This window comes from Microbacterium croceum, from assembly GCF_023091245.1.
In the GTDB taxonomy this organism is placed as follows: Bacteria; Actinomycetota; Actinomycetes; order Actinomycetales; family Microbacteriaceae; genus Microbacterium; species Microbacterium croceum.
Window position 1 is genome coordinate 2874088 of the sequence record NZ_JAHWXN010000001.1, and the last position, 57331, is coordinate 2931418.

Here is a 57331-nt window from a genome sequence, read left to right on the forward strand (position 1 = left end):
GGTGAGCTCCTGCTGGCGATTCTCCCCCACCTCGCGGACGCCCAGCTCGTACAGCTCGCGCACCAGGGACGCAGGGTGGAACTTCGTCACGACGATCCGAGTGATCTCGGCGGGGTCGCGGCCGGCAAGCCGCGCGGCGTCGGCGATCCGAGTATCGATCGCCGACAGCCGCGCGGCCAGGCTCGGGGCCTGCTGAGCCTGGTCGAGCGTCACTTCAGGAATTCGGGGATGTCGATGTCGTCATCGGCGAACGCCGGCTCGATGCTGGTCGCCGTCGCGCGCTGCGGAGCCGGCTCGGACTCCGCGACACCGTCGGCAGGCGCCGAGGCGTCATCGGAGAGGGCGACCTCGGGCAGCGTCGCCGCAGGGCGGCTCACGACCATCGGGTCCAGTCGCAGCGAAGGCTCGCCGCCGTCGAAGCCCGCCGCGATCACGGTCACGCGCACCTCGTCGCCGAGGCTGTCGTCGATGACCGTACCGAAGATGATGTTCGCCTCCGGGTGCGCAGCCTCCTTGACGAGATCGGCGGCATCGTGGATCTCGAAGATGCCGAGGTTCGACCCGCCCTGGATGGACAGCAGCACGCCGTGCGCGCCTTCGATGCTCGCCTCGAGCAGCGGAGACTCGACGGCAAGCTCCGCGGCCTTGATCGCGCGATCGGCGCCGCGTGCGGAACCGATACCCATGAGCGCGGAACCCGCGCCCTGCATGACCGACTTGACGTCGGCGAAGTCGAGGTTGATCAGACCAGGGGTCGTGATCAGGTCGGTGATGCCCTGCACACCGGCGAGGAGCACCTGATCGGCGGTCGCGAACGCCTCGATCATCGAGATCCCGCGGTCGCTGATCTCGAGGAGACGGTCGTTCGGCACCACGATGAGGGTGTCGACCTCTTCCTTGAGCTTGGCGACGCCGGCCTCAGCCTGGCTCTGGCGACGGCGGCCCTCGAAGGAGAAGGGCTTCGTGACGACACCGATGGTGAGGGCGCCGATCGACTTCGCGATGCGCGCGACGACCGGGGCGCCACCGGTTCCGGTTCCGCCACCTTCGCCGGCGGTCACGAACACCATGTCGGCCCCGGTCAGCGCCTGCTCGATCTCCTCGGCGTGATCCTCAGCCGCACGGCGCCCCACTTCGGGGTCGGCACCGGCGCCGAGGCCGCGCGTGAGCTCACGGCCCACATCGAGCTTGACGTCCGCGTCGCTCATGAGCAACGCCTGCGCGTCGGTGTTGACGGCGATGAACTCGACTCCACGGAGACCGAGATCGATCATGCGGTTGACGGCATTGACGCCGCCACCGCCGACGCCGACGACCTTGATCACGGCGAGGTAGTTCTGGTTCTGGCTCATGGCCGGCCTCCGATTAGTCGAGCCTTGCGTTCGTTGTCGAGAAGATGGGGTGAACCTTAAACCTCAACTAGAGGTGTAAAGTATTTCCCGGTATTGCGTTCTCTTGATTGACGGTAAGCGCCGCATGCCGTTGCGGGCGCAGCATTCTGGGCGTGTCGCCTCATTCCTGTCGGAATGGGTCGTCTGCGCCCGTTCGGCGCTCAGAACGACACGATTCCGCGTCGCGAATGTGGTCGCCGTCAGCCGACGACGGCGGTCTGCGCGGATGAGACATCGACGGTCGAGGCATCCGGCTTCGCCGCGAGCGTCCGCTCGAGCACGAGCGCTTTCAGCGCGGACTTCTCAGCACTCCCCCATACGACGGTCAGCCCGCTGCTGAGCGTGAGGGTCACATCATCGGCGGTGCTGGCGCGCACACCGGTCAGCTGAGAGCGCAGGTCGGCAGGCAGCGAACGCACGACGAGCCCTGCGCTCTGGAAGGCAGACGAATCGATGCCTGCCGCGACGTCGATCAGAGGCTGTCCTGCCGGCTGATCGGAGGTCGTCGACAGCGCGACGCCGGCGGCATCCACGAGCGTGTATCCGGCATCGGAGCGGATCACCCCGATCGGCGTGCGCTCGACGATCCGCACCGTCAGGTCATGTGGAGGTCTGGCCTCCAGCGCGTAGGTCTCGATCAGGGGGAACGCCAACAGCGCCGCCTTGACCTCACTCGTGTCCACGAGCGCCAACGGCGTGCCGATCTGACCGCTCAGTGCCGCCTCCACCGCAGCCGCGTCGAGAGTGGATGCACCGGCGACCGTGATCTTCTCGACGGCGAACAGCGGACTGTATGCGGCGGCGACGCTCCCTCCCACGAGGAGGACGACCGCACCGAGGGCGCTCCCCCAGATGATCCGACGGCGACGGGAGCGCTGGGTGAAGCGGCGGATCTCCGCGCGCAGAGCCTTGCGTCTGGCACGCGCCGCCCGCCACACATCGCGCGTGGAGGTCGGCGGCGTCTCGGCATCCCCGCGACCCGCGCCCACCTCGGCGCCATCGTCTGACGACGATGGCGCGTCCGACAAGCGTGCCGAGACCGGGGACTCACGCCGAGCCGGGCGCAGAACGGGCATCGAGGCTCGCTCCTGCTCCCCCTGGCTCTCCGGGGAGGTCGGAAGCGGTGGGGGTCGACGCACGGGCTACGCCTCGACGGTCCGGCGCAGCGACTCCAGCACCTGCGGGATGATCTGGTAGACGTTGCCGCAGCCGAGCGTGATCACGAAGTCGCCGTCGCGGGCGATGGTCGCGGTGTAGTCGGCAGCCTCCTGCCAGTCGGCGACGAAGTGCACATGCTCGGGGTCACGGAACGCACCGCTCACGAGCTCGCCCGTGACGCCGGGAACCGGATCCTCCCGCGCGCCGTACACGTCGAGCATCACCGTGTGATCCGCGAACTCCTCGAGCACGTCGGCGAACTCCTGGTACATGTGCTGCGTGCGTGAGTACGTGTGAGGCTGCTGGATCGCGATGATGCGCCCAGGACCCGAGATGCTGCGCATCGCCTCGAGCGCGGCGCGGACCTCGGTGGGGTGGTGCGAGTAGTCGTCGTAGACCGTGACCCCGCGTTCGACGCCATGCTGCTCGAGGCGCCGCACCGTGCCGGCGAACCCCTCCACTGCCCGGACGGCCTCAGCCAGGCCGAAGCCGAGCGCACGCAGCACGGTGACCGCTCCTGCAGCGTTGATCGCGTTGTGCAGCCCCGGCACGGCGAGCTGCATGCGCTCGCTCTCGTCGCCGTGGGTGATCGTCGCCGACACCGGTCCTGCGGCGACGACGGCGGACACGCGCACGTCGGCGTCGGCGGCCTGACCGAAGGTGAGCACGTTCGGGTGCGAGAGCCCCGCGCCGACGCGCAGCGCACCGGCGTCGTCGCTCGAGATCACGACGGCCTCGCTGGCAGCATCCGCGAACCGCACGAAGGCGTCGTGGAATGCCTCCTCAGATCCGAAGTGGTCGAGGTGATCGGGGTCGACGTTGGTGATGAGCGCCACGGCGGTGTCGTAGAGCAGGAACGTGCCATCGGACTCATCGGCCTCGATGACGAAGAGATCGCCCGTGCCGGTCGCGCTGGAGACGCCGAGCTGCTCGATCACCCCTCCGTTGACGAAGTGCGGGTCGACGCCGAGTTCACGCAGCGCGGTGACGATCATGCCGGTCGATGTGGTCTTGCCGTGCGCACCGGCCACCGAGACCAGACGACGCGAGCCGATCAGCCAGTGCAGCGCCTGCGAACGGTGGATGACGTGAAGACCGCGCTCCTTCGCAAGCAGGAACTCCGGGTTCTCCGGCCAGATCGCCCCGGTATGCACGACGGTGTCGGCATCGCCGAGATGAGCCGCGTCATGCCCCACATGCACGGTCGCCCCGGCAGCGGCCAGCGCGCGGAGATTGTCGCTGTCGGCGCGGTCGGAACCGGAGACACGGATGCCGGCGTCGAGGAACATCTTGGCGAGTCCGCTCATGCCGGAACCGCCGATGCCGATGAAGTGCGCAGAGGTGATCGTCTCGGGAATCGGGAGGGAGAGGTCGGGTCTGATCATGTCCAGCTCAGTCTAGTTCGGGGCGCCGACGGCGCGATCGATGAGCGCGATCACGTTCTCGGTGCCGGTACGGGTGCCGACCTTCTCCGCCGCTGATGCCATCGCAGCGATGCGTTCGCCGTCATGCAGCAGGGGGACGACGATCCGCCGGACGGCGTCGCCATCGAAGGTCGCGTCATCGAGCAGCTCCGCAGCGCCCGCCGCGACGGCAGATGCCGCGTTGAGCCGCTGCTCGCCATTGCCCACGGAGTACGGCACGTAGAGGGCGGGGATGCCGAGCGCGCTCACCTCGCTGACGGTCGCGGAGCCGGACCGCGAGACGATCAGATCCGCAAGCGCGAAGGCGAGGTCCATCCGGTCGACGTAGCGACGCATCGTATACCCGACGGCGCCGGGGTCGGGCATGTCACTGCGCTCGCCCGTGACGTGCAGCAGCTGCCAGCCCGCATCGAGGATGTCTCGCCACGAATCCGCCAGAGCTTCGTTCAACCGCTGCGCTCCGAGCGATCCGCCGAACACGAGCAGGACGGGGCGTGCAGCATCGAGCCCGAAGGCGGTGGCCGCCTCTCCGCGGAGGGCGGCGCGATCCACTGCGATGACCTCACGGCGCAGGGGCATCCCGACGACCTCTCCGCCCCGCAGCGGGGTCCCCTCGAAGGCGACCCCGACGGCTGCGGCCCCGCGCGCTCCGAGCACATTGGCGAGTCCGGGCTTGGCGTTCGCCTCGTGGACCACGAACGGGATGCGCTCACGACGCGCCGCGACGTAGGCCGGAGCCGAGGCGTATCCCCCGAAACCCACCACGACATCGATGTCGTGGGCGCGGATGTGGGCGCGCACCTGCGCGATCGCCTTGCGGAAGCGCCCAGGGAATGCGACGGCCTGCGAATTGGGACGGCGCGGGAACGGCACCTTGTCGACCACGAGCAGCTCATAGCCGCGCGCGGGGACGAGCCGCGATTCCAGCCCTTCGGCAGTGCCGAGCACGAGGACGTCGGCCTGGGGGTCGCGTTCACGGAGTCCGTCGGCGACGGCGAGCAGGGGATTGACATGGCCGGCGGTTCCTCCGCCGGCGAGCAAGTACGAGGTCACTTGGTGACCCTACCCCGCCCTGCCGAGGAACCCCGGGGAGTCGCCGGGCGCTGCGCGGCGGTACCCGGCTCCACCGCGGGGATCGTACGCGCGAACGCCAACAGCACGCCACAGGCGAGCAGTACGGCCAGCAACGCGGTACCTCCCTGCGACATGAACGGGAGCGGGACGCCCATCACGGGGAAGATCCCGATGACGACGCCGATGTTGAGCACAGCCTGGCCCACGATCCAGACCGTGATGCCGCCGGCGGCGACGCGGATGAAGGGATCGTCGGTCTTGCGGATGACGTGGAACGCACCGATCGTGAAGAACGTGAACAGCGCCAGCACGACGATGCAGCCGATGAGCCCGAGCTCCTCGCCGACGATCGCGAAGATGAAGTCGTTGCCGGCGGCAGGCAGCCAGCCGTACTTCTCTTGGGAGTTGCCCAGACCGAGACCGAAGATCCCGCCGCTGGCCATGCCCCAGACCCCGTGGATCGACTGGTAGCAGTCGTCGAAATAGCGGCTCATGTCGTTGCAGGGGGCCAGGATGCGGCGCATCCGGTCGCCGCTCGTCAACGCCAGTGCGAGCACGGAGACGACCCCGAGGATGACGGGGATGATGAAGAGCCGGAGCTTCACCCCGGCGAAGAACAGGCACCCCAGCAGCACGAGGACGAGCACCATCGCGGTACCCAGGTCATGTCCGGCCAGGACCGTCCCGATGGCGAGAGCACCGACCGGCACCACGGGGATGAAGACGTGGTGCCAGGTGCCGAGCATCGCGTGCTTGCGCAACAGCACGTAAGCGATCCAGAGCGCGAGAGCGAGCTTGAGGAACTCGGAGGGCTGCAGCGTGAAGCCCGCGATCTTGATCCAATTGCGGTTGCCGCCGTCCTCAACGCCGAGCGGTGTGAACACGAGCAGCTGGAGGGCGACGGCACCGAAGAGCGCCGGCCACGCCATGCGCTTGAGGAACGCGATGGGCAGCCTGCTCACGAGGAACATCAGCGGCACGCCGAGCACGGCGAAGATCCCCTGACGCAGGGCAGCACTCCACGGGCTCTCACCGTTGCCGATCGAGGTGGCGCTGGTTGCCGACAGCACCATGACGAGCCCGAACAGCGTCAGCAGCAGCGCGGTCGACGCGATCATGAGGAACTCGCTGGAAACCGGTACGAAACGTCGTCCGAGCGACACGCGAGCTGCGAGACCGCCGGACTCAGATCCCGGCGGGCGGGCTACCTGCGTCATCGTCGCTCCCCCGGTCGATCCACTCTCGCACCGCTTCGGCGAAGCGATGGCCGCGATCCGCGTAGCTGGAGAACTGATCGAAGGATGCCGCAGCAGGAGCCAGCAGGACTGTTCCCTCGCCGTCGACGATTCCGGCCGCGATCTCCACGACACGATTCATGACCTGTCCAGTGTCACCGGCATCGACCTCGAAGACCGGCACCGCGGGCGCGTGTCGCTGGAACGCCGTCACAACCGCAGCACGATCGACGCCGATCACGACGGCGGCGCGCGCGGTGCGTCCGGCATCGGCGACGAGATCCGAGAGGTCGACGCCCTTGAGATCACCGCCGACGATCCATACCGCGCCGGGATAGGCGCGAAGCGATGATGCCGCCGCATGAGGATTGGTCGCCTTGGAGTCGTCGATCCAGGCGATGCCGCCGTGCTGGGCGATGATCTGAATACGGTGGGCATCGAGACGGAACCCCTGAAGCGCGGCGTGGATCGCCTCCGGTTCGACTCCGAGCGATCGGGCCAGGGCACTGGCGGCGAGGATGTTCTGCACGATGTGGGGCGCTGCGAGGCCGGCCCGCTCCAGGTCCGCGAGGGTCGTCAACTCGAGGGCGCTGCGCGAGCGATCGTCGAGGAACGCGCGGTCGACCAGCAGCCCTTCCACGACGCCGAGATCACTGGGACCCGGGATTCCGAGATCGAAGCCGATGGCACGGGCGCCGTCGACGACCTCCGCGTCCTCCACCATGCGCCGGGTGGCCTCGTCGGCCTTGTTGTAGACGCAGGCAACGCGGGTGTTGCGGTAGACCAGAGCCTTCGCATCACGGTATGCCTGGGCGCTGCCGTGCCAGATCAGGTGATCGTCGGCGAGGTTCAGACAGACCGCCGCATGAGGGAACAGCTCGCCTTCGGCATCCGACTGCCCGAGGTACCAGAGCTGGTGGCTGGAGAGCTCGACGACCAGCACGTCGAAACCGGCGGGGTCGCGCACCGCATCGAGTACCGGCACACCGATGTTGCCGCAGGGGGCCGCACGCAGTCCGCCCGCGGCGAGCAGCGTCGCGGTGAGCTGCGTCGTGGTGGTCTTGCCGTTGGTGCCGGTGATCAGCACCCAGTCGGCCGGTGAGCCGTCCGCTCGAACAACCTTGTCGCGCAGACGCCAGGCGAGTTCGACGTCACCCCAGAGCGCGATCTCGGACTCCTGCGCCCAACGGATCACCGGATGCGTGGGCGGGAACCCGGGAGAGGCGATGACGAGCTCCGGTCCGAAGTCGCTCAGCGCGGCGGGTACATCGGCCAGCGATCCGAGCTCGAGCCTGGCACCGATGACGGGGAGCAGACGGGCGTACTCCTCCTCGGCGGACTCGCTCAGCACGAGCACGTCCGCCCCGAGCTCCGTCAGCGTGTCGGCGACCGAGAACCCGGTCGTCGACAGGCCGAGAACTGCGACGCGCAGCCCCTTCCAGTCGGCATGCCAGCTGGTCAGGGTGCGCAGACGCTCAGCCGACACGTGTCAGCCACTCGACGTAGAACAGCCCGACAGCCGAGACGGCCAGCAGACCCGCGATGATCCACAGCCGCACGACGATGGTCACCTCGGACCAGCCCCGCATCTCGAGGTGATGGTGGAACGGGCTCATCAGGAACAGCCGCTTGCCGCGGGTCAGCTTGAAGTAGGCGCGCTGCAGGATCACGGATCCGGACGAGAGCACGAACACCCCGGCGAGAACCAGGAGCAGGAGCTCGGTGCGGGTCAGGATCGCCATCGCAGTGATGACCCCGCCGATGGCCATCGAGCCGACGTCACCCATGAACACCTTCGCCTTCGGGGCGTTCCACCAGAGGAAGCCGATCAGGCCCGCGGCGACGGACGCCGCGATGATCGCAAGGTTGAAGGGATCGCGCACTTCGTAGCAACCGCCGAGCGATCCGGGATCGCCTCCGGCACAGGGCTGCTTGAACTGCCAGAAGGCGATCAAGCTGTACGCGCTGACGACGATGACGCCGGCTCCGGCCGCGAGCCCGTCGAGTCCGTCCGTGAGGTTGACGCTGTTCGAGGTGGCGACACCGATCACGGCGATCCAGGCCAGGTACAGGACCCAACCGAGCACGACGCCGAAGGCGAAGAGGTTCAGCCAGGTGATGTCGCGGAACAACGAGATCGATTCGCTCGCCGGCGTCTGCCCGAACTTGTTCGGGAAGTTGTGGGCGACGATCCCGAAGGGGATGATCACGAGCAGCTGGCCGATCACCTTGCGCCATCCGGAGAGGCCGAGGCTGCGCTGGCTGCGCACCTTCATGTAGTCATCGATGAAGCCCACGGCGCCGAAACCGACCATGAGCCATATGACCAGGAGCGCCGACAGCGCCGGCTGCTCGCCGCTCACGTAGACCCCGGTGAAGTAGCCGACGATCGAGCCCGCGATGAAGATCACGCCCCCCATCGTCGGGGTACCGCGCTTCGCCTCGTGGCTCGGATTCTCGACGGCCTCGGGGGTGCGGATGACCTGCCCCCACCCCCACTTCCGGAAGAGCCGGAGGAAGACGGGAGTCAGGAACAGGGTGAAGGCGAGCGAGATCGCCGCCGCCATGATGAGTGACCTCACGAGAACAATTCTCCCAGACGATCGCCGAGATGCCGAAGGCCCACGGAATTGGATGACTTGACAAGCACGCGATCACCGTCACGGAGTTCCGTGCGCAGGTACTCGAACGCTGCATCCTGGTCGGGCAGATGCACTGCCTCGCTGTCCCAGGAGCCTTCGCCGACGGCGGAGAGATAGAGTCTGCGGGCCTCGGGGCCGACCACCACGATGCGCTGGATGTTCAGGCGCACGGCGAGCAGGCCGATGCGGTCGTGCTCCTCCCCTGCGCTCTCGCCGAGTTCGCTCATGGCACCCAGGACCGCAACGGTCCGCTCACCAGGGCCGGTGATCTGCGCGAGGGTCCGCAAAGCTGCGGCCATCGAATCGGGGCTGGCGTTGTAGGCGTCGTTGATGATGCGCACCCTGTCGCTACCCATCGGCTGCATGCGCCAGCGTTCGGCGATCTCGACGGTCTCCAGGCGCGCGACCGCGTCCGCGGTCGAGACGCCCAGCACACGAGCCGCGGTGATGGCCGCCAGCGCGTTCGTGATGTGGTGCGCGCCGAGCACGCGCAGGTGCAGCGGGATCTGCTGCCCGTCGGCCTCGATGGTGCAGCGGGTGCCGGCAGCGGTGACCTCGATGCCGTGCGCACGCACATCCGCGGCGGTTCCCTGACCGAAACCGACGACCGTCATGCCGCGAGACTCGGCGAGTTCCCGCATCGCGGCCACGCGCGCATCGTCGACGCCGAGCACGGCGGTGCCGTTCGCCTTCGCGGCGGTGACGAGCTCCGACTTGGCTTTGGCCGTCTCCTCGATACCGCCGAAGCCGCCGGCATGCGCCATCCCGACCATCAGCACGACCGCGATGTCCGGTTCGACGAGTCCTGCCAGCCGGGCGATGCTGCCAGGAGCCGCAGCACCGAACTCGCTCACCAGGAAGCGCGTGCTCCGGGTGACGCGGAGCATGGTCACGGGGGCACCGACCTCGTTGTTGTACGAATTGATCGGAGCGACCGTCTCGCCTTCATCGGCGAGGATCCGCGCGAGGAAGTTCTTGGTGGTCGTCTTGCCGTTGGAGCCGGTGATGCCGACGATGCGCAGGTCGCCGTCTGCGCGCACGCGTGCGACGACCTCACGCGCCAGGTCGGCCAGAGCGGCGACGACATCGGCGACCACGATCTGGGTGACGTCCTCGTCCACCGGATGCTCGACGATGGCCAGAGCGGCTCCCGCCGCGACGGCAGCACCGACGAATCGGTGGCCGTCGGTCTCGGCTCCGGGCTTGGCCACGAAGATCGAACCGGTTGTCATCACGCGGGAGTCGGTGTCCACGACGCCGTCGACGACGGTCTCGGCGGAGTCGGTTCCGGCGAGGCGCAGTTCACCGCCGACAGTTGCGGCGATCTCAGCAAGCGACAGGGCGATCATGACATCTCCAGGCGCGGCTTTCGCCGGCTATTCGAACTTGGGCAGCAACTCATCCATGGGTGCGGAGGAAGGCATCACGCGATAGGTCTTCATCACCTGCGTCATCGCCTTCTGGAAGGCGGTTGCGGTGGCCGCGGACGATACAACCTTAGTCGGCTCGTCCAGCGTGACCACGACGACGTACTGCGGATCGTCGACGGGAGCGAAACCGACCATGCTGGTGAAGTACACGCCGGCCTTGTATCCGCCGTTGACCGTGTCCGGAACCTGCGCAGTACCCGTCTTGCTGGTCACGCGGTAGCCCGGAACCTGGATGCGCTCGGCGTTGCCGCCCTGCACCGCCACGTTCTCGAGCATGCGGGTGAGGTCGGCAGCGGTCTTCTCGGTGACGATCTGCTCGTGCTTCGGCTCCTTGGCGGATACCACGGTGCCATCCGCCTGCGTGCAGGATTCGATCAGCGAGAGGTCGATCTTCTCCCCGCCGTTCGCGATCGCCTGATAGGCGCCGGCGACCTGTGCGGCGGTGACGGTGAAGAACTGGCCGAACGTCGTGGTGTACAGCGACTGGTTGTCCCACTCGCTCACAGGGTGCAGGGTGCCGGAGACCTCGGTCGGGAACCCGATCGTGTCCGTACCGACACCGAAGCGCTGCAGGTAGTCGTAGCGCACCTCGGGGCTGACCGTGGTGCCGAACTTCGACAGCGCCACGTTCGACGAGTCGATCAAGGCACCGGCGAGCGTGTAGTTGTAGGCCGGGTGGGAGAACGCGTCGTTGATCACGGCTCCGTTGGGGAACGTCTCCCGCGACGACGCGGACACGGTGCTCAACGGCGTGAGGCCTGCACCCTCCATGGCGGCAGCCGCGGTGATGGCCTTGAACGTCGATCCTGGCTCGAAGTCGTGGTGGAAGATCTCGCTGCCCCAGTCGTCGGCCGTCATTGAGCCGAGATCGTTGGGGTCGAGCGCCGGCCACTCCGCTGCGGCGCGGATCTTGCCGGTCTTCACCTCGACCACCGTGACGGTTCCGCCCTTGGCGCCCTGTTTCTTGGCCTCCTCGGTGATCATCTGCTGCAGATACCAGTTCAGATCACTGTTGATGGTCAGCTGCACCGTGCCGCCGTTCACCGCATCCACGGTGCGCTCGCTGCCGGGGATGACGACGCCGTCCTTGCCGATGCGATAGCTCTCCTCACCGTCGACGGGAGCGAGACAGGACTGCTCCATCTTCTCGATGCCGGCTTGCGCCTTGCCGCTGCCGTCGAGGAAGCCGACGATGTTCCCCGCAACCGCGCCATTGGGATACACCCGGGTCTCGCGCGCCGGCATGTGCAGGTAGGAGAGCTTGAGGTCGCGCAGCGCGATGTACTGATCCGTCGAGAGCGACTTCTTGAGCTGCACGAACTGGCTCTTGGGATTCTCGGCGAGCGCGTTCGCCACGAGGGCACGCACTTCATCGCCGGTCTGCCCGGTGATCGCGGCGATCCGCTCGGAAGCCTCTGCCCACGGAACCTTCGGGTTCTTCTTCTCCAACTCGGTGATGACGAGCGGGCTGAGCTGTGCGTCATAGACCATCACGCTCGAGGCGAGCACGGTGCCTTCGGTATCCACGATCGCGCCGCGCTGCCCGGAGATGCGGTCGCCCTTGCCGATGTGCTGGAGGGAGTCGTTGATGTGCTCATCCGCGCTGACGACCTGGATGTCGACGAGGCGCACCACGAACGCCGCGAGCACCGCGAGGATCACGGCGAGGGCGACGACCGTACGCCGACGCGGTCCGCGGGTTGCTCGTGTCGTCATGGGATCTCTCCGTCGGATGGTGGGTGGTCGGCGTGCAGGGTCAGCGCGTCGTGGGGCTGGGGAGGCCGTCGGTGATCGCCGGCGGAAGCTCCTGCGTGGCCGGGTCGACCGTGCTGTTCCCCGGCACGGGGGTGTCGGCCGGAGGCACGGTGATGAGCGAGTTGCTCACGGCGCCGCTGCCGTTCGGGTCGATGGTCGACGTCCAGTCCGCGCCGGAGCCGACGCCGAACACTGCGCCGTCGCTCAGGCGCAGATACGACGGGGAGCCCGCGACCACCATGCCGAGATCCGCGGCCTCGCTCGCGAGAGCCTGCGGCGAGCTGAGTCCTGTCAGCTCCTCCTGGAGCGCATGCGTACGCAGGGTGAGTTCGCGCTGCTGCGATGACAGGTCGGCGAGCACGAAGGAGTCCTGCGTGATCGCGAGCGAGAGCCCGATCTGCGCCGCCCCGATCGCGAGCGCACCGCCGAGCGCCATGAGCGCGTATGCCAGCTTGGGTTTGCGACGCGGCGCAGCCTGGGTGACGGGGCGCAGCCGACGTTCGGGAGCGCGTGCCGGTGCGACCGGGAGTGCCGGCTTGCGGACGGTGGCGTTCAGGCTCATGCGCGGTCCCGTACTTTCTCAGCGGCCCGTAGACGCACCGGGATCGCCCGCGGGTTGCGCGCGCGTTCCTCGTCGTCAGCGAGCTCAGCCCCCTTGGTGAGGATGCGGAACCGGGGAGCGTGTTCGGGCAGTTCGACGGGGAGCCCCGCGGGTGCCGTCGACGCGGCGGCCGCGGCGAACGCCTGCTTCACAAGGCGGTCTTCGAGGGACTGATACGACATCACCGCGATCCGTCCGCCCACGTTGAGGGAGTCCATGGCCGAGGGGATGGCATCGGCGAGCACGTTGAGCTCGGCGTTCACCTCGATGCGCAGCGCCTGGAAGACCCGCTTCGCCGGATGTCCCGCGCGCTGCGCCGCCGCCGGGGTGGCGGCGACCAGGATCTCGACGAGTTCGCCGGAGCGCAGGATCGGCTTCTTCTGCCGGGCCTCGATGATGAAGCGGGCGTACCGGCCGGCCAGCTTCTCCTCGCCGTAGCGTTCGAAGATGCGGCGGAGGTTGCCCTCGTTGTAGGTCGCGATGACCTCAGCAGCGGTGATGCCCTTGGTCTGGTCCATCCGCATGTCGAGCGGAGCATCCTTCGAGTACGCGAAGCCGCGCTCGGCCTCGTCGAGCTGCAGCGAGGAGACGCCCAGATCGAAGAGGATCGCGGAAGCGCCCTGCGCATGCAGGCCGATCTCGTCGTACACGGTGTGCACCAGCGTGACGCGATCGGCGAACCGGGCGAGCCGCTCCCCCGCGATGCGCAACGCGTCGGTGTCGCGGTCGAGACCGATGAGACGGATGTTGGCGAAGCGCTCCAGGAACGCCTCGGAATGCCCGCCCATGCCGAGGGTGGCATCGACCAGCACGGCACCGTCGGCCTGCAGGGCAGGGGCGAGCAGCTCGACGCAGCGGTCGAGCAGAACGGGGGTGTGAATGTCTCGGAGGTTCATGATCTTTCTCGGGGTGACCTTCGGCTCTGATCCCCCTCCGCTTCGCGACCCGGCACCGGGGAAGTGTGTCGGGGCGGGAGCGGCGGGGCATCACAGCCGTGGTCAGAAGAGTCCCGGAATCACCTCCTGCTCGAGTTCGGAGTAGGTCTCCTCACCGGCGGCGAGGTAGGTGTTCCAGCTCTCGGCATCCCAGATCTCGGCGTGGGCGCCGACTCCGGTGACGATGAGCTCCTTCTGCAGTCCTGCGTACTGACGCAGATGTGCGGGGATGGTGATGCGGTTCTGGCTGTCTGGCATCTCCGCACTCGCACCGGAGAGGAACAGTCGCATGAAGTCACGCGCCTGCTTGTTGGCGAGCGGGGCCTGACGGATCCGCTCGTGCATCGCCTCGAACTCGGCCGTGCTGAAGACATAGAGGCAGCGTTCCTGACCTCGGGTGACGACGATGCCGCCGCCGAGGTCTTCGCGGAACTTCGCGGGAAGGATGACCCTTCCTTTGTCGTCCAGCTTCGGTGAGTGCGTACCCAGCAACATCGGCCATCACCCCCTCTGCGTCCGGCCAACTCGAGGTGCGCCCCACTTTACTCCACTTTCCTCCACATTCCTACGGTCAATCCGCGTCAGACACGTCTCCGACGGCAAGAGTCACTTGATATTCCGCGGAAAGTCGCAGTGGAGGAAGGTGGAGGGCCAGTGGAGGATCCGCACGGGCGCCGGTTACTCCCCCGCGCGCCCGGATAAGCGGCCTCACTCGGCGGCAGACGCAAGAAGGCCCGGATGCTCAGAGCATCCGGGCCTTCCCGAAAAGAAGTGGAGGGGAGGTCAGTGACCGTCTTGTCGCCGATCCCATCGATCGTTCATGCGATCCATGAAGGACGCGGAATCCTGCCGCTTGGCGGAAGCGGCTTCCCTCGGGGTGGCAGGACTGGTACGCCGCACAGGGGTGACCGCGAACATCACTCCGGCCAGCATCGCAGCGAATCCGACGACGCCGACCACGATGCCCCAGACGTCGCCGATGATCACACCGGCCACCAGTGCGCCGACGCCGACCAGCAGCAGCAGTGCGCCGTAGACGAGGTTGCGATAGCTCAGCGTGCGGTCACCTGACGGCGCGCTCACGACGTCCGCGTCGTTGTGGAGAAGATGGCGTTCCATCTCATCGAGCAGACGCTGCTCCTGTTCGGAGAGTGGCATTTCGTCCCCCTCGGGTATTCGTCCATCCATTCTACGCGCGCCCGGGCATCCGGGGCCAGCAGTTCGACTCCCGCTTGCTTTACGTATGCTGAGAGTGTGCCATCCCCCACTCCGATCCAGGACGCCGTCGCCCTCCGCCTGGAGCGATTCATCGCCCAGATGCGCACCGAATCCGAGGAGTACGGCCCCGATGCCGCGGCGTTCCTCGACGCCGCAGCGGAAACGCTGATCGGAGGCAAGCGCCTGCGGGCACGGTTCTGCCACGCCGGCTGGAGGGCGACGGCGCGCTTCGACGATCGGAGCTCCACGGAGACCGACAGTCTCTGGGACGTCTGCGCGGCATTGGAGATCTTCCAGTCGGCCGCCCTCGTGCACGACGATCTGATCGACAACTCCGACACCCGACGTGGCCGCCCGGCCGCGCATCGCGCTCTCGAGAGCTCCCACCGCGTCGCTCGATGGACCGGCGATGCCGCCGCCTTCGGCCGCGCGTCGGCGATCCTGCTGGGCGATCTCCTCGTCGCCTGGAGCGACGACCTGCTGGAGGCGGCACTCCAGGGGCACCCCTTCGCCTCCGCGGTCAGGACCGAGTACGCGCGCATGCGGCGCGATGTCACGACCGGCCAGTTCCTCGACATCGCGGAGGAGTCCGCCTGGATCGTGAATGACAACGGCACTCATGCGGAGCGTGCACTGCGCGTGGCCTCCCTCAAGTCGGCCCGCTACAGCATCGAGCAGCCACTGATCCTCGGCGCAGCCCTCGCCGGAGCCGACGCCGATCAGGTGCAGGCTCTGCGCCGATTCGGACGGCCTGTCGGTATGGCGTTCCAGCTCCGCGACGACATTCTCGGCGTCTTCGGCGATACCGCCGTCACCGGGAAGCCCGCAGGAGACGATCTTCGAGAGGGCAAGCGAACCGTTCTGGTGGCACTCACCCGCGAAGCCCTGGACTCCCCCGCACGGACCGTGTTCGACGAGCTGCTCGGCGATCCGGAGCTGACGGCGCAGCAGGTGTCATTCCTGCAGGCGACGATCGAGGGGTCAGGCGCCCTCGGCCGTATCGAGACGATGATCGCCGACTACACACGAGCGGCCGACCAGGCCCTCAGCGGCGCGAGGCTCGACAACGCCGCCGTCGGCGACCTGCGGGACCTGGCACGCGCGGCCACTGTCCGCTCCGCCTGAGCGGATCGGCCGACGCCTCAGGCGAGAGTGCGCGCGACGCGACGGACTTCGCTCTTGTGACCGGCCAGCAGCGCGGCGATCGGGGAACGTCCGAGGCTCTCATCTTCTTCAAGCAGCCAGTCGATGAGTTCGTCGTCGGTGAAGCCGGCATCCTGCAGCACGATGATCGTGCCGCGCAAAGAGCTGAGCGGATGGCCGTCGACGATGAACACCGCAGGCACGGCGAAGACGCCGGAGCGACGGGATCCGACCAGGTAGTGCTCGTCGATGAGTCGGCGAACACGTCCGAGCGGTACATCGAGCGCTTCGACGAGGTCGGGCATCGTCAGCCACTCGGCGGCAGGGGTCACAGCAACGTTCTCAGACACGTTGCCCACTATCTCACCTCAGAACGCGCACCGCATATCGGCACTCCCGTCACTTTCTTCACTTCAGTCACTCCTGTTGACTTCTCTTTACTTCCGTGTCAGCGTTTCAGGAGCTCGAAAAGGGGGCAACCTTGAGACTGCACACCGCCACGCGTCGCACGCGTCACATTCAACTGGGAGTGCCCGCAGCCGTACTGGGGGCACTGGCCGGAACCCTCGCCGTATCCCCCGCCGCCGCAACGCAGGAGACGATGCCGCTCGAGCGACTGCACGGCTCGGCGCGTCTCGTGCCCGCGCAGTCGACACCGACGAGCTACGTCGTGCGGGCCGGCGATACGATCTCGTCGATCGCCGCACGACACGGCCTGCGCACGGTAGACGTGCTGACCTGGAACGGCCTCTCCTGGCGTTCCGTGATCTATCCGGGACAGACGCTCGCGCTCGCCGCACCCGCTGCGGTCGCCGCACCAGCGCCGAGGCCTGCAGCGCCCTCCGCCACCCGCCATACGGTCGTCGCCGGGGACACGGTCTTCGGCGTCGCACAGAAATACGGCACGACGGTCGACGCCGTGCTCGCGGCGAACGGACTCACCCGCACATCGATCATCTATCCGGGGCAGAAGCTGGCTGTGTCCGGCGCTGCCGCGCCCGCAGCGGCAGCAGCACCTGCTCCGGCCGCACCCGCAACGGCCGCGTCCTCGCGCACTCACAAGGTTGTGGCCGGCGACACCGTCTTCGCGATCGCGAAGAAGTACGGCACGACCACCAGCGCCCTGTTCGCCCTGAACGGACTCCAGTCGTCATCGATCATCTATCCGGGACAGACGCTCGTCGTGCAGCAGACCGCCGCGGCAACGGTGACGACACCGGCGCCACAACTCGCCTCCTCCCTGGACGCCGAGCAGGCCGCCACAGCCGCACTCATCATCCGCATCGGTCGGGAGCTCGGCGTCTCCGACCGAGGGATCGCTATCGCGCTGGCGACCGGGATGGTGGAATCCGGCCTACGCAATCTCGACTGGGGCGACCGGGACTCGCTCGGCATCTTCCAGCAGCGTCCGAGCACGGGCTGGGGCACTCCCGCCCAGGTGCAGGACGCCGATCGCAGCACGCGGGTCTTCTACGGCGGACGGCATGACCCCAATGGCACTGTGACGCGCGGCCTGCTCGACATTCCCGGCTGGGAGAAGATGTCCTTCACGGATGCCGCTCAGGCGGTGCAGATCTCGGCGTATCCGGACAAGTACGGCCGATGGGAGACCCAGGCCTACCAATGGCTCGTCGCCCATGGATGAGCACTGTTCCGAAAACCCGAGGGCCTCAGGGGTGAGCCGTTCCCCGGGCTTTCAGGCAGTTCTCCATAGAATTCTGACGTGACGTCCAATCAGCAGGCCGACCCCCTCATCGGGAGGCTTGTCGACGGTCGCTACCGGGTACGCGCCCGAATCGCCCGTGGCGGCATGGCCACGGTGTACGTCGCGACGGACCTCAGACTGGAACGCCGCATCGCTCTCAAGGTGATGCATGCGCACCTCAGCGACGACTCTGCCTTCCAGAGCCGCTTCATCCAGGAGGCCCGCTCCGCCGCTCGGCTGGCGGATCCGCACGTGGTAAACGTCTTCGATCAGGGTCAGGACGGCGAACTGGCCTACCTGGTGATGGAGTACCTGCCGGGCATCACCCTGCGCGAGCTCCTCCGCGAGCAGAAGCGCCTCACGATCGCCCAGACCATCACGATCATGGATGCCGTGCTGGCGGGGCTGTCAGCCGCGCATCGCGCCGGCATCGTCCACCGCGACGTCAAGCCCGAGAACGTGCTGCTCGCCGAGGACGGCCGCATCAAGATCGGTGACTTCGGACTGGCGCGGGCGACCACCGCCAACACCGCCACCGGACAGCAGCTCCTCGGCACGATCGCGTACCTGGCACCGGAACTGGTGACGAGGGGAACAGCCGATGCCCGCAGCGACATCTACGCGCTCGGCATCATGCTCTACGAGATGCTGGTCGGCGAGCAGCCGTACAAGGGCGAGCAGCCCATGCAGATCGCGTTCCAGCACGCGACCGAATCCGTCCCGCGCCCCAGTGTGCGCAACCCCGCCGTGCCGGAGCAGCTCGACGAGCTCGTGCTCTGGGCGACGGAGAAGTCCCCGGACGAGCGACCGGACGACGCGCAGCAGATGCTGGAGCGCCTCCGTGAGATCGAGCGCTCTCTCGGCGTCACACCCGTCGCTGCTGCCCCCCGCACGCAGCCGATGCACACTCAGGCGGACTCGGGCGACCTCACGAAGGTGATGCCGGGAACCACGGTCATCGCCGATCCCGCGGCGCCGGCACCGCAGACGATCGACAATGCAACCATCCTGCGCCGGCGCGCCTCGAAGCGACGCGCCCGCGGAGCTTTCCTGCTCACTCTCGTGCTGCTGCTGGCCGTGCTGGCAGGTGGCGTCGGCTGGTGGTTCGGTTCCGGTCCTGGATCGCTGATCGCCGTACCGGATGTCAAGGGACTCAGCTTCGAGGCCGCATCGGCTCAGCTCTCGGAAGAGGGGTTCACCCCGGTGAAGGCCGAGGAGAACTCGATCGACGTGGATGCGGGGGTGACGATCCGCAGTGACCCTGACACGGGCGAACGCCTGGACAAGGGCAGCGAGGTGACCGTCTACGTCTCGCTCGGGCCGGCGTCGCACACCGCCGACGCGCTGAACGGCAAGACCGAGAGCGATGCCAGGGAGTATCTCAGCGGACTCAACGTGAACGTGACGGATGATCCGCTCATGCTGTTCTCCAAGGCGGATGCCGGTGTGGTCATCAACGCCTACGTCACCCCGCGGGCGGGCGGCGACGCCTACGCGTGCGGTGATGGATGCGAGCTCCTCGAGGACGACACGGTGGAACTCTATGTCTCCGCCGGCGCCTTCCCCGACGTATCGGGCATGAGCGTGGATCAGGCGAAGCGCACACTGACCGACAAGAAGCTTGAGGTAACGGACGACCCGCAATACGCCGCCAGCGAAGATGTCGAGAAGGACCGTGTGATCGGCGTGGCTGATCGTGCGGAGCAGGGGAACTGGCGTCCGGGCGACCGAGTGCAACTCATCATCTCAACTGGTCCCCCGCTCTTCGCTGTTCCTGACGTCAGCGGGATGAGCCGGGATGAAGCGACGAGCGCACTGCAGTCGGCAGACGGCGGCTTCAATTACACGTACACGAGCGACACCGGCCTGCCGGATTCCGTGTGGGACCTCCTTGCGAACGAGAACACAAGGGTCGAGGCATACAGCCCGAAGGACGCTCAACGCAAGGGCGCCACGATTACGCTGAAGATGACCTTCGCCGGTTAGATCCGCCCTCGCACGCTGCCCTGCGTCGCTTAACGAGAGAGCCGCCCTCCCCGATCGGGGAGGGCGGCTTCGTCGTTGCGCGCGCGATGCGTCAGCGCTTCTCGAGCTCCTCTGCCACGAGGAAGGCGAGCTCGAGCGACTGCATGTGGTTCAGGCGCGGGTCGCACAGGCTCTCGTAGCGGGTTCCGAGTGCGGCCTCGTCGATCTGCTCGGACCCGCCCAGGCACTCCGTGACGTCGTCGCCGGTCAGCTCGACATGGATGCCGCCGGGGAACGTGCCCACTGCGCGGTGCGCCTCGAAGAAGCCGCGGACCTCGTCGACGACATCGTCGAAACGACGGGTCTTGTATCCGGTCGGCGTGGTGATGCCGTTGCCGTGCATCGGGTCGGTGACCCACAGCGGCTGTGCGCCCGATTCACGGACGGCCTCCAGCAGCGGCGGGAGCGCGTCGCGGATCTTGCCGGCCCCCATGCGCGTGATGAAGGTCAGGCGACCGGGCTCACGGTTCGGGTCGAGCTTGTCGATCAGCGCGAGCGCCGTGTCGGGCGACGTGGTCGGCCCGAGCTTGACGCCGATGGGGTTGCGGATCTTCGAGAAGTAGTCGACGTGCGCGCCGTCGAGGTCGCGCGTGCGCTCACCGATCCAGAGGAAGTGCGCCGAGGTGTTGTACGGCGTATCCGTGCGGGAGTCGATGCGGGTCATCGGCCGCTCGTAGTCCATGAGCAGACCCTCATGACCGGTGAAGAACTCGACGCGCTTCAGCTCGTCGAAGTCCGCACCGGCGGCCTCCATGAACTTGATCGCACGGTCGATCTCGGCCGCCATGCGCTCGTAGCGCTGGTTCGCCGGGTTCTGCGCGAAGCCCTTGTTCCACGAGTGCACCTCGCGGAGGTCGGCGAAGCCACCCTGCGTGAACGCACGGATGAGGTTCAGGGTGGATGCCGCGGTGTGGTACCCCTGCAGCAGCCGGCCGGGGTCGGCCTGGCGCGAGCCCTCCGTGAAGTCGTATCCGTTGACGATGTCACCGCGGTAGGCGGGCAACGTCACATCGCCTCGAGTCTCGGTGTCGCTCGAGCGCGGCTTGGCGAACTGTCCGGCCATCCGGCCCATCTTGACGATCGGCATCGACGCGCCATAGGTCAGGACGACGGCCATCTGTAGAACGGTCTTGATGCGGTTGCGGATCTGCTCCGCGGTCGCACCGGCGAAGGTCTCGGCGCAGTCGCCGCCCTGCAGCAGGAATGCCCTGCCGGATGCCGCACGAGCGAGACGATCCCGGAGGTTGTCGACCTCGCCGGCGAAGACCAGAGGCGGAAGCCCGGCGATCTGCGTGGAGACCTCTGCCACGCGGGCGGCGTCGTGCCACTGCGGCTGCTGTTTGATGGGAAGCGAGCGCCACGCGTCCAGGGCGTCGATGTCGTGCGGGAGCATCTTCCCAGCCTAGTGGGCGCACCGCACCGCGGACGCCTCAGGACCGCTGCGTGACGCGCGACGGAAGGCGGTCCTTCACGGTCGACGCGTAGACGTCCTCGTAGTGCTGTTGCCCGAGCCGCTGGAGGGCGACCATGATCTCGTCTGTGACGGAGCGGAGGATGTAGCGGTCGTTCTCCATGCCGGCGTAACGGGAGAAGTCGAGGGGTTCGCCGATCACGATCCCGACGCGCACGACGCGGGGCAGACGCTGTCCGATCGGCATCGCGGTGTCGGTGTCGACCATCACGACGGGGATGACCGGGACCTTCGCCTCCAGCGCCATTCGAGCGATGCCGGTGCGACCGCGGTAGAGCTTGCCGTCGGGGCTGCGCGTGCCTTCGGGATAGATGCCGAGCAGATCGCCGCCCCCGAGCACCTGCAGCCCGGTGTTCAACGACGCCTCCGAGGCCTTGCCCCCGGAGCGGTCGATCGGCAACTGCCCCGTCGCCTTCATGAAGAACTTCGTCGCCCAGCCCTTGGGGCCTCGCCCGGTGAAGTAGTCGCTCTTCGCGAGGAACGACATCCGACGGTCGATCACCAGCGGGAGGAAGATCGAGTCGGCGAACGAGAGGTGGTTGCTGGCCAGGATGGCCGCTCCATTCGCGGGCACGTTGTTGCGGCCCACGATCCAGGGGCGGAAGATCCCTTTGACCACGGGGCCGATCACCACGTACTTCATCAGCCAGTAGAACATCGAGGTGAAGTCTAGCGCCGTGCCGGGCATCCGCCGGGGCGTCTCGCCACCGAAGACCCGTGTCGCGACTGGGTTTCACCCTCTCTGCGACCCCGTCTCATGCCCTAGACTCGAACGCAACCCGTCCCGACAGGTACCGAAGGAGCTGCCGTGGTCCAGTTCGAAGTCCCCGCGATCGTCCCCGCCGACCCCCAAGCGAACGTCGCCGATCTTCTGGTCGAGCGCGTGAAGGCCACCCCTGATCGGGCTCTGTTCTCCGTGCCCGACGGCGCAGGCTGGCGCGACATCTCCGCCGCCGACTTCCAGACGGCCGTCGTCGCCGTGGCGAAGGGATTCGTCGCCGCCGGCATTCAGCCCGGCGAGAAGGTCGGCTTCCTGGCGCGAACCACCTACGAGTGGACCCTGATCGACTTCGCCCTCTTCTACGCCGGCGCGGTGATGGTCCCCATCTACGAGACCAGCTCTCCCTCGCAGATCCAGTGGATCATGGAGGACTCCGGGGCGATCGCCCTCATCGTCGAGTCCCCCGAGCACTTCGCCCGTGTCGATGAAGTGCGCAGCGAACTGCCACTGATCCGCGAGATCTGGCAGCTGCACCTGGGCGCGATCGACGCCCTCACCGCGCAGGGAGCATCGGTCGACGATGCGGAGATCGAGCGACGCCGCAGTCTGGCCGTCGGCTCCGACATCGCGACGCTCATCTACACGTCCGGCTCGACCGGCCGCCCCAAGGGCTGTGTGCTGACGCACAGCAACTTCGTCGAGCTCTCCCGCAACTCGGCGAAGGCGTTGAACGAGGTCGTGCAGACGCCCGGCGCGTCCACCCTGCTTTTCATCACGACCGCGCACGTGTTCGCACGGTTCATCTCTATCCTCGACATCCACGCCGGAGTCCGCACGGGTCACCAGCCCGACACCCGTCAGCTGCTGCCCGCACTCGGATCGTTTAAGCCGACCTTTCTCCTCGCTGTCCCTCGCGTGTTCGAGAAGGTCTACAACTCGGCTGAGCAGAAGGCGGAGGCCGGAGGCAAGGGCAAGATCTTCCGCGCCGCGGCCGACGTCGCGATCGAGCACTCCAAGCTCGTCGAGGCCGGTTCGAAGATCCCGTTCGGGATGAAGCTCAAGTTCGCGCTGTTCGACAAGCTGGTCTACAGCAAGCTGCGCGAGGCCATGGGCGGCAACGTCGCATACGCGGTCTCCGGGTCCGCCCCGCTCGGCTCGCGCCTCGGCCACTTCTTCCACAGCCTCGGCGTGGTCATCCTCGAGGGCTACGGCCTGACCGAGACGACCGCTCCCGCGACCGTGAACCTGGCGGACAAGTCGAAGATCGGCACGGTCGGCCCCGCCCTCCCCGGCGTCGGAGTGCGCCTGGCGGATGACGGCGAGATCGAGGTCCGCGGCATCAACGTGTTCAAGGAGTACTGGAACAACGAAGAGGCGACCGCCGAGGCGTTCAGCGAGGGCGGCTGGTTCCGCACCGGCGACATCGGCAGCTTCGACTCCGAGGGGTTCCTCACCATCACCGGTCGCAAGAAGGAGATCATCGTGACCGCGGGCGGCAAGAACGTGGCCCCGGCCGCGCTCGAGGACCCCATCCGTGCGAACCCGATCATCGGGCAGGTCGTCGTGGTCGGAGATCAGAAGCCGTTCATCTCGGCGCTGGTCACCCTCGACCCGGAGATGCTGCCGACCTGGCTGGCCAACAACGGCCTCCCGTCAGATCTTTCGCTCGCAGACGCCTCGAAGAACGCGGCCGTCCGCGCTGAGGTGCAGAGCGCGGTGGACGCCGCCAACGCACGTGTCTCCCGCGCCGAGTCGATCCGCAAGTTCACGATCCTCGACTCCGAGTGGACCGAGGCCTCAGGTCACCTCACCCCGAAGCTCTCGATCAAGCGCAACGTGATCATGAAGGACTTCGCCGACGAGATCTCCGCACTCTACGACGAGCCGGTCGCCACGACCAACGTCGCCATCGGCGGCTGAGCGTCCCGGGCGACTCCTTCACGAACGAACGGCCCCCCGCGCAGGTGCGCAGGGGGCCGTTCGTGTCAGCCCGAGACGTCGTTCAGAACCAGGCGCTCTCGCGCACCTCGCGCATCGCGGTGCGTCGTGTCTCGGCGTCGAGCCGTGAGAGGTAGAGCTTGCCGTCGAGATGATCGGTCTCGTGCTGAAGCGCCTGAGCCAGCAGCCCCTCCCCCTCGAGCACGACCGGCTGTCCGTCGAGATCGACGCCCTCGACGCGTGCCCACGGGTACCGCAGGGCGTCATGCCAGAGCCCGGGCACCGAGAGGCAGCCCTCACCGGTCGGCACCGGATCGCCTCGCACCTCGGTCAGCACGGGATTGAGCACATAGCCGATATCGCCGTCGATGTTGTAGCTGAAGGCCCGCAGCGCCACACCGATCTGGGGGGCGGCAACACCGGCGCGACCGGGAAGCGCGACGGTGTCGATGAGGTCGGCGACCAGAGCGCGCACCCCGTCGTCGATCTCGTCGATCGGAGCGCAGACGGTGCGCAGCACGGGGTCACCGAAGATGCGGATCTCGCGAACCGTCATCAGGAGACCTGTCCCCGAAGACCCTCGACCAGCAGCGCCGCGAGCTCACGCGCCGCGGCCCTCGTCTCCGGCTGCAGGTTCGCGAAGACGATCGCGCCGCCTCCTGCGATCTGGGTGTCGTACGGCATTCGGACCACGCGTTTGGCCCGCGTCGCGAAATGCGACTCCAGCTCATCGAGGCGCACCAGTGGAGCACCGGGTGTCGATTGGTTGAGCACGACGATCGCATCGCGCGCCTGCTCCGCGTATCCGTTGGTCTCCAGCCAGGTGAGAGTCTCGGAGGCGAGTCTGGCCTCGTCGACGCTGAGCCCGGACACGATCACGATCTGATCGGCCAGGTCGAGCGTCGCGGCCATCACCGAGTGCACGATCCCGGTCCCGGTGTCGGTGAGCACCAGGGAGTAGTAGTGCGCCGCCACACCGGCGACGTCGCGATAGTCGTCATCGCTGAACGCCTCCGCGATGCGGGGATCCGCGTCCGAGGCCAGCACGTCGAGACGGGTCGCATCGCGCGCCACGATCGCCGAGATGTCGTGATAGCCCTTCACCTCGTCGTGGATGCGCACGAGATCTCGCACCGACTTGGAGTGGTGCGGGCGCACGACACGGTCGGCCAGCGTGCCGCGGTCGGGGTTGGCGTCGACCGCGATCACACGGTCGTCTCGCGCATCCGCGAGTGCCATACCGAGGAGCGCGGTGATCGTCGTCTTACCGACGCCTCCCTTGCGCGAGAGCACGGGGACGAATCTCGCACCGCCCACCAGGGGCGCGGCGATCCGTGCCGTCAGTGCTTTGCGTTCTCGGGCCCGCTTGCCATCGCCGATGTTGATCCGGCGACCGGACACCGTGTAGAGGAAGTGGCTCCACGCCCCCTCCGGCTCCGGCTTGGCGACGCGATGCGGATCGAGCAGCCGGTCAGCCGTGAGCAGGTCGGCGGTCTCCCGCCCCGCCTCGCTCAGGTCGTCCAGACGCTTCGAGGTCAGCGTCACTTCCGCACGCGCTGCGGCGCGCGTGGGCTGGGTGGCGACGGCCTTCTCTTCAGAGGTGGACACGGCGGTGCTCTCCTTCTCGATCGACGCGGAAGCGGCCGACGCCTTCGCGGCCATCGCATCGGCATCTGCTCTGGCCAGGAATCGCGCAGCGATCGCGACCTCATCGACCGTCTCCTCCTCGACCGCGGCGCTCTCCTCGTCTACGACGACGACCGCATCCGTGATGGTCTCGGCGGACGCGGCGACGATCGATACGGACACGGGCGACTCCTCGAGCACGGCGTCGACGACGATATCCTCCGCAGAAGGAGCCGGCACTGCAGCTTCCGCCGAGACACGGGCTGCAGCTCCGGTCATCGCAGCGTCCTTCGCCGCTGGAATCGTCGTCTCGGGGGCCTTGGCCTCAGGGCCCTTGCCCTCGGGGACATCGACGTCAGGCATCGGAGCGTTCGGAGCCGCCGCACCGGACGACTCCCGCTCGGGCACGTCCTGCTCCCGCACCGTGGCGTCGGGCATGGAGGTCGTGGCCACGAGCTTCTCCGCCGTCGCCGCCGTCTTCTTCTTCGACTTCTTCGCGGTCGCCTTGGCTGCCGACTTCAGGAGGCCGCTGGCGGGCGTCTCCGACACCAGCGGATGCGGCTCCGGCTTCGCCGCTGACGCGGCTGATGCCGAGAGCGGAGCGACGACCTCCGCATCGAGCGGCGAGATCGGAGTCGTCGGCACCGCCGCATCGGGCATCTTCACGCCCTCGATGGACACCTCGTCGACGATGAGATCGGCCACGACTTCTCCGTCGAGCACCCCATCGTCATCGAGGTCGTCGTCGTCATCCTGCGGGAGGACGACATTCACCTGCGCGGTCCCACCGAGGATGCCGATGACGGCCGTGTCAACGGACGCGGCGTCATCGAGCACCCCCAGCGAGTTCTCCTCGAGAGGATCTGAGCTGTTCTTCGGGGTCACGGTGTCACTCCAAGCCTGTGCGGGGCCTCGGGCGCGCACCTGGTGCGCGGCCCTCGCCCGCACAAGATTAGTGCGCGGGACGGATCACGACCAAAAGATCTCCCGCATCCACCTGCTGCGTCTCGCTGATCGCATGACGTTCGACGACGCCGTCGATGGGCGATGTGATGGCCGCTTCCATCTTCATCGCCTCGATCGAGGCGACCGGTTCGCCGGCCCTGACGTGGGCGCCGACATCGGCCTTGAGCGTCACGACTCCGGAGAACGGAGCGGCCACCTGACCGGGCACCGAGGTGTCGGCCTTCTCGACCTCGTGCGCGTCCACCGCGATGGAACGGTCGCGGACGAACACCGGGCGCAGCTGACCGTTCAGCGTCGTCATGACGGTGCGCATGCCCCGATCATCCGCGTCGCCGATGGCTTCGAGCCCGACGTAGAGCTGCACGCCCCTATCGATCTCGATCAGGTGCTCCTGTCCCTGCACCAGACCGTAGAGGTAGTCGCTCGTATCGAGCACCGAGAGGTCGCCGAACAGCTCGCGCATCTGCGTGAACTCCTGGGTCGGCGCCGGGAACAGCAGCGTGTTCAGCCGCGCACGCCGCGTGACGCTGTCGCCGGCGAGAGCCGCCTCATCGTCCGCCGTGAGGGCCGTCACGCCGGGACGCACCGAGCGACCGGCCAGCACCTTCGTGCGGAAGGGCTCGGGCCATCCACCGGGCAGGTCGCCCAGCTCTCCGGCCATGAAACCCACGACCGAGTCGGGCACGTCGTACTTCTCGGGGTTCGCCTCGAAGTCAGCGGGGTCCGCCTTGACGGCGGCGAGGTGCAGGGCGAGGTCGCCGACCACCTTCGAAGACGGCGTCACCTTCGGCACCCGTCCGAGGATGCGGTCGGCCGCGGCGTACATGTCCTCAATGAGCTCGAAGTCGTCGGCGAGTCCGAGTGCCTTCGCCTGCTGGCGCAGGTTCGACAGCTGACCGCCGGGGATCTCATGGTGGTAGACGCGGCCCGTGGGGCCCGGCAGCCCGGACTCGAACGGCGCGTACTGGTGACGAACTGCCTCCCAGTAGGGCTCGAGATCGGAGACTCCCCCGAGATCGATGCCGCTGTCGCGGTCGGTGTGCGCGAGCGCCGCGACGAGTGCCGAGAGCGACGGCTGGCTGGTCGTTCCCGACAGCGGGGCGGAGGCCGCGTCCACGGCGTCGACTCCCACGGCGCTGGCGGCGAGCAGGGTGGCGAGCTGACCGCCCGGCGTGTCGTGCGTGTGCAGGTGCACCGGCAGATCGAAGCGCTCGCGCAGTGCGGCGACGAGCGTGGCGGCGGCAGCAGGACGCAGGAGACCCGCCATGTCCTTGATCGCGATGATGTGCGCTCCGGCATCGACGATCTGCTGGGCGAGCTCGAGGTAGTAATCGAGCGTGTAGAGGTCCTCGGCCGGGTTGAGCAGATCACCCGTGTAGCACAGGGCCACCTCGGCGACAGCGGTGCCGGTACGACGCACCGCATCGATCGCCGGTCGCATCTGCTCGACGTCGTTGAGCGCGTCGAAGATGCGGAAGATGTCGACACCACTTGCTGCGGCCTCTGCCACGAAGGCATCGGTCACCGCGGTCGGGTACGGGGTGTAGCCGACCGTGTTCCGCCCGCGCAACAGCATCTGGATCGCGACGTTCGGCAGGGCCGCCCGCAGCTTGTCGAGGCGCTCCCACGGGTCTTCGCCGAGGAACCGCAGCGCGACGTCGTACGTCGCACCGCCCCAGGCCTCGACCGAGAGCAGACCAGGCGTCAGCTGCGCGATGTACGGCGCCGCGGCGACGAGGTCCTTCGTGCGCACGCGTGTGGCCAGCAGGGATTGATGAGCGTCGCGGAAAGTCGTGTCGGTGATCGCGAGCGCGGTCTGCTCTCGCAGGCTCCGCGCGAAGCCCTCAGGGCCGAGCTCCAGCAGTCGCTGACGCGAGCCGGCGACGGGCTGCGCGGTCAGGTCGATGCTCGGGAGCTTGGTCCGCGGGTCCACGACACCGGGGTGCGCACCGTGCGGCTTGTTGACGGTGACGTCCACGAGCCAGTTCAGCATCTTGGTTCCGCGGTCCTTCGACACCCGGCCGCGCAGAAGCTCAGGGCGCTCGTCGATGAACGAGGTGCTGACGTCTCCCGCGATGAAGGCCTCGTCCTCGAGCAGTGCCTGCAGGAAGGGGATGTTGGTGGAGACGCCGCGGATGCGGAACTCGGCCAGCGCACGACGCGCACGCGCGACGGCTGCCGGGAAGTCGCGCCCGCGACAGGTGAGCTTGGCGAGCATCGAGTCGAAGTGGGGGCTGATCTGTGCGCCCTGGTGCACGGTTCCGCCGTCGAGGCGGATGCCGGCGCCACCAGGCGAACGGTAGGTCGTGATCTTCCCCGTGTCCGGACGGAAGCCCTGGGTCGGGTCTTCCGTGGTGATACGGCACTGGAGCGCCGCGCCGCGCAGGTGCACGTTCTCCTGCTGCAGACCCAGCTGCGCGAGCGACTGCCCCGCCGCGATCCGCATCTGGCTCTGGACGAGGTCGACGTCGGTCACCTCCTCGGTCACCGTGTGCTCGACCTGGATGCGCGGGTTCATCTCGATGAACACCACCTCGCCGGCGCGCTCCCCCGCCGTCTCCAGCAGGAACTCGACAGTGCCGGCGTTCTCGTAGCCGATCGACCGCGCGAACGCGACCGCGTAGCCGTGCAGAGCGGTGCGGACGCTGTCATCCAGGTTCGGGGCCGGGGCGATCTCGACGACCTTCTGGTGACGGCGCTGCACCGAGCAGTCGCGCTCGAAGAGGTGGACCGTCTCGCCGGTCTTGTCGGCGAGGATCTGCACCTCGATGTGGCGAGGCCGCACGACCGCCTGCTCCAGGAACATGCGCGCGTCACCGAACGCGCTGGCAGCCTCGCGCATCGCCTCGGCAAGCGCCGGCGCGAGCTCGTCGGCCGTGGCCACGCGCCGCATGCCGCGACCGCCACCACCGGCGACGGCCTTCGCGAAGAGCGGGAATCCGATCTCCTCCGCCTGCGACACGAGCAGCTCGACGTCATCCGATGCCTCGGTGGAGCGCAGCACCGGCACACCGGCCTCGATCGCGTGCCGCTTGGCCTCGACCTTGTTGCCCGCCATCTCGAGCACCGAAGCGGGGGGTCCGATGAAGACGATGCCGTTCGCCGCCGCCTTCTCCGCCAGCTCCGGGTTCTCGGAGAGGAACCCGTAACCGGGGTAGATCGCGTCAGCACCGGACTCGCGCGCGACACGGATGATCTCGTCGACGCTCAGGTAGGCGCGAACAGGGTGACCCCGCTCGCCGATCTCGTAGGCTTCATCGGCCTTCAACCGATGAACGGAACCACGGTCCTCATGCGGGAAGACGGCGACGGTTCTCGCCCCGACTTCTACTGCCGCACGGAAGGCACGAATCGCGATCTCGCCACGGTTTGCCACAAGGATCTTCTTGAACATGCACACCTCTGAAAGCTCGATGGGCGCCGTTTTCGACGCACATGGGGCGGGGCTGAGTGTTCCCCCAGCCTAGGGGAAGGTAACGTGGAGTCCGTGCACGTACTCAGCGTCAGCTCTCTCAAGGGAGGCGTCGGCAAGACGACCGTGACCCTCGGCCTGGCCTCAGCGGCCTTCGCCCGAGGCGTCCGTACTCTCGTCGTCGACCTCGACCCTCAGTCCGATGTGTCCACCGGGATGGATATCCAGGTGGCAGGTCGGCTCAACATCGCCGATGTCCTGGCGAACCCGAAGGAGAAGGTCGTCCGACAGGCGATCACCTCCAGCGGGTGGGCCAAGGTGCATCCCGGCACCATCGACGTGCTCATCGGCAGCCCCTCGGCGATCAACTTCGACGGTCCGCACCCCAGCGTGCGCGACGTGTGGAAGCTCGAGGAAGCGCTCGCCGCCGTCGAAGCCGACTATGACCTCGTGCTGATCGACTGCGCGCCGTCGCTGAACGCCCTGACGCGCACGGCATGGGCAGCCAGCGACCGTGTCATGGTCGTCACCGAACCCGGACTCTTCTCCGTCGCCGCCGCCGACCGAGCCCTGCGCGCGATCGAGGAGATCCGTCGCGGTCTCTCGCCTCGTCTTCAGCCGCTCGGCATCGTGGTAAATCGCGTACGCCCGCAGTCCATCGAGCATCAGTTCCGCATCAAGGAACTCCGCGACATGTTCGGCCCGCTCGTCCTCTCGCCCCAACTGCCGGAGCGCACCTCGCTGCAGCAGGCGCAGGGCGCAGCGAAGCCGCTTCACATCTGGCCCGGCGATTCCGCCCAGGAGCTCGCTGCGGACTTCGATCAGCTCCTCGACCGCATCATCCGCACCGGACGCATCGCCGTCGCAGACAACGGCACCCAGAACTGATCAGTACACGCGCACACAGCGAAACGGCCATCCTCGTCGAGGATGGCCGTTCTGCGTGATGCAGACGTTCGTCAGGCGGAGCGCTGGGAGCGACGGGCACTGAGTTCGTCGACCGGGTCGGGCGCGGTCGCATCGAACTGCACGAGCGTGGACTCGACCTCGCGCAGGACCTTGCCCACCGCGATGCCGAACACTCCCTGACCACGGCTGACCAGGTCGATGACCTCGTCGTTCGAGGTGCAGAGGTAGACAGAGGCGCCGTCGCTCATCAGAGTCGTCCCGGCGAGATCGCGGATGCCGGCGCGGCGGAGCTCCTCCACCGCAGTGCGGATCTGCTGCAGTGAGATTCCGGTGTCCAGCAGACTCTTGACGAGCTTGAGCACCAGGATGTCGCGGAAGCCGTAAAGACGCTGCGACCCGGAGCCGTTGGCCCCGCGAACCGTGGGTTCGACGAGTTCGGTGCGGGCCCAGTAGTCGAGCTGACGGTAGGTGATGCCGGCGGCGCGTGCGGCGACAGCGCCGCGGTAGCCGACCTCATCGTCCATGGCCGGAAGACCGTCCGTGAAGAGGAGTTCGGGCACGAAGCGCGGGTCTCCTGCGAGCTCATCCGCATTCATCTGAAATCCTCCCTGGAACGGTTATCTCCACGGTAGAGCAGTGCCCAGGCAGCAGCAATGACATCCGCGCGAGACCGAAGGTGTGTCGCAATCAGTTCGTTACGAAAGGACCCGCGACAACGCATCCTTGACGAAGAGCGAGCGCACCTCGTCGATCTTCGTGGCCAGTTCAGGAGCCAGTTCGCTCGCCTTGGCGCGCGACGCGGCATCCGTGCGACGGAGCAGTGCCGACATCGCGGATTCGATGAGTGCGACCTCGCGTTCGGCGCCCTGGCGCAGCGAACGGAGGTGCCGCGGTTCGATGCCGTGACGGTCGAGCGCCACGAGGCCGCGCAGCAGCGTGACGACCGACTCCGAATAGCTCTCCTGCGCCGTGATGACACCCGTGCTGATCGCGTCGTTGAGCAGCTGAGGCCCTGCCCCGGCCGCGGCGAGGAGCTCGTCGCGACGGTAGCGACGCGGCGCGGGCGCGATGGACGGAGGCGGCGTGAGAGCAGCGCCCTCACCCCGCGCCTCGGCCTCGTCGAGCTGCTCGCGGATGACGCTCAGCGGCAGGTAGTGGTCGCGTTGCAACGTGAGGCCGAGACGGAGCCGCTCGATGTCGGCCGAGGAGAACTTGCGGTAACCCGACTCGGTCCGGGAAGGCGTCACGATTCCCTGGACCTCGAGGAAGCGCAACTTGCTGGAGGTCAGTTCGGGGAACTCCGGTGTGAGTCTGGCCAGCACCTGGCCGATACTCAACAGGCCCGCGGACGCAGAGCGTTCGCGGGCGGGAGAGGCCGCCATCAGTTGTTCGCCGTGGGGCGATCGACGGGTGAGGCGAAGAAGTTCAGGCGGAACTTGCCGACCCGGACCTCGGATCCGTCGACCAACGGGCTGCGGTCGACACGCTCACCGTTCACATAGGTGCCGTTGAGGGAGCGCTGATCGATGATCTCGAAGGTCGTCCCGGTGCGGGTGACCTCGGCGTGACGACGGGACACGGTCACGTCGTCGAAGAAGATGTCGGCCTCGGGGTGGCGTCCGACAGTGGTCACGTCGGTATCCAGGAGATACCGGGCTCCGGCGAGGGCGCCGGAGCGGACCAGCAGGAGCGCTGATCCTGAGGGCAGAGCGGCGATCGCGGCCTGCTCCACATCGGTGAGTTCCACACCGAACGGCACGAAGGACAGGTCCGAATCGTGTCCGAACGTCTGCGTCACGTCGTGTCGTTGTTCGCCGGAACGGTGAATGGCCGAGTCACCTGCCGGTCGGCTGTCGCTGTCTGTCACTGTGCCCTCCTCGTCATCCAGACTAACGGATTCCGGAGCGGTCCTGGGAGGCCGCCTTCACACTCAGGCATCCCATACCGGAGATTCATAGGCTGTGAGGGTGCAGACCACAGCCCGCCGCTTCCCCGCCGTCCCCGTCGCGCTGGCCGCGACCCTCCTCGCCGCGTTCCTGGTGCTCTTCTCACCGCTCGCCGCGTCCGCCCACGATGCCCTGGTGTCGTCATCGCCGGCGGCCGACAGCACCGTGGAGACGCTCCCCGACGAGCTGACGCTCACCTTCAGCGCCAAGCTGATCACCGGCGAAGGCGCGACCGAGGTCGTCGTGACGGACGCGGAAGGCAACTCGGTCACCGACGGCGAGCCGACCGTGGACGGGGCGATCGTCACACAGCCGCTGAAGGCCGAGGCCGCTGCCGGCGAGTACCACGTCATCTGGAAGGTCGTCTCGAGCGACGGCCACCCCACGTCGGAGGAGTTCTTCTTCACCGTCACCGCGAGCTCCCTCCCCGCGCCAGACGCCACCCCCACGACGGCACCGGCGACGGCTGCCCCCTCGCCGGAGTCCACCAGCACACCGGAAGCGACGACGACGCCGGCGCCGGATGCCGACGCCCCGTCCAGCGCTTCTGCGTGGATCTGGGCCCTGTCGATCGGCGGCATCGCCGCGATCGCGGCACTGCTCGTCTGGTGGACCGTGCGCGCCAGGAAGAACGCCTCCGCGACCGATTCCGACCCCTCCACGGGACGATAGGCTTGACGCATGCCTCATTACGACGTCGTCATCCTCGGTGCAGGTCCTGGTGGATACGTCGCTGCGGTTCGCAGCGCGCAGCTCGGCCTGTCCACCGCCATCATCGAGGAGAAGTACTGGGGCGGTGTCTGCCTCAACGTGGGCTGCATCCCCTCCAAGGCCCTCCTCAAGAATGCGGAGCTCGCGCACACCCTGAACCACAAGGCAGACTTCTTCGGCATCTCCGGTGAGTTCACGATCGACTTCGGCAAGGCGTTCGATCGCAGCCGCGAGGTCGCCGAGGGGCGCGTCAAGGGCATCCACTTCCTGATGAAGAAGAACAAGGTGACCGAGTACAACGGTCGCGGCACCTTCACCGGCCCCAAGACGATCTCGGTCGCCAAGGCCGACGGGTCGACGGAGGAGGTCACGTTCGACAACGTGATCATCGCCACCGGCTCCAAGGTGCGTCTGCTCCCCGGCGTCACGCTGAGCGAGAACGTCGTGACGTACGAAGAGCAGATCATGACGCGCGAGCTTCCGGAATCGATCGTCATCGTCGGCGCCGGCGCCATCGGCATGGAGTTCGCCTACGTGCTGACGAACTACGGCGTCAAGGTCACGATCATCGAGTTCCTCGACCGCGCGCTCCCCAACGAGGACGCCGACGTGTCGAAGGAGATCACGAAGCAGTACAAGAACTACGGCGTCGACATCCTCACCTCGACCAAGGTCGAGACGATCGTCGACAACGGCTCGTCCGTCACCGTCACGTACACCGGCAAGGACGGGCAGCAGAGCTCGATCGAGGCCGGCAAGGTTCTCATGTCGGTCGGCTTCGCCCCGAACGTCGAGGGCTTCGGCCTGGAGAACACCGGCGTGAAGCTCACCGAGCGTGGTGCGATCGACATCGACGACCACATGCGCACCAACGTCGAGGGCATCTACGCCATCGGCGACGTGACCGCCAAGCTGCAGCTGGCCCACGTGGCCGAGGCCCAGGGCGTCGTCGCGGCCGAGACCATCGGCGGCGCGGAGACCCAGACGCTCGGCGATTACCGCATGATGCCGCGCGCCACGTTCTGCTCCCCCCAGGTCGCCTCGTTCGGCCTCACCGAGCAGCAGGCCAAGGATGAGGGGCGCGAGATCAAGGTCGCGACCTTCCCGTTCATGGCGAACGGCAAGGCGCACGGCCTCGGCGAGCCCGTCGGCTTCGTCAAGCTGATCGCCGACGCCGAGCACCTGGAGCTCATCGGCGCGCACATGATCGGTCCCGACGTCTCGGAGCTCCTGCCGGAGCTCACCCTGGCGCAGAAGTGGGACCTCACGGCTCTCGAGCTGGCGCGCAACGTGCACACGCACCCGACGCTGTCGGAGGCGCTGCAGGAGGGCTTCCATGGCCTCGCCGGTCACATGATCAACTTCTGATCCACTCGCGTCACGAAGGCCCGGTCCGCTGCTGCGGATCGGGCCTTCGTCGTCACGGGGTCGTCGGGTTCCAGCGCAGTTCGAGCCGGAAGGGCATCCTCGTGCGCACGGTCCACCCCTGCGGCACCACCGCGGCCAGCTCCTGCGCCGTGTACGAGCGGCGGATGCTGATCAGTCCGTCCTCCCGGATGAAGGTCCCGGCCAGCACTGTGCCGGAGAACGGAGCGGTGCCGGCTCGATAGAGCGCGTAGGCGGCGTCGGCGCGGGCGATGTCATGGTGCACGACCACCCCGGTGTCTCCGACCAGCGCCCGCGTATCCTGCAGCATCCGCGGCAGCTCGGCATCGGACAGATGATGCAGCACGTGGTTGGAGAGCACGACGTCGAACTGCGCTCCCTCCGCGACCAGTTCGTGCGAGAACGCGCAACGGTATCGGATCCCTGCACCGCCGTCGTGATCCGACGCCCACCTGATCGCACGCTCATCGGCGTCCAACGCGGTGATGTCGGCCGACAATCCATCACGGTGAAGCCGTCTGGCGAGGTCGCGGCACAGATCTCCCCCACCGGCTCCCACATCGAGGATGCGCACGCGGCCGTGGCGCGCACGCGGGCGGACGTCGCGGCGGTAGACGCCGCCGGGACGCGAGACCAGGGCGTTGACGATGCGGAATCGGTCGTAGGTGCGACCGAGCATCCGCTCATCCGCATCCGGCGCATCCATCAGCTCGCGGGCATCGACGGCCCTGGTCGACAGGTCAGGCCGCACGGGGCCCCGGTTCGTCAACCGTGAACAGCGCGCTCTCGGCGGTCAGCCCCGGTCCGAAGGCCATGGCGGCGACCCGCTCACCCGGCTGCGCCCCTTCCTGTTCCAGGATGCGTTTCAGCACGAACAGCACGGTCGCGCTGGACATGTTGCCGTTCTCGCGGAGTACCTCTCGGGCCGGATGCAGGTGCGCATCGCTCAGGTGGAGGCGTTCCTGCACGCGATCCAGGATGCCGCGCCCACCGGGGTGGATCGCCCAGTGCGCGACCTTCTCGCCGATCGTGCCGCCGTCGAAAGCCGTGACCAGGTCGCCCTCTCTCGCATAGAGCGGACGGAGGGCATCGATGATCGTCTCCCCGATGATCTGCGGCACCGCGGTCGACAGGACCATCTCGAACCCGGAGTCTCCGATCATCCAGGCCATGTCGCTCTCGCCCTGCGGAGCGATCGCCGTGTGGAATCCGTCGAGCCGCAGCGCGGGCAGCGTGGTGGCGAGAGGACGCGCGGTCACGATGCCGGCCGCGGCCCCGTCGGCGAACAGCGAGGAGGCCACGATCGTGTCGGGGTCCTCCGAGGAGCGCAGGTGCAGGGTGCACAGCTCGACGCTGACGATCAGGACGACCGCATTCTGGTCCGCCGCGCAGAACTGACTCGCCGCGCGCAACGCGGGCATGGCGGCGTAACAGCCCATGAAGCCGAGATGGTAGCGCTGCACGCTGTCGCCCAACCCCAGGGAGCGTGTGATCTCGTAGTCGGGACCCGGCGCGAAGAAGCCGGTGCACGACACCGTGATGACATGGGTGATGTCGCTCGCCTCGATGTCGGGATCTGCCTCGACAGCTCGACGGGCCGCGGCGACGAAGAGCGGGAACGCCTCGCGGACGTAGACCTCGTTTCGCGTCCCCGTGCTCGGGGACAGCAGCGCACCTGCGGTGCGATCGAAGAAGACCGGATGCTCCGGCGCCGCGGTGGGCGCGAACTCGTCGATCACGGTGTGGCGGGTGTCGATGCCCGAGACGGTGAACGATGTGGACACGATCCGCTGCGCCAGCCGTCCGAGATCGGGCTGCGAGCCGAAGATGTCCCGGATCTGATCCTGCCGGAGCACGGTATCCGGAACGATCGTCTGGAGTGATCTCAGCACGGCAGGGCGACTCATGATGTCACTCAAGCACCCCGGAGACCATCGTGGAAAGGGGCTTGCGCCGTGTCGGCGTGTTTGCGATGCGGCTCAGAACCCCAGGGCGCGCGCGAGCTTGGATCCGGACGCGGAGTCGCGTCCACCGGCGGCACGGACCGCATGCTCGACGGCGGCGAAGAAGGACTCCCTGCCCGCGGCATCCGCGGGTGCGGCCGGTCCGAGCTCCATCTCCCATTCGCGCCATTCTCGCTGCGCTCCCCGGCGCAGATCCGTGGCACGGACGCGATCATCGACGAACTCCGCCATGACGCCGTCCGGCCCGGTGAGGAGATAGGCCGTGCGGTCGTTCTCGATGCGCGCGAGCGGACTCAACGGCGCCGTGGTCCAGCGGGCGATCATGGTCGCGACCGCCTCCGGAAGCTCCTCACCCTCACCGAGCGGCCAGCCGAGTTCGAGTCGGCCATCGCCTTCCCGTGGCCCCTTCACGTGCCAGCCCTCGTCCGGACCTCCGGTGCGGCGACGCAGGGCGACGCCGGCGCGGGAGAGCGCTCCGTCGTCGGTGTCGAAGTAGCGAGCGTCGAGTGCGCGCGCCTCACCGGCCGTCACGGCGTCGACTCCCGGGATCCCCTGCCAGAGCGGCAGGGGCGTGGAGACGTCGACGTCGTACTTGCGCTCGACCTCGACCGTGCGAGAGGGCTCAGTCATCCGAAGGACTGATGTCCTCGAGCGCCTCGTCGTACCAGTAGTCGATCTCGGTGGGCCCGTCGTTCGTGCCGGTGTTCGCCGGCTCGCCGCGGCGGTTGTATACCACCTGCGTCTCGCTGTAGGGGACGATCAGCTTGTCGTCCGCATCGCCCAGAGGAATGATCTGCCCGTCCAGCGGGCCGCCGTGAAGTCGCGCGAGTGCCATGACATCACCCTAGCCCTGCCTTCCCCCGACAGCGCCAGCGCCGACGGCGTTCCGCTCAGGTGCAGGCGATGCCCACGACCGCGCCGGCGATCATCCACGGCCCGAAGGCGATGCGCGTCTTGCCGTCCGCACGGCGCAGAGCGATCAGCACCAGCGCATAGAGCGCACCGAGCACGAAGGCCGAGGCGGCTCCGACCGCGAGCGCCTGCCAGCCATGCCAGCCGAGGAGCAGTCCGATGACCACCGCGAGCTTGACGTCGCCGCCTCCCATCCCGGCGGGGCTGAGCAGACGCAGCGCTGCATAGAAGCCGCCGAGGATCAACGCCCCCAGGAGAGCACGGAGCAGGGTGCGCGTCCCTCCGGTGCCGATCGCATCGAGCAGCACGAGCAGGAGCAGCCCCGCCAGGGTCGGCAGCACGATGCGATTCGGCAGCCGATGCGTGCGGACGTCGATCACGATCAGACAGGCGCCGATGCCGGCCAGCGCCAGATGGACGAGGGCCACGAGCACGGTGCGCAGATCCATGTCGGCAGGCTAGGAGATCATCGTCGGATGCGTCCGACGGCTGTGGATAACCGCGACTCGGGTCCGCACGGCAGCATCTTCCGCAATGTCGGATGTACGAATTACCGTGATCATCACCACTTGCTTTATTCGAATATATCTTCGAGGATGGAATCATGGGGATCGGGCTCGATGCGGTGACCGCGCTCTCTCCGACGGGCGACTTCCGCGCCGGAGAGGTGCTGCGGCTGCGCCGTGAGATCAGCCGCATGCAGCGCCGCCGCAGTGACGATGCGCTGCTCCCCCTCGACCCCGCATTCGCCTCGCTGCTGCCGGAGGAGGGGCTGGTGACCGGCACCGCATACACCGTCACGCCCTCGCCGAGCCTGGTGCTCGCCCTGCTCAGCGCGGCCTCCCGCAAGGGGCACTGGAGCGCGGTCGTCGGCATGCCGACCCTGGGCGTGGAGGCCGCAGCCGCCTTCGGCATCGACCTCTCCCGGCTGATCCTCGTCCCCGACCCCGCCGACCGTTGGCTCGCCGCGACCTCGGCCCTCGCCGAGGTCATCCCCCTGATCGTCGTCCATCCGGCGAGCCGCGCGCGCGATGCCGACATCTCGCGTCTGAGCGCGCGTCTGCGCGACCGCGGATGCACGCTGCTGGTCGCCGCCTCCTCCGCCGGCGAATGGCCGCAGAGCGAGGGCTCGATCCACATCGACGACCCGCACTGGCATGGCCTCGGTGCCGGCTGGGGGCTGCTCTCCGACTGCACCGTCACGGTGACCGCCCGCACCAGGCGCGCCCCGATGCCCTCTCGCGTGCAGGTGCGCCTCCCCGGCAACCGCGGCCTGGTGGAGCCGTTGAGCGTCGATGTGTCGAGTTCCGAGCGGCGAGGCCCCGAGCTCACCGCTCTGCCCTCCCTGCCCTCCTTGCCCTCCTTGCCCTCCTTGCCCTCCGAAGCCTCCCCACGGAACACCGCTCCCGACCACGAGCTCTCCTTCTGGGCGGAGGCCGGATGAACGCCCCGCTCCGCGTCCTCGTGCTGTGGTTCCCGGACTGGCCGCTGCGCGCCGCACTCGGTGGGCCGCCGCCGCACCCGCCCACTGCGCTGGTGCAGGCGAACACCGTCGTGGCCTGTACGGCCTCGGCGCGGGAGCACGGCGTGCGCTCGGGGCAACGTCGACGCGTCGCCCAGGGACATCTGTCCTCCCTGCAGGTGCTCCCCCACGATGCCGCGCGGGACGAGCGTGCCTTCCTCCCTGTGCTGCAGCTCATCGAGAAGCACGCGCCAGGGGTCGCCCAGCTCCGACCCGGACTGGCCGTGCTGCGCGCCAGAGGGATCTCCCGTTATCACGGCGGAGAGGCCGCGGCGGCGGATGCCCTCGCCGCTGTCCTCACGGAGGCCGGCCTGCCCGAAGTCCGCATCGGCGTCGCGGACGGCCCCTTCACCGCCGAGATCGCCGCCAGAGGGCCTCGCCCTCGCACGGTCGTCCCCGCGGGGCTGTCGAAGGACTTCCTGGCCCCCTACCCCGTGCAGGTGCTGCGAGACGAGCAGATCCCCGACCTCCTGATCAGACTGGGCGTACGCACGCTCGGCGAGTTCACGGCGCTCCCCGCGATCGAGGTGCGCGACCGCTTCGGCGAGCGCGGAGCCCGCCTGCATGCCCTCGCGGCCGGCGCGGATTCCCAGCCTCTGGTCCCGCGCCCGCCCGACCCCGAGCTGGTGCGCAGCGTGGAGTTCGAGACCCCTCTGGCCGGAGCCGACCAGGTGGCCTTCGCCGTGCGACAGACCGCCGACGGGGTGCTGGTGGCCCTGGGCGAGGCGTCGCTCGTGTGCACCGAGGTCCGGATCGATCTGACCGACGACAACGGACTGGTGTTCTCCCGCACCTGGCTGCACCCCACCTGCTTCGACGCCTCCGATCTGGTCGACCGCATCCGGTGGCAGCTCGAGGCCCTGGCTGCGCAGAACGCGAAGGATCCGGTCGACGAGGCGCGGGCGTTCGGCGGCATCTCCGCCGTGCGCATCGTGCCGGTGGCGGTGGACGACGCGGCGCATCATCAGCCGGGCCTGTTCGGCTCCGGCACCGATGAGCGCCTGCACCATGCCGTCTCGCGGGTGCAGACGATGCTCGGTCACGAGGGAGTGGTCACCGCCGCGCTCTCAGGAGGGCGGTGGCTCGCCGACCGGCAGGTGCTCACTCCATGGGGCGAGCGCCCGGTCGCCCCCCGCGATCCCACTCGTCCCTGGCCGGGGAGCCTGCCCGATCCGCTGCCGGCTGAGGTGTTCCGTCCGCCCCGCCCCATCGGAGTGGACGCGGCAGACGGCAGCACGATCAGCGTCGATGAACGCGGGGCGCTGTCCGCCGCCCCGGCACGGATCAACGGGAGCGTCGTGCAGGGGTGGGCGGGCCCCTGGCCGATCCATGAGCACCGGTGGACGGCGGGCGGAGGCAAGAAAGGGCATCGGCTGCAGATCGTCGATGACCGCAACCGCGCCTGGCTGGTGTTCTGCACCGGCGAGCGCTGGTGGGCTGAGGGGAGGTATCGCTGATGGGCTGGCACAATCCACCGCTGTCCTGGAACGAGCTGGAACGCACGCTCAGTGGAGAGGAGCCCCCTGCGCACCCGACTGTCGCCGAGCCCCGAGGAGCGCGCGCCGACCCCGGGCCGGTGAGCCGAAGACGACAGCGGACCCCACCCGCACCCATCCCCCGCCCCGCGGATGCTGTGCCCTACGCCGAGCTGCACGCGCACTCCTCCTACTCCTTCCTCGACGGCGCCTCATCGCCGGAGGAGCTTCTGGCCGAGGCTGAACGGCTCGGCCTCACGGCTCTGGCACTCACGGATCACGACGGCTTCTACGGGGCTGCCCGCTTCGCCGAGGTCGCCGATCTGATGGAGGCACCGTTGCAGACCGTGTTCGGCGCCGAGCTCTCACTCGAACTGCCCGCTCCGCAGCGGGGCACCCCCGATCCGCTGGGCGACCACCTGTTGGTCCTCGCCCGTGGGATGGAGGGGTATCACCGGCTGTCCGGGGCCATCACCACCGCCCAGCTGCGCGGCGGCGAGAAGGGGCGCCCCGTCTACGACCTCGACGAGCTCGCGGCGAGCGCAGGTGGAGAGTGGACGATCCTCACCGGATGCCGCAAAGGCAGCGTGCGACGGGGACTGGAGAACGGCGATGCCGAGACTCCTCTCCGGCTGCTCGTCGACCTGTTCGGCGCCGACCACGTCGCCGTCGAGCTCTTCGACCACGGCGACCCGCAGGACAGCAGCCGCAACGACGCCCTCGCCGAGCTCGCCACCCGGATGCGTCTGCCGGTGGTGGCGACCAACAACGTGCACTATGCGACGCCGGCCCGCGCCCCGCTGGCCGAGGCCGTCGCCGCGGTGCGGGCGGTGCGCAGCATGGACGATCTCGACGGCTGGCTCCCCGCGCACGGCGGCGCCCATCTGCGCAGCGGCGCGGAGATGACGGCCCGCTTCCGGCGGTACCCCGGAGCGATCTCCTACGGCCTCGAGCTGGCTGCCGCATCGGCCTTCCCCTTGCGCAGGGCCCGACCGGCTCTCCCGCAGCAGGAGGTACCGGAGGGGCACACGCCGATGAGCTGGCTGCGCTCCCTGGTCTGGGAGGCCGTGCCCACGAAATACCCGCGGCTGGATGACGACGGGCGGCGCCGCATCGGCCGCGAGCTCGACGTCATCGAGGAGAAGGACTTCCCCGGCTACTTCCTCATCGTGCACGACATCGTGGCGGAGGCGCGGCGCCGCGGCATCCTCTGCCAGGGGCGCGGGTCGGCCGCGGCGAGCGCCGTCTGCTATCTGCTGGGCATCACCGCCGTGGATCCGATCCTCTACAAGCTCCCCTTCGAGCGTTTCCTCGCGACCACCCGGCAGGAGGAACCGGACATCGACGTGGACTTCGACTCCCGGCGGCGCGAGGAGATCATCCAGTGGGTCTACGGCCGATACGGGCGCGAACGGGCGGCGCAGGTCGCGAACGTCATCCAATACCGCCCGAAGAACGCCGTGCGCGACATGGCCAGGGCTCTCGGCTTCTCCCCCGGCCAGCAGGACGCGTGGTCGCGGCAGGTGGACGGCTGGAGCACGGGGCTGGAGGTCGCGGAGGAGCATGACATCCCTGCGAACGTGATCGAGTACGCCGGCGAGCTGTTGAAGGCCCCCCGCCATCTCGGTATCCACTCCGGGGGGATGGTGCTCACCGCCCGCCCCGTCGGCGAGGTGGTGCCGGTGGAGCATGCCCGGATGGAGGATCGCACGGTCATCCAATGGGACAAGGACGACGCGGCGTGGATGGGACTGGTGAAGTTCGACCTGCTGGGGCTGGGGATGCTCGCCGCCCTGCAGCACTGCTTCGACCTGATCCACGAGGCCACGGGTGAGCGGTGGACCCTGGAGACCATCCCGAAGGAGGAGCCGGCCGTCTACGACATGCTCTGCCGTGCGGACTCGATCGGGGTGTTCCAGGTGGAGTCCCGTGCCCAGATCGGTCTGCTCCCCCGTCTGCAGCCGCGGAGCTTCTACGACCTCACGATCCAGATCGCCCTGATCCGGCCCGGTCCCATCCAGGGCGGGGCCGTGCACCCCTTCGTGCGTCGCAAGATGGCGAAGGACCGCAACGATGAGGAGAACCGGGAACGGGTGGCACGCGGTGAGAAGCCGGTGGACTTCACGATTCCCTACCCGCACCCCGACCTGGAAGACATCCTGAAGCGGACGCTGGGCATCCCGATCTTCCAGGAGCAGCTGATCCAGATGGCGACCGCCGTGGGTGACTGCACGGCCGACGAGGCCGATCTGCTGCGACGGGCGATGGGCTCCAAGCGCGGCCTCGAGAAGATCGAGAAGGTCAAGGCGAAGCTCTACGCCGGCATGACCAGGCGCGGCCTGATCGGTGACGATGCCGATCGCATCTACGCGCAGATCCAGGCGTTCGCGAACTTCGGCTTCGCCGAGTCGCACTCGCTGTCGTTCGCGCTGCTGGTCTATGCCAGTTCCTGGGTGAAGCTGCACTACCCCGGGGTGTTCCTGGCCGGGCTCCTGCGCTCCCAGCCGATGGGCTTCTACTCGGCGGCGACGCTCACCGCCGATGCGCGGCGCCACGGCGTGGAGGTGCGGCGCCCCGATCTGCAGGCCTCGGGGGCGACCGAGACGATGGAACCGCTCACCGCGACCACACCGCGCACTCCCACCGGTCTCGACTCCTGCCTCGCGGATCCGCAGCCGCCCACGCTGCGCTTCCACAGGGACGCCCCCGACGAGGCCGCGGCTCACCGCAGAGACGGTGGATATGCCGTGCGTCTGGGACTCGGCGGGGTACGCGGGATCGGTGCCCCTCTGGCCGAGCGGATCGTCGCCGAGCGCGAGGAGAACGGCCCCTACCGCGACCTGCATGATCTGGTGCGGCGCACGGACGCCACTGCCGCACAGTTGGAGGCACTCGCCACCGCCGGCGCCTTCGCATGTCTGGGACTGGAGCGACGGGAGGCGATCTGGCTCGCGGGCGCCGCCGCCGAGGACCGCGCCCGATTCCTGCCGGGCACGACGGTGTCGGTACAGCCGCCGCTGTTCTCCGATCAGACCAGCTACGAGCAGCTCTCGGCCGACCTCTGGGCGACCGGCGTCTCCACCGACGACCATCCGATGGCGCACTTCCGCTCGGCGCTGACGGAGCGAGGGGTGCTCACGGCGCTGGATCTGCAGAAGCATGAGGTGGGTCGCCGCATCGAGGTCGCCGGACTCGTCACCCACCGTCAACGTCCGGCGACGGCGGCCGGCGTCACCTTCGTGAACCTCGAGGATGAGAGCGGTCTGGTCAACGTCGTCTGCTCGACAGGTGTGTGGAATCGCTATCGCCGGGTCGCGCGTGATTCCCCCGCGCTGATCATCCGCGGCATCCTGGAGCGCTCACCCGAAGGCGTGGTGAACGTGCTGGCCGATGCCTTCGAAGACCTGCGCACGGGGCTGACGCATCGCTCTCGGGACTTCCGGTGAGCAGAGGGTCACCAGAACCGTTCCGGCTCCTCCGCCGGCGGCCGGTCGACCCCACCCCACCGATCGGCCTCGGCCTTCGCCGCATCCGCTGCCGCATCAGCTCCCCGCAGCGCCACCGTCGATCCCACCGCACCGGGGCCGACGGGATCGACGGTGAGGATCGTACGTGCAACGCGGGCTTCGACGATCACGGTGCACTCGAGCACCCGGCCGAGCCAGCGCGCGAGATCGCCCAGAGGCTCCTCCGCGCGACGGTAGAGGATGCCCGTGTCCAGATCGAGCAGCGACACGAGCACCGGTGCCTGCGTGAGCGGATCGGTCTGCTCGGTCACCTCGACCCGATGTCCGGAAGGGATGGCGACCTGCGCGGTCCACACGAGCGTTCTGTCCATGTCTCCACCTTAGGAACGTGGGCCGTCGAGGAGAACACCCAGTGTGATGAACAGATTTCTCAGAAATTTTTGTCCCCCAAATGGCGGACATGAAGAAATCGCGATACTCTGCTATGCGTAGCGGGGGCTACAGGCTGAGACCTGGGGAATCAGCCGACGAGAGCAGCGAGATCTTCGCCGCCTCCCCTACCGTCCGGGTTGGGCGGTGCGCCCTCTCGAGCTCACGTCTGGGGCGGAGACTCGAGAGGGCAAATCCCCGCCGTCTCGTCCTCGTCGATCGCCGATCCGCGCGGTCCGGCGTCGCGCCGGCGCCTCTTCGTACCCGGGCATGAAGAGGGAGACGAAAAAAGAGGAACACGAAGTTCCTCCACTTTCAGGATATCTCCGACAGGGGGGCTTGCCACAAGGCCCCCTGCATGGGGCAGGATCGATCCTCGCTCATGCCGCCAACGCCTGAGCGCGAAGGAGACTCCCATGCCCACGACTCCCCTCGACCCGTTCCACCTCCCACCCTCGTCGCGCGGCAAGAGCGCGTCCGTCCTCATCGATGCCGACCGCGCGCACTTCCTGCGCATCGCCCATGCTCTGCAGAGTCAGCGCGAAGAGACCGAGTCCCGCCTCAGCGCCGCCAGACAGACACATGCCGGCACCGGCGGTACCGCCGTCGACCGCGATCTGGAGATCCGCAGACTGAGCGGTCGCCTGCGACTGCTCGACAGATTCGGCCTCGACCTCTGCCTGGGTCGGATGACGCCGAGCGACGGCAGCACCCCGCTCTACATCGGCCGCTCGGGTCTCGCCGCCGATGACGGCTCCCGACTCCTGGTCGACTGGCGCACCCCCGCGGCCGAGCCGTACTTCGCCGCAACGATGGCGGACCCGCGCGGTTTCTCCTCGCGGCGCCGGTACCGCTGGAGCGACGGACGCATCACCGACTACTGGGACGAGGCACTCACCCCTGAAGGACTCAGCGACACGGATGCCCTCGACGACCAGTCCGCCTTCATCGCCAGCCTGGGCTTCGATCGCTCGGCGCGCATGCGCGACGTGCTGTCGACGATCCAGGCCGATCAGGATGCGATCATCCGCACACCATCGCGAGGAACTCTGGTCGTCGACGGCGGACCGGGCACAGGCAAGACGGTCGTCGCCCTGCATCGCGCGGCACACCTGCTCTACGCCGAACCGCGCCTCACGCACGGCGGGGGTGGAATGCTGCTCGTCGGCCCGAACGCGCACTACCTCTCCTACGTCGAGGACGTGCTGCCGAGCCTCGGCGAGGACAGCGTCCGACTGAGCACGCTGCGCGACCTCGTGCCGGAGGGGCGAGACGCCGTCGCCGAGAAGGTCCCCCGTGTCGCACACCTCAAGGCGACGCTCGATCCCGTCGCGATGATCGATGCCGCGGCCGCCGTGCACGAACGACCTCCCCAGCGCGCCCTGCGGCTGGAGTCCCCCTGGGCGGATCTGTGGCTCGGCCGCGAGGAATGGGCCGAGGCCTTCTCCGCCGCCGACACCTCCTCCGCTCACAACGACGCGCGCGATGAGGTGTGGGAGGAGCTGCTGGAGACGCTCTCCGATCAGATCGACGACGACGACGCCCCTCCGCACGCGGTCAGGCGGTGGCTGCGGCAGGATGAGGAGCTCACGGGGACGTTCGTGCGCGCCTGGCCATTGCTCTCGCCGGCATCGATCGTCCGCCGCTTCTGGAGCGACCCCGACTTCCTCGCACGCTGCGCCCCGTCTCTCACCGCCGAGGAGATCGCCATCCTGCAGCGCGAGACGCACGAGGCCTGGACCGTGGCCGACCTCCCCTTCCTCGACGCCGCACGCCGACGGATCGGCGACCCGGAAGCGACACGGGCAGAACATCGTCGCCAGGCGGTGATCGCCTCGGCCCAGGATCAGATGTCGCACGTCGTCGACCACCTCATCGAGGACGACGACAGCGAGATGAAGGTCATGTCGATCCTGAAGGGACAGGACGCTCGGAATGTGCTCACCGGCGTCGATACCCCTCCGCTCTCCCCTCCCGACGAGCTCGCGGGCCCGTTCGCACACATCGTGATCGACGAGGCCCAGGAGCTGAGCGACGCGGAATGGCGGATGCTGTTGGCGCGCTGCCCCTCGCGGAGCCTGACCATCGTGGGCGATCGCGCGCAGACACGGCACGGCTTCACCCAGAGCTGGGCGGAGCGCCTGGAGCGGGTCGGCATCCGCGAGGTGCGGGTCGCGCATCTGGGAGTGAACTACCGGACCCCGGTGGAGGTCATGACCGTGGCCGCACCCGTGATCCGGGCGGCGATCCCCGACGCGAACGTGCCCCGATCGGTGCGGGAGAGCGGCATCCCGGTGCGGGAGGCGACGACGACGGGGCTCGAGGGAATCCTCGACGACTGGCTCGCCACGCACGCGCAGGGCATCGCCTGCGTGATCGGCGCCCCCTCGTTCACCCCCACGGCGCGTGTACGCGCACTGACGCCCGAGGGGGCGAAGGGACTCGAATTCGACCTCGTGATACTCGTGGATCCCGAGCAGTTCGGCGACGGCGTCACCGGTGCCGTCGACCGCTACGTGGCGATGACCCGCGCCACGCAGGAGCTCGTCATCCTCCACTGAGACGGCTCAGGCCGTGCGCGCGGCGAGCCCCAGCTGGGCGAGAGCGGCACGCGCGTGGCGCCTCGCTGTGGCGTCGGAGGGCGCCGGGGCGAGCCCGAGCAGTCGCTGACGATGCGGCTCTCCGAGAAGCAGTGCGAACAGCGCCGAGGCCATGGCATCGTGGCCCTCCGGTATCCGCTCTCGGAGGGCGGAGATGTACGCGCGCGGGCCTTCGTCGTAGAAGCGTCGGGCGAGCTCGGGGAAAGCCTCCGCCTCGATGATCATCAGTCGGTGCAGGGCGATCGCCTCATCGGAGTGCAGGGCTCGCACCATCATGACGGCCAGCTCCTCCAGGCTGCCATCGGCGCCGCCGCGGTGCACCGTGCGGTCGCGCAGCCGCTCGACACTCGCCAGGAAGATCTCGGTGCGATCACCGAAGTACGCGTAGATCGTGCGCTTGGTCACATGCGCCTCACCGGCGATGTCGTCGAGCGTCACCTGATGGAACCCGCGCGCAGCGAACAGTTGCACCGCGACATCGAGGATGTCGTCTCTCCGCTGCGTCCGCTCCGCCTCGGTCGGCCTCCCCCGCTTCCGTGGTGTCTGCGCGCGCTCCGCCGCCATGTTGCCCCCTCGTGGATCGCTTTCGTTTCCCCCATCCTATAATGAGACGCGAGTCGTATCATTAATGCTGCGCCGCGAACCGGTGCGGCAGCGCCCGCCCACCCTGCGGTGCGCAGATCCATCGGACGAGAGGAACCCGCATGTCCGCGAAAGCCCGAGCTCCCCGCACCTCCACGCGCGCCCCGTCGGAGTCGCTCTCTGACGGACTGTCGCGGGAGTTCTACCAGCGGATGGTGATGATCCGCAGATTCGAGGAACGTGCCGCCCGCGCATACGCCGAGGCGAAGGTGGGCGGCTACTGCCACCTGAATCTCGGCGAGGAGGCGACGGTGGTCGGAGTCATGGGGGCACTGGACGAGAACGACTACGTCTACACGAACTATCGGGAGCATGGCTATGCACTCGCTCGCGGCATCGCGCCCGAGCGCATCATGGCCGAGCTCTACGGCCGCACCGATGGGGTCTCCAAGGGCTGGGGCGGGTCGATGCACATGTTCGACGTCGCCAGCCGGTTCATGGGCGGCTACGGCATCGTCGGCGGTCAGGTACCGCTGGCGACCGGCACCGCGCTGGCGATCGACTACCGCGGCGGCACCGAGGCCGTCGTCTGCGTGATGGGCGACGGCACGACGAACATCGGCGCCTTTCACGAATCCCTCAACATCGCGGCGCTCTGGGGTCTGCCGATCGTCTACGTGGTGAACAACAACGGACTGGGCATGGGCACCACCGTCGAGCAGTCCTCCGCCGAACCGGAGCTGTACCGGCGGGCGGCGTCGTACCGGATGCCATCGGCGCGCGTCGACGGCAACGATCCGGCAGCGGTGCACGCGGCGATGCGGATCGCGCTCTCCCGCGCTCGCGCCGGCACCCCGTATCTCCTGGAGACGATGACCGGTCGCCTGAAGGGCCACTCGGTCGTGGACCCCGCCCGCTACCGCAGCGCAGACGACACCGCGCGTGTGCGCGCCGGCGACCCGGTCGCCGCCTTCGCCGCACGCCTCCTCGAGCGCGGCGTGCTGACGGAGGGCAGGATCGCCGAGATCGACGCGGAGGAGACCGCTCGCGCCACCGCGGCCGCGGCGTTCGCCGAGGCGAGTCCGCATCCCGATGTGTCGACGCTGTTCGACTTCACGTACGCCACGACCGTGGCGAACGACTCCCGCCGCCTTCCCGGAGAAGCCTTGTTCCCTGCCGCACCCCGTCCGACCATCGCCCTCACGGAGGTGCCGGCATGACCGTCATCAGCTATCGCCAGGCCCTTCATGATGCCCTGCGGGAGGAGATGCTCCGGGACCCGGACGTGTTCGTGATCGGCGAGGAGATCGGCCTGTTCGAAGGGTCCTACAAGATCACCGCCGGCATGCTCGAGGAGTTCGGCCCGAAGCGGGTGCGCGACACCCCGATCGCCGAAGAGGGCTTCACGGGTGCCGCCATCGGGGCGGCGATGGTCGGTCTGCGACCGGTCGTGGAGATCATGACGATCAACTTCTCGCTGCTGGCGCTGGATCAGATCGTCAACCACGCGGCGAAGATCTACGGCATGTTCGGCGGACAGGCCAGGGTTCCGCTGGTCATCCGCACTCCCGGCGGCGGCGGACAGCAGCTCGGCGCGACCCATTCGCAGAACGTCGAGCTCTACTACGCGTTCGTTCCGGGGATGAAGGTCGTGGCGCCGTCCACACCCGCGGATGCCAAGGCACTGATGCTGGCCGCGATCCGCGATGACGACCCGGTGCTGGTGCTCGAGAACCTCGCCCTGTACAACACCACCGGAGAGGTGCCGGACGATGTCGAGCCTGCCGAGATCGGCAAGGCGGTGGTCGCGCGCCCCGGACGTGACATCACCGTGGTCGCATACTCGCGCATGGCGATGGTCGCCCGGGAGGCCGCAGAGCGTCTGGCTGGTGACGGCATCGACGTCGAGGTGATCGATCTGCGCAGCCTGCGCCCGCTCGATCGTGAGACCATCATCGACTCGGTGCGCAGGACGAACTGCGCCGTGGTGCTGGAGGACGACTGGTTGACGTACGGAATCGGCGCGGAGATCGCCGCGACCATCTCGGACGGGGCGTTCGACTGGCTCGATGCCCCTGTGCGCCGTGTCGCGATGGCAGAGGTTCCGATGCCGTACGCGAAGCCGCTCGAGACAGCGGCCCTTCCCTCCGTGGACGACGCCATCACGGCGATCCGCGACACTCTCGACGCCGTCGCCCGACGAGCCTGAAAGGTCATCATGATCGACATCCTCATGCCACGCCTCTCCGACACCATGACCGAGGGCGCCATCGCCGCCTGGCACAAGAAGCCGGGAGACGCCGTCTCGCCCGGCGAGGTGCTGGTCGAGATCGAGACCGACAAGGCGCTCATGGAGCAGGAGGCCTACGACGCCGGAGTGCTCGTCGAGATCCTCGTCGCCGAAGGCGAGAACGTCGCCATCGGCACGCCGATCGCCCGACTGGACGACGGTCGCGGAGAGGTCGCGCCGCCCCCTCGCGCAACGGACGCGGCTCCCGCGTCTGCCGCCGCGCCCACGCCGGCCCCCGCCCCCGCGCTCACGCCTGCCCCCGCGCCCACGCCCCTCGACGCCGAACGCCGCGCGGCGACCCCGCTGGTGCGACGGCTCGCCCGCGAGCGGGGGCTCGACCTCTCCGAGGTTTCCGGCACGGGTCCGGGTGGCCGCATCGTGCGCGCCGATCTGGACGCCGCGCGCGCCGCCGGCGCCGGGGAGCGCACCGCTGACCCATCCGCCACACCGCCAGACCCGCGGGAATCCGTGGTCGTGCCGTTCGATGCGGTGCGGCAGGCCATCGCATCACGGCTGACGACGAGCGCGACGACTGTCCCGAGCTTCACCGCCACGGCATCCGCCGACGTCGGAGACCTCCTGTCGTTGCGGGCGCAGATCAACGACGCCGGCGCCGAGGCGGGTGCGAAGGTCAGCGTCAACGATCTGATCGTGCGCGCCGCCGCCCTCGCTCTGCGGCAGCATCCCGAGATCAACGCGTCCTACTCGCCGGAGGGGCGAGGACAGACACTCCTGCACTCGCGCATCCACGTCGGAATCGCGGTCGCCTCGCCTGCCGGCCTCGTCGTGCCCGTCCTGCGCGACGCCGATCGCGCAGCAGTGTCTACTGTGGCCGCCATGACCCGAGAGCTCATCGCCAAGGCGGCCGATCGCACGCTGACGACCGCTGAGATGAGCGAGGGAACGTTCACCATCAGCAACCTCGGCATGTTCGGCATCGAGCATTTCACCGCGATCATCAACCCGCCACAAGGCGCGATCCTCGCCGTCGGCGGCATCCGCGACGAACTCGCGCTGATCGACGGCGACGTCTCGACCCGGAAGCGCATGCGCGTCACGCTCACCGCGGATCACCGCATCATCGATGGCGCGGCCGCAGCCCGTTTCCTCTCGACGCTGGTCGCGCTGCTGGAGCATCCGATGCGGATCGTGGCCTGACCGCGTCGCCCGCATCGTGTCCCGTGGCACGGTGCACGATGTGGGAGCTCGGGCGCGCGGCTGACGATGGGAGGACACGGCTCCCCCACCGCTGAAAGGACAAGACCTCTCCGCCTCGAACCAGGTGGCGCAGGTAACGGTTGACCTGTCAGTTTCCCGTCGTGCCGTCGCTCCCTGCGCCGTACTGATAGACCTGCCATTAGGCGCGGAAGTGTTGACCGCAGTTGATGACGATGCCCCTCCCTATCGGAAGGATCGTCATGTCCTCTCTCGGCGGACGCACCCCAGTCGTCGCTGCCACTGTTCTCGCGGCGCTCATCCTGCTCTCCTCCGCGTCGTCGGCGAACGCCGCCACGACCATCGACGGCCCGATCGACCTCGGAACAGCGACCCCCTTCGCCGTTCTCGGCGCCTCGGCCGTGACCAACACCGGTCCATCGGTACTCAACGGCGATGTCGGCCTCAGCCCCGAGACATCGGTCACCGGCTTCCCGCCTGCTGTCGTGAATGGAACACTGCACCAGACCGACGCGGTCGCCGCCGAGGCGCAGGCCGACCTCACCACCGCGTACAACGTGGCCGCGGGGCTCACCCCGCTCCAGTCGGGGCTCGGCGACCTGACCGGCGCGTCGCTGACTCCTGGCGTGTACTCGGGCGGCGAACTGGCTCTGACCGGCGCTCTGACGTTGTCCGGTACCGCGGAATCCGTCTGGATCTTCCAGGCCGCCTCCACCCTGACCATCGGTTCGGGCGCGATCATCACTCTCGTCGACGGCGCCAGCGCCTGCAACGTCTTCTGGCAGGTCGGCAGCTCCGCGACGATCAGAACCGGTGCGCAGTTCGTCGGCACGGTGATGGCAGATGTCTCGGTCACCGCGCAGACGGCGGCGACGGTGACCGGTCGCCTGCTCGCTCGCACGGGTGCCGTGACTCTCGATACCAACACGATCACCGCGCCGACCGGCTGTACGACCGAACCGGGTACCGTGCGGACGAGCCCCACGGTCACATCCGCCGCGCCGCCGAGCGGCGTGGTCGGCACCGACTACTCGCACACGATCACCGCATCGGGCACGCCGTCGTCGACGTACACCGTCGGTTCCGGATCGCTGCCCCCTGGCCTGACGCTGAACGAGACCACCGGTGTGATCAGCGGCCAGCCGACGGCGCCCGGGACGTACACGGTCACGATCGTCGCTACCAATGGCACGCAACCCGATGCCACGGTCGCGTATGAGATCGCGGTCGCCCCGGCGGCGATCTCGGAAGTCCCCGCGGTTCCCGCACCAGAGTCGGGAGAAGCAGGCTCCGGCGATCAGCTGGCCGAGAGCGGCGTCGAGCCGGGCGCGACGCCCCTCGTCGCATTCCTCGCGCTCGTCGCAGGCGGGCTCATGATCGCGACGTCGCGGGCTCGTCGCTCGCCGTCGGCTGCCTGAGAACAGGCGCGTCACCGGGGCGTGAGGCGCGCGACTCACTCACCAGCACCACGCCCACCCCGGCGCCGCACAGCACGAATCCGGCGAGCGTCACCGCCGTGAGCTGCTCGCCGAGCAGCAGCGCTCCCGCCGCAGCCGTGGCGGGAGCGACCAGGAACAACAGTGCGTTGAGCGCGGTGATCCCGACACGGCGCAGCAGCCACCAGTAGAGGCCGTACGCGGCGAGAGTCGGGAAAGCTGCGGAGAAGGTCGCCGCGACCCAGAACGACACGGATGCCGACGGCACGAGCGCTCCCGCGAACGCGGCGATCATCAGGAGTGCCGCGGCGGTCACGGTCACGTGGATCGTGAGCGTCAGGAGCACTCCGGTGTGCACCGAGGAACGCCTCTGCAGGAAGGTGCCCACGATCAGGCACGCCATCGCGAGCGCCGGGAGCAGATATGCCGCAGGAGGAGCGGCGGAACCGCCGAGTTGCGATCGCACCACCAGGAGGACGCCGATCGCGCCGAGCAGCAACCCCGCCCACTGCGCCGCACGCACTCGGAGACCCAGCAGCGGCCCGACGAGCATCGCGACCACCAGGGGCTGCACGGCGTCGATCAGTGCCGTCGTGCCGGTGGCGACGCCGGCCGCGACGGCCGCATACACGGCGGCACAGTAACCGAACTGTGCGAAGACGCCGATCAGAGCCTGACGGCGCATGTCGACACGGGGCACGCCTCGCGCCGCACCCGTGGCGAGCACGATGACGATCAGCACCACCGCGAGCGGGACGAACCGCCACACGAGCAGGGTCAGCGGGGAGGCATCGGCGGCGAGGGCCGGCACGACGAAGCCGGAGCTCCAGGCCGCGACGAAGGCTGCCGAGGCGAGGATGGTGATTCCGAGCCGAAGTACACCGATCTGTTTACTCATTGAGTCGACTATACAGGTTGGTATACTCGACCCATGCTCACGTCCGTTCCCGAGCTCGCCCCGCTCACCCCCGGCGCCGCCCGCGTGCTCGACGCCGCCTCACGACTGTTCTACGAGCGCGGCATCCATGCCGTGGGCGTCGACACGATCGCCGAGACCGCAGGGGTCACCAAGAAGACGCTCTACGACCGATTCGGGTCGAAGGAGGCGCTGGTCATCGCGTATCTGCAGCACAGGGATGCGAAGTGGCGGGCGCATGTCGCCGACCACCTGTCCCGCATCCCCGCCCCCGGCACCGACCGCGTGCTGGCGATCTTCGATGCCGCGATCACCTGGTCCGACGATTACAGCCCCAAGGGCTGCAGCGCGATCAACGCCCGCGCCGAGATCGGCGACGGCCACGACGGCCACCCCGTGTTCCCCGAGGTGGCCAGGCAAAAGGTCTGGCTGCTCGACGTCTTCACCGACCTCTGCCGCGAGGCGGGGGTCGCGGACGCCGCAGCGATGGCGCGGGCGATGATGCTGCTCTACGAGGGCGCCATCGTCACGGTCGGGATGGAGACGTTCGCGCAGCCCTTCGAGGTGGCACGCGGGTTGGCACGCGGGCTGCTGACCGCTTCGGCGTCTTCCGCTTCACCGCTCTCCACCTGGAGCAGCTCGGCGTGACGTCCTCCTCGACGAGTCCCGGCGAGACGGAGCCTCACCGCAGGCCATCCTCGCAATCGCTGCCCGCGCGCGCTTCCCACCACAGCTCGTACTCCGGTCCGTCTCCCGCGTCCACGGTCCACGGAGGAAAGCGGACGTACTGCTCCATCGCGAGGCCCCACGACGCATCGGCCCTCGTCGAGCGGGGGTCGTCCGCGGGCAGATCGTCCTCCGTCGTCCACGATTCAGCCGGATGGCTCTTCGCCCAGTCGTAGATGAGTTGCCCCGTCTGGGACCAGTCTCGTGAGTTCATCGACTCGGCGATCGAGGCAGGCATCCGCAGCCGGTTCGGAGTCTTGTAGTCGTACGTGCAGGAGTATGTGCGCCCGTCATCTCCGACATAGCTCAAAGCGATCGTCACGTCGGTGGTGAAGCCGGGCCTGTGCACCAGGGCGAGCGCCGCCACGGTGATGACCGCGGCGGTCGCAGCGATCGCGACCACCCACCATGCGCGTCTCCGCCGCGTCGGCGAAGGTGTTCCGGACTCGATCGACATCAGAAGTCATCGTAGCGAGACCGGTGCGGCCCGGCCATTCCTCGCGCGTTCGGCCGGACGGGGTGACCCGTGGCGGTCGCCCCGAGGCGCCCCTGTCGCCGAAGCCGGCTGGTCCGACTGCAGGTGCCACGGGACGTTCGGCCTACCGGCTGTCGAGCTCTCGGGTCGATCCTGGTGCGATGGATGTGGAGGGGCCGGAGATGACCAGGGGCGGGCGTGGCGTCAGGGTGGTGGAGAGAAGCGGGGTGTGGGGCTTCTTCTTCCTATTGGCCTTCATCGGAGCGGCGATCTACTTCGCCTCGCAGTCCGACGGAAGATTCTGGACCGTCGTCCTCGGGCTCCTACAAGCGATCGTGTGGCCGGCCTATCTCGTCTACCACGTGCTCGAGTCGCTGGGTGTGTGATCGCCGCCCGGTGCCCCTGGGGCGGCGAAGAAGACGCGGACGAACGCCACGCGTGGCCGCGGGACCGAGCTCCGCGTGTCGGAGGGGAGGCCCGTGCAGGGCAGAACGAGGGGCGCCGTCCCGGGACGGCGCCCCTCTTGCGACCCCCGGGAAGCGGTGCGCCGTACCCGAATCGGCATGACACCGCCTCGAACCGGAGGGAGACCCGCGCCGAGGCCCCTCGGCTCACTCCGCCGCGATGCTCCTCGAGACCCGCGAAGCCGAACGAATGACCACAAGACACCCGGTCATCCGGGCGATCTGAGCGCGGAGGAAGCCGTCGCCGAACAGATCGTGTCGAATGCTCCCCATCTCTCAGTGGAGACTCACGTTGATCCGGTTGTCGACGTCGGTGACGTGCGGCGATGACCAGGCCGCGTCTTCGGCCTGGTGGCTCTCAGCCCACGACCGCACGGTGCCGGTGAGTGTGACTCTGCCACCGTCCACCTTGACGTGGATGTTCCGGGCATCGATCTGAGCGTGACGGGCGAGTGCGTTCGTGATGCGCTCGCTGGTGTCCGTTGCCGACGGACGGGCCTTCAGCGTGATCATGCTGTTGACGGTGTACACGCCCCGCAAGTACTGAACAGACCGTTTCGCCGCCTTCCGCTGGAAGTCCCAGTCGACCTCACCAGTGAGCGTGACATTGTGGTGATCGATTGAAGCATGCACGGTATCGGGAACGTTGGCTGCTCTCTCGAGCGCGCGTTCGACTTCTTTGGCGATGTCGGTCTCCGTGACAGGCCATGGCGCTCTCGGGTGCACGGTCAGGTTGTCGACGACGGCTCGAACACCGCGGACCCGGAAGGCGGCGCGCTTCGCAGCAAGACGCTCGGCGTAGGTGTCGACTTCTCCCGAGAGCGTGACGGCGCCGTCCTCCACAGCGACGCCGATGCCCGCGGAATCGACATCGGGGGTCCACTCGAGTTCATCGGTGACCAGCGTCTGCACATCGAGGTCGCGGTCTGTGGCAATGGTCATGAGACATGCTCCTTTCTGGCTTCTCTATCTGCGTGCCGACGGCACACAGATACAGTGCGTCGCCCGCGCGATCCACACCAGGGCCTTAGGTCCCACCTGCGACTCACCCGAGGCGGGGTGTGTTCACTGCTGCGAGAGCTGGCTCGACCCGCAAGCCCGCGTGGGCGAGGCACAAGCCGAGGTCGTCTACCTCACCTCGGGCGCCTCGAACGTGTACGCGAGCCGGGCGCTTGGGGACGGCGGTGAATGGTGCTGTGACATCAACGGCCGATCGGACGACTAGGGCGAGTCGTTGGTCGAGGGAGCGTCGGCGCCGCGCTGGAGCTGTTGGGCCAGCAAGGGCAGCTTTCTCAACCCGAGAAGCATCGCTACGGAGGCGAGACCCGGTCCGAGGGCTGTCCACCACATTCGGGCAGTTCTCTCTACGAACACAAAAGTGGCCACCATCGCGATCGTGACGACGAGCGCGAACACTCCGACGATCAGCATAAGCACCTGCTGGATTCTGAGCTTGCGGTCTTCGTTCATGACACGACTATGCACCGAGCAGCGATCGGGGCGACGACGAGGTGACCACGATGATCGGCTACCTCCGCGTCAGCAAGGGGAGCTTCCGCAACTGCGCGGACGGCAGCTCCTGGCGCGTCCGTCCGTCGAACGTCAGAGCGACGAATTTCCTGCCTGCTTCGATGAGGGCCTGTTCTCGCTTATCCACGAGGTCATCCTGGCAGAGCCTGTGGACAACAGGAGTCCTTTTGGAGCCCTTGGCGTTCCAGAACATGCAGAAGGCCCGGAGACTCTTGCGAGTTTCCGGGCCTTACCTGGTCGGGCTGACAGGATTTGAACCTGCGACCCCTTGACCCCCAGTCAAGTGCGCTACCAAGCTGCGCCACAGCCCGTTGTTCTGCACTCTCGCGCAGGCAACTCCCCTATCTTAGCCTGACCCGGCGGCGCTCCGCGAACCGGGCCGTTGCGAGTGTCGGACGCCCCGCGTAGCGTGCCGTGCATGGTGACGATCACGACCGAGGTGGCCACGGCGGCCCGTTGGGATGACGTGCAGCACGCCCTCACCGGCGGGGGCGACGGAGCGAGCTGCCAGTGCATCTGGCCAGTGCTGAGCAACAAGGACTGGA

Annotated in this window: 51 protein-coding genes, 1 tRNA gene and 1 pseudogene (1 of these 53 cut by a window edge); 18 read left to right on the forward strand and 35 right to left on the reverse strand. The window is 68.2% G+C overall.

The features are described from left to right. From KZC51_RS13660 to KZC51_RS13725, 14 genes and pseudogenes are all read right to left on the reverse strand, one after another. A pseudogene (locus KZC51_RS13660) lies at positions 1-213 on the reverse strand (YggS family pyridoxal phosphate-dependent enzyme); the annotation flags it as partial. After that, complete coding sequence (gene ftsZ, locus KZC51_RS13665; protein ID WP_247630491.1) at positions 210-1352, reverse strand: cell division protein FtsZ; 1143 nt, start codon at positions 1350-1352, stop codon at positions 210-212. The gene ftsZ and the pseudogene KZC51_RS13660, both read right to left, overlap by 4 nt. 239 nt (positions 1353-1591) lie before the next feature. Continuing rightward, on the reverse strand, positions 1592-2467 hold the full coding sequence (locus KZC51_RS13670; protein ID WP_281731756.1) for a cell division protein FtsQ/DivIB: 876 nt from the start codon (positions 2465-2467) through the stop codon (positions 1592-1594). 66 nt (positions 2468-2533) lie between these two features. Then, the gene (gene murC, locus KZC51_RS13675; RefSeq protein ID WP_247630493.1) at positions 2534-3934 is read right to left on the reverse strand and encodes a UDP-N-acetylmuramate--L-alanine ligase; all 1401 of its coding nucleotides are present in this window, start codon (positions 3932-3934) and stop codon (positions 2534-2536) included. A gap of 12 nt (positions 3935-3946) precedes the next feature. After that, positions 3947-5026 carry a UDP-N-acetylglucosamine--N-acetylmuramyl-(pentapeptide) pyrophosphoryl-undecaprenol N-acetylglucosamine transferase gene (locus KZC51_RS13680; RefSeq protein ID WP_247630494.1) on the reverse strand — a complete coding sequence of 360 codons (1080 nt, stop codon included), beginning with the start codon at positions 5024-5026 and terminating at the stop codon, positions 3947-3949. Then, positions 5023-6264, reverse strand: a complete 1242-nt coding sequence (gene ftsW, locus KZC51_RS13685; RefSeq protein WP_247630495.1) for a putative lipid II flippase FtsW — start codon at positions 6262-6264, stop codon at positions 5023-5025. Before ftsW ends, KZC51_RS13680 begins: the two co-directional genes overlap by 4 nt. Next, on the reverse strand, positions 6233-7768 hold the full coding sequence (gene murD / locus KZC51_RS13690; RefSeq protein ID WP_247630496.1) for a UDP-N-acetylmuramoyl-L-alanine--D-glutamate ligase: 1536 nt from the start codon (positions 7766-7768) through the stop codon (positions 6233-6235). Before murD ends, ftsW begins: the two co-directional genes overlap by 32 nt. Then, the gene (gene mraY, locus KZC51_RS13695; RefSeq protein ID WP_247630497.1) at positions 7758-8864 is read right to left on the reverse strand and encodes a phospho-N-acetylmuramoyl-pentapeptide-transferase; all 1107 of its coding nucleotides are present in this window, start codon (positions 8862-8864) and stop codon (positions 7758-7760) included. Before mraY ends, murD begins: the two co-directional genes overlap by 11 nt. After that, complete coding sequence (locus KZC51_RS13700) at positions 8861-10273, reverse strand: UDP-N-acetylmuramoyl-tripeptide--D-alanyl-D-alanine ligase (protein ID WP_247630498.1); 1413 nt, start codon at positions 10271-10273, stop codon at positions 8861-8863. Before KZC51_RS13700 ends, mraY begins: the two co-directional genes overlap by 4 nt. Before the next feature lie 27 nt (positions 10274-10300). After that, positions 10301-12070, reverse strand: a complete 1770-nt coding sequence (locus KZC51_RS13705; protein ID WP_247630499.1) for a peptidoglycan D,D-transpeptidase FtsI family protein — start codon at positions 12068-12070, stop codon at positions 10301-10303. A gap of 40 nt (positions 12071-12110) precedes the next feature. Continuing rightward, the gene (gene ftsL, locus KZC51_RS13710; RefSeq protein ID WP_247630500.1) at positions 12111-12671 is read right to left on the reverse strand and encodes a cell division protein FtsL; all 561 of its coding nucleotides are present in this window, start codon (positions 12669-12671) and stop codon (positions 12111-12113) included. Then, a complete protein-coding gene (rsmH, locus tag KZC51_RS13715) occupies positions 12668-13606 on the reverse strand; it encodes a 16S rRNA (cytosine(1402)-N(4))-methyltransferase RsmH (protein WP_247630501.1) in 939 nt (312 codons plus the stop codon). Before rsmH ends, ftsL begins: the two co-directional genes overlap by 4 nt. Before the next feature lie 102 nt (positions 13607-13708). Further along, positions 13709-14140, reverse strand: coding sequence for a division/cell wall cluster transcriptional repressor MraZ (mraZ, locus tag KZC51_RS13720; protein ID WP_207480762.1), 432 nt, complete (start codon positions 14138-14140; stop codon positions 13709-13711). Positions 14141-14428: 288 nt separating this feature from the next. Further along, a complete protein-coding gene (locus KZC51_RS13725; protein WP_247630502.1) occupies positions 14429-14803 on the reverse strand; it encodes an SCO2097 family morphological protein in 375 nt (124 codons plus the stop codon). Between the two features lie 159 nt (positions 14804-14962). Here KZC51_RS13725 and KZC51_RS13730 point away from each other — a divergent pair, with 159 nt between their 5' ends. Beyond that, the gene (locus KZC51_RS13730) at positions 14963-15988 is read left to right on the forward strand and encodes a polyprenyl synthetase family protein (protein WP_281732131.1); all 1026 of its coding nucleotides are present in this window, start codon (positions 14963-14965) and stop codon (positions 15986-15988) included. A gap of 17 nt (positions 15989-16005) precedes the next feature. Here KZC51_RS13730 and KZC51_RS13735 read toward each other — a convergent pair whose 3' ends face one another. Beyond that, the gene (locus KZC51_RS13735) at positions 16006-16365 is read right to left on the reverse strand and encodes an Rv2175c family DNA-binding protein (protein WP_372491789.1); all 360 of its coding nucleotides are present in this window, start codon (positions 16363-16365) and stop codon (positions 16006-16008) included. Between the two features lie 122 nt (positions 16366-16487). On the opposite strand from KZC51_RS13735, the gene KZC51_RS13740 reads away from it, so the two are divergent. Both KZC51_RS13740 and pknB read left to right on the forward strand, forming a co-directional pair. Then, a complete protein-coding gene (locus KZC51_RS13740; RefSeq protein ID WP_247630504.1) occupies positions 16488-17651 on the forward strand; it encodes a LysM peptidoglycan-binding domain-containing protein in 1164 nt (387 codons plus the stop codon). 78 nt (positions 17652-17729) lie between these two features. Further along, a complete protein-coding gene (gene pknB, locus KZC51_RS13745) occupies positions 17730-19697 on the forward strand; it encodes a Stk1 family PASTA domain-containing Ser/Thr kinase (RefSeq protein WP_247630505.1) in 1968 nt (655 codons plus the stop codon). A gap of 91 nt (positions 19698-19788) precedes the next feature. Here the strand turns inward: pknB and KZC51_RS13750 are convergent, their stop codons facing one another. Next, entirely contained in the window at positions 19789-21129 is a 1341-nt protein-coding gene (locus tag KZC51_RS13750; RefSeq protein ID WP_247630506.1) for a class II 3-deoxy-7-phosphoheptulonate synthase, read from the reverse strand. 37 nt (positions 21130-21166) lie between these two features. Then, positions 21167-21865, reverse strand: a complete 699-nt coding sequence (locus KZC51_RS13755; RefSeq protein WP_247630507.1) for a lysophospholipid acyltransferase family protein — start codon at positions 21863-21865, stop codon at positions 21167-21169. 150 nt (positions 21866-22015) lie between these two features. On the opposite strand from KZC51_RS13755, the gene KZC51_RS13760 reads away from it, so the two are divergent. Further along, the gene (locus KZC51_RS13760) at positions 22016-23848 is read left to right on the forward strand and encodes an AMP-dependent synthetase/ligase (RefSeq protein ID WP_247630508.1); all 1833 of its coding nucleotides are present in this window, start codon (positions 22016-22018) and stop codon (positions 23846-23848) included. Positions 23849-23930: 82 nt separating this feature from the next. Here KZC51_RS13760 and def read toward each other — a convergent pair whose 3' ends face one another. The 3 genes from def to KZC51_RS13775 all read right to left on the reverse strand — a co-directional run bounded on the left by def (position 23931) and on the right by KZC51_RS13775 (position 29852). Then, a complete protein-coding gene (gene def, locus KZC51_RS13765; protein ID WP_247630509.1) occupies positions 23931-24422 on the reverse strand; it encodes a peptide deformylase in 492 nt (163 codons plus the stop codon). Further along, positions 24422-26377 (reverse strand): MinD/ParA family ATP-binding protein, encoded by a 1956-nt coding sequence (locus KZC51_RS13770; protein WP_247630510.1) that lies wholly within the window; start codon positions 26375-26377, stop codon positions 24422-24424. The genes def and KZC51_RS13770 overlap by 1 nt, the downstream gene beginning before the upstream one ends. A gap of 67 nt (positions 26378-26444) precedes the next feature. Then, positions 26445-29852, reverse strand: coding sequence for a pyruvate carboxylase (locus KZC51_RS13775; RefSeq protein ID WP_247630511.1), 3408 nt, complete (start codon positions 29850-29852; stop codon positions 26445-26447). A 93-nt stretch (positions 29853-29945) separates the two neighbouring features. Between KZC51_RS13775 and KZC51_RS13780 the strand changes: the two genes are divergently transcribed. Beyond that, the gene (locus tag KZC51_RS13780; RefSeq protein WP_141871624.1) at positions 29946-30758 is read left to right on the forward strand and encodes a ParA family protein; all 813 of its coding nucleotides are present in this window, start codon (positions 29946-29948) and stop codon (positions 30756-30758) included. A gap of 71 nt (positions 30759-30829) precedes the next feature. Here KZC51_RS13780 and KZC51_RS13785 read toward each other — a convergent pair whose 3' ends face one another. The 3 genes from KZC51_RS13785 to KZC51_RS13795 form a co-directional block, all read right to left on the reverse strand. Continuing rightward, positions 30830-31375: a MerR family transcriptional regulator gene (locus KZC51_RS13785; protein WP_281731757.1), complete on the reverse strand. Its 546-nt coding sequence runs from the start codon at positions 31373-31375 to the stop codon at positions 30830-30832. A gap of 99 nt (positions 31376-31474) precedes the next feature. Beyond that, a complete protein-coding gene (gene ftsR, locus KZC51_RS13790) occupies positions 31475-32161 on the reverse strand; it encodes a transcriptional regulator FtsR (protein ID WP_247630512.1) in 687 nt (228 codons plus the stop codon). Then, positions 32161-32646 (reverse strand): FHA domain-containing protein, encoded by a 486-nt coding sequence (locus KZC51_RS13795; protein ID WP_247630513.1) that lies wholly within the window; start codon positions 32644-32646, stop codon positions 32161-32163. Before KZC51_RS13795 ends, ftsR begins: the two co-directional genes overlap by 1 nt. Positions 32647-32746: 100 nt before the next feature. On the opposite strand from KZC51_RS13795, the gene KZC51_RS13800 reads away from it, so the two are divergent. Further along, positions 32747-33397 carry a copper resistance CopC family protein gene (locus tag KZC51_RS13800; protein WP_247630514.1) on the forward strand — a complete coding sequence of 217 codons (651 nt, stop codon included), beginning with the start codon at positions 32747-32749 and terminating at the stop codon, positions 33395-33397. A gap of 9 nt (positions 33398-33406) precedes the next feature. Next, positions 33407-34804, forward strand: a complete 1398-nt coding sequence (gene lpdA / locus KZC51_RS13805) for a dihydrolipoyl dehydrogenase (protein WP_247630515.1) — start codon at positions 33407-33409, stop codon at positions 34802-34804. A gap of 52 nt (positions 34805-34856) precedes the next feature. Here lpdA and KZC51_RS13810 read toward each other — a convergent pair whose 3' ends face one another. The 5 genes from KZC51_RS13810 to KZC51_RS13830 all read right to left on the reverse strand — a co-directional run bounded on the left by KZC51_RS13810 (position 34857) and on the right by KZC51_RS13830 (position 38147). Further along, positions 34857-35573, reverse strand: a complete 717-nt coding sequence (locus KZC51_RS13810) for a methyltransferase domain-containing protein (protein ID WP_247630516.1) — start codon at positions 35571-35573, stop codon at positions 34857-34859. Beyond that, positions 35563-36729, reverse strand: coding sequence for a type III polyketide synthase (locus KZC51_RS13815; protein ID WP_247630517.1), 1167 nt, complete (start codon positions 36727-36729; stop codon positions 35563-35565). The genes KZC51_RS13810 and KZC51_RS13815 overlap by 11 nt, the downstream gene beginning before the upstream one ends. A 72-nt stretch (positions 36730-36801) precedes the next feature. After that, the gene (locus tag KZC51_RS13820; protein WP_247630518.1) at positions 36802-37416 is read right to left on the reverse strand and encodes a CYTH domain-containing protein; all 615 of its coding nucleotides are present in this window, start codon (positions 37414-37416) and stop codon (positions 36802-36804) included. Continuing rightward, positions 37409-37621, reverse strand: coding sequence for a response regulator (locus KZC51_RS13825; RefSeq protein ID WP_247630519.1), 213 nt, complete (start codon positions 37619-37621; stop codon positions 37409-37411). Before KZC51_RS13825 ends, KZC51_RS13820 begins: the two co-directional genes overlap by 8 nt. Before the next feature lie 55 nt (positions 37622-37676). Continuing rightward, positions 37677-38147, reverse strand: coding sequence for a prepilin peptidase (locus tag KZC51_RS13830; protein WP_247630520.1), 471 nt, complete (start codon positions 38145-38147; stop codon positions 37677-37679). 155 nt (positions 38148-38302) lie between these two features. Between KZC51_RS13830 and imuA' the strand changes: the two genes are divergently transcribed. From imuA' to KZC51_RS13845, 3 genes are read left to right on the forward strand one after another with little or no spacing between them, the layout of a single operon-like run. Next, on the forward strand, positions 38303-39142 hold the full coding sequence (imuA', locus tag KZC51_RS13835) for a DnaE2-dependent mutagenesis accessory factor ImuA' (protein ID WP_247630521.1): 840 nt from the start codon (positions 38303-38305) through the stop codon (positions 39140-39142). Beyond that, positions 39139-40677, forward strand: a complete 1539-nt coding sequence (locus tag KZC51_RS13840) for a DNA polymerase Y family protein (protein ID WP_247630522.1) — start codon at positions 39139-39141, stop codon at positions 40675-40677. Before imuA' ends, KZC51_RS13840 begins: the two co-directional genes overlap by 4 nt. Continuing rightward, positions 40677-44141, forward strand: coding sequence for an error-prone DNA polymerase (locus KZC51_RS13845; RefSeq protein WP_247630523.1), 3465 nt, complete (start codon positions 40677-40679; stop codon positions 44139-44141). Before KZC51_RS13840 ends, KZC51_RS13845 begins: the two co-directional genes overlap by 1 nt. Positions 44142-44149: 8 nt before the next feature. Here KZC51_RS13845 and KZC51_RS13850 read toward each other — a convergent pair whose 3' ends face one another. Then, positions 44150-44533, reverse strand: coding sequence for a hypothetical protein (locus KZC51_RS13850; RefSeq protein WP_247630524.1), 384 nt, complete (start codon positions 44531-44533; stop codon positions 44150-44152). A gap of 474 nt (positions 44534-45007) precedes the next feature. Here KZC51_RS13850 and helR point away from each other — a divergent pair, with 474 nt between their 5' ends. Then, positions 45008-47152, forward strand: a complete 2145-nt coding sequence (gene helR, locus KZC51_RS13855) for an RNA polymerase recycling motor ATPase HelR (RefSeq protein WP_247630525.1) — start codon at positions 45008-45010, stop codon at positions 47150-47152. 6 nt (positions 47153-47158) lie between these two features. Here helR and KZC51_RS13860 read toward each other — a convergent pair whose 3' ends face one another. Next, a complete protein-coding gene (locus KZC51_RS13860) occupies positions 47159-47755 on the reverse strand; it encodes a TetR/AcrR family transcriptional regulator (RefSeq protein ID WP_247630526.1) in 597 nt (198 codons plus the stop codon). A 140-nt stretch (positions 47756-47895) separates the two neighbouring features. Here KZC51_RS13860 and pdhA point away from each other — a divergent pair, with 140 nt between their 5' ends. From pdhA to KZC51_RS13880, 4 genes are all read left to right on the forward strand, one after another. Continuing rightward, positions 47896-48993 carry a pyruvate dehydrogenase (acetyl-transferring) E1 component subunit alpha gene (gene pdhA / locus KZC51_RS13865; protein WP_247630527.1) on the forward strand — a complete coding sequence of 366 codons (1098 nt, stop codon included), beginning with the start codon at positions 47896-47898 and terminating at the stop codon, positions 48991-48993. Further along, positions 48990-49982: an alpha-ketoacid dehydrogenase subunit beta gene (locus KZC51_RS13870; RefSeq protein WP_247630528.1), complete on the forward strand. Its 993-nt coding sequence runs from the start codon at positions 48990-48992 to the stop codon at positions 49980-49982. The genes pdhA and KZC51_RS13870 overlap by 4 nt, the downstream gene beginning before the upstream one ends. A gap of 9 nt (positions 49983-49991) precedes the next feature. Next, the gene (locus tag KZC51_RS13875) at positions 49992-51221 is read left to right on the forward strand and encodes a dihydrolipoamide acetyltransferase family protein (protein ID WP_247630529.1); all 1230 of its coding nucleotides are present in this window, start codon (positions 49992-49994) and stop codon (positions 51219-51221) included. 260 nt (positions 51222-51481) lie between these two features. Next, on the forward strand, positions 51482-52657 hold the full coding sequence (locus tag KZC51_RS13880) for an ice-binding family protein (RefSeq protein ID WP_247630530.1): 1176 nt from the start codon (positions 51482-51484) through the stop codon (positions 52655-52657). On the opposite strand, the gene KZC51_RS13885 is transcribed toward KZC51_RS13880, so the two are convergent. Beyond that, entirely contained in the window at positions 52611-53573 is a 963-nt protein-coding gene (locus KZC51_RS13885) for a DMT family transporter (RefSeq protein ID WP_247630531.1), read from the reverse strand. The two genes, KZC51_RS13880 and KZC51_RS13885, sit on opposite strands and share 47 nt — an antisense overlap. A gap of 33 nt (positions 53574-53606) precedes the next feature. On the opposite strand from KZC51_RS13885, the gene KZC51_RS13890 reads away from it, so the two are divergent. Continuing rightward, positions 53607-54239 (forward strand): TetR/AcrR family transcriptional regulator, encoded by a 633-nt coding sequence (locus tag KZC51_RS13890; RefSeq protein ID WP_247630532.1) that lies wholly within the window; start codon positions 53607-53609, stop codon positions 54237-54239. 34 nt (positions 54240-54273) lie between these two features. Here the strand turns inward: KZC51_RS13890 and KZC51_RS13895 are convergent, their stop codons facing one another. Beyond that, a complete protein-coding gene (locus tag KZC51_RS13895; protein WP_247630533.1) occupies positions 54274-54774 on the reverse strand; it encodes a hypothetical protein in 501 nt (166 codons plus the stop codon). Positions 54775-54974: 200 nt separating this feature from the next. Between KZC51_RS13895 and KZC51_RS13900 the strand changes: the two genes are divergently transcribed. Continuing rightward, positions 54975-55178: a hypothetical protein gene (locus KZC51_RS13900; RefSeq protein WP_247630534.1), complete on the forward strand. Its 204-nt coding sequence runs from the start codon at positions 54975-54977 to the stop codon at positions 55176-55178. A gap of 354 nt (positions 55179-55532) precedes the next feature. On the opposite strand, the gene KZC51_RS13905 is transcribed toward KZC51_RS13900, so the two are convergent. The 3 genes from KZC51_RS13905 to KZC51_RS13915 all read right to left on the reverse strand — a co-directional run bounded on the left by KZC51_RS13905 (position 55533) and on the right by KZC51_RS13915 (position 57097). Then, positions 55533-56198, reverse strand: a complete 666-nt coding sequence (locus tag KZC51_RS13905; protein WP_247630535.1) for a BON domain-containing protein — start codon at positions 56196-56198, stop codon at positions 55533-55535. A gap of 279 nt (positions 56199-56477) precedes the next feature. Further along, positions 56478-56726, reverse strand: coding sequence for a hypothetical protein (locus KZC51_RS13910; protein ID WP_247630536.1), 249 nt, complete (start codon positions 56724-56726; stop codon positions 56478-56480). Between the two features lie 294 nt (positions 56727-57020). Beyond that, a tRNA-Pro gene (locus KZC51_RS13915) sits at positions 57021-57097 on the reverse strand. Between the two features lie 107 nt (positions 57098-57204). On the opposite strand from KZC51_RS13915, the gene KZC51_RS13920 reads away from it, so the two are divergent. After that, positions 57205-57331, forward strand: the 5' portion of a protein-coding gene (locus KZC51_RS13920) for a GNAT family N-acetyltransferase (RefSeq protein ID WP_247630537.1). It continues 458 nt past the right edge of the window; 127 of the gene's 585 nt are visible here — the first part of the coding sequence; it begins with the start codon at positions 57205-57207; its stop codon lies beyond the right edge, outside the window.

Bases quoted from the DNA above. Each gene is read 5' to 3' on its own strand.
- ftsZ (WP_247630491.1), bottom strand. From the start codon at position 1,352: ATGAGCCAGAACCAGAACTACCTCGCCGTGATCAAGGTCGTCGGCGTC.
- KZC51_RS13670 (WP_281731756.1), bottom strand. From the start codon at position 2,467: ATGCCCGTTCTGCGCCCGGCTCGGCGTGAGTCCCCGGTCTCGGCACGC.
- murC (WP_247630493.1), bottom strand. From the start codon at position 3,934: ATGATCAGACCCGACCTCTCCCTCCCGATTCCCGAGACGATCACCTCT.
- ftsW (WP_247630495.1), bottom strand. From the start codon at position 6,264: ATGACGCAGGTAGCCCGCCCGCCGGGATCTGAGTCCGGCGGTCTCGCA.
- KZC51_RS13700 (WP_247630498.1), bottom strand. From the start codon at position 10,273: ATGATCGCCCTGTCGCTTGCTGAGATCGCCGCAACTGTCGGCGGTGAA.
- KZC51_RS13705 (WP_247630499.1), bottom strand. From the start codon at position 12,070: ATGACGACACGAGCAACCCGCGGACCGCGTCGGCGTACGGTCGTCGCC.
- ftsL (WP_247630500.1), bottom strand. From the start codon at position 12,671: ATGAGCCTGAACGCCACCGTCCGCAAGCCGGCACTCCCGGTCGCACCG.
- rsmH (WP_247630501.1), bottom strand. From the start codon at position 13,606: ATGAACCTCCGAGACATTCACACCCCCGTTCTGCTCGACCGCTGCGTC.
- mraZ (WP_207480762.1), bottom strand. From the start codon at position 14,140: ATGTTGCTGGGTACGCACTCACCGAAGCTGGACGACAAAGGAAGGGTC.
- KZC51_RS13725 (WP_247630502.1), bottom strand. From the start codon at position 14,803: ATGCCACTCTCCGAACAGGAGCAGCGTCTGCTCGATGAGATGGAACGC.
- KZC51_RS13730 (WP_281732131.1), top strand. From the start codon at position 14,963: ATGCGCACCGAATCCGAGGAGTACGGCCCCGATGCCGCGGCGTTCCTC.
- KZC51_RS13750 (WP_247630506.1), bottom strand. From the start codon at position 21,129: ATGCTCCCGCACGACATCGACGCCCTGGACGCGTGGCGCTCGCTTCCC.
- KZC51_RS13755 (WP_247630507.1), bottom strand. From the start codon at position 21,865: ATGTTCTACTGGCTGATGAAGTACGTGGTGATCGGCCCCGTGGTCAAA.
- def (WP_247630509.1), bottom strand. From the start codon at position 24,422: ATGACGGTTCGCGAGATCCGCATCTTCGGTGACCCCGTGCTGCGCACC.
- KZC51_RS13775 (WP_247630511.1), bottom strand. From the start codon at position 29,852: ATGTTCAAGAAGATCCTTGTGGCAAACCGTGGCGAGATCGCGATTCGT.
- KZC51_RS13785 (WP_281731757.1), bottom strand. From the start codon at position 31,375: ATGAATGCGGATGAGCTCGCAGGAGACCCGCGCTTCGTGCCCGAACTC.
- ftsR (WP_247630512.1), bottom strand. From the start codon at position 32,161: ATGGCGGCCTCTCCCGCCCGCGAACGCTCTGCGTCCGCGGGCCTGTTG.
- lpdA (WP_247630515.1), top strand. From the start codon at position 33,407: ATGCCTCATTACGACGTCGTCATCCTCGGTGCAGGTCCTGGTGGATAC.
- KZC51_RS13815 (WP_247630517.1), bottom strand. From the start codon at position 36,729: ATGAGTCGCCCTGCCGTGCTGAGATCACTCCAGACGATCGTTCCGGAT.
- KZC51_RS13820 (WP_247630518.1), bottom strand. From the start codon at position 37,416: ATGACTGAGCCCTCTCGCACGGTCGAGGTCGAGCGCAAGTACGACGTC.
- KZC51_RS13825 (WP_247630519.1), bottom strand. From the start codon at position 37,621: ATGGCACTCGCGCGACTTCACGGCGGCCCGCTGGACGGGCAGATCATT.
- KZC51_RS13830 (WP_247630520.1), bottom strand. From the start codon at position 38,147: ATGGATCTGCGCACCGTGCTCGTGGCCCTCGTCCATCTGGCGCTGGCC.
- imuA' (WP_247630521.1), top strand. From the start codon at position 38,303: ATGGGGATCGGGCTCGATGCGGTGACCGCGCTCTCTCCGACGGGCGAC.
- KZC51_RS13840 (WP_247630522.1), top strand. From the start codon at position 39,139: ATGAACGCCCCGCTCCGCGTCCTCGTGCTGTGGTTCCCGGACTGGCCG.
- KZC51_RS13845 (WP_247630523.1), top strand. From the start codon at position 40,677: ATGGGCTGGCACAATCCACCGCTGTCCTGGAACGAGCTGGAACGCACG.
- KZC51_RS13850 (WP_247630524.1), bottom strand. From the start codon at position 44,533: ATGGACAGAACGCTCGTGTGGACCGCGCAGGTCGCCATCCCTTCCGGA.
- helR (WP_247630525.1), top strand. From the start codon at position 45,008: ATGCCCACGACTCCCCTCGACCCGTTCCACCTCCCACCCTCGTCGCGC.
- KZC51_RS13860 (WP_247630526.1), bottom strand. From the start codon at position 47,755: ATGGCGGCGGAGCGCGCGCAGACACCACGGAAGCGGGGGAGGCCGACC.
- pdhA (WP_247630527.1), top strand. From the start codon at position 47,896: ATGTCCGCGAAAGCCCGAGCTCCCCGCACCTCCACGCGCGCCCCGTCG.
- KZC51_RS13870 (WP_247630528.1), top strand. From the start codon at position 48,990: ATGACCGTCATCAGCTATCGCCAGGCCCTTCATGATGCCCTGCGGGAG.
- KZC51_RS13875 (WP_247630529.1), top strand. From the start codon at position 49,992: ATGATCGACATCCTCATGCCACGCCTCTCCGACACCATGACCGAGGGC.
- KZC51_RS13880 (WP_247630530.1), top strand. From the start codon at position 51,482: ATGTCCTCTCTCGGCGGACGCACCCCAGTCGTCGCTGCCACTGTTCTC.
- KZC51_RS13885 (WP_247630531.1), bottom strand. From the start codon at position 53,573: ATGAGTAAACAGATCGGTGTACTTCGGCTCGGAATCACCATCCTCGCC.
- KZC51_RS13890 (WP_247630532.1), top strand. From the start codon at position 53,607: ATGCTCACGTCCGTTCCCGAGCTCGCCCCGCTCACCCCCGGCGCCGCC.
- KZC51_RS13895 (WP_247630533.1), bottom strand. From the start codon at position 54,774: ATGTCGATCGAGTCCGGAACACCTTCGCCGACGCGGCGGAGACGCGCA.
- KZC51_RS13900 (WP_247630534.1), top strand. From the start codon at position 54,975: ATGACCAGGGGCGGGCGTGGCGTCAGGGTGGTGGAGAGAAGCGGGGTG.
- KZC51_RS13905 (WP_247630535.1), bottom strand. From the start codon at position 56,198: ATGACCATTGCCACAGACCGCGACCTCGATGTGCAGACGCTGGTCACC.
- KZC51_RS13910 (WP_247630536.1), bottom strand. From the start codon at position 56,726: ATGAACGAAGACCGCAAGCTCAGAATCCAGCAGGTGCTTATGCTGATC.